Consider the following 57,671-nt stretch of genomic DNA (forward strand, 5'->3'; position numbering starts at 1 on the left):
TTTTTCAGCTCGCTCTCTTTCTATTAGTTCGGCTTGACGTTTTGCTTCTTCAGCAGCGGCGATCTCTTGTGCTTCAAGTTCAGCTTGTTCACGTGCTAATAGCTCAGCTTGCTCTTTTTCTTCTTGCTCTGTTTTCTTAGCTGGTTTTTTTGAAAACCATGAAAACAATCCTTTCTTTATAGACATTGATTAAAAACCTTACTAACAACCTGTTTACCCTGCTAAAATAGCAATCGTATTGAAATGCTATATTAACACTATGCTTGCCGGACTAAAAATTATATGAGTAAAAATCATCGTACTTTAACCAAAGAAAACAATAGAAAATCAATGAGTGACGGATTTATCCGCTTAATCTCTGGTCAATGGCGAGGAAAAAAGCTTACCGTTAAAGATAAACAAGGATTACGACCAACAACGGATCGCACAAAAGAAACTCTTTTCAATTGGTTAATGCATGATATTCGAGATGCAAATTGTTTAGATTGTTTTAGTGGAAGTGGCAGTTTAGGTTTCGAAGCGTTGTCTCGTTATTGTCAATTCTGTACTTTCTTAGAGCTTGATAAACAAGTAGCTAAGCAGCTACAAATTAACTTGACTTCCTTAAACGTGGAAAATGCGCAAATTATTCAAGGTGATTCATTAAAATACCTGCACCAAACGGCGACTCAAAACTACGATGTGGTTTTTATCGATCCTCCATTTAATCTAGGCTTAACTCAACCTTGTATAGAACAATTAGAAGCAAATGGATATTTAGCCAATGGATGTCTTATTTATGTGGAAGTTGAAAGTAGCTTAAACACGTTACAAATTCCTGATAACTGGCAACTATTGAAAGAAAAAACATCGGGCCAAGTTCGTTATCAATTATTTTCAAGAGGTTAAAAAATGGCTTACTTTATTCCCTTTGCAAAGTTTTTAATGATCATTATTTGGACCTTGTTGATTGCTAATTTATTTTTTCCATTCCCCGGAAAAGCTGCAATGGCCTTTTACTTTTTATTAGCCTTTGTGATTGTAATGCATGCGATCCAATTGTTAGTTATTTATGGAGCATTTGCTGAAAAGCTAAAGTTAACCAAAAAAGAAGCTTTTGAAATTTTCTTTTTTGGTGTATTTAAAATGTGGCAATTAAAAGCACGCCTTTTATAAACACGCTTTCTATCACTGCACATTTTTAAAAAATGGCGAATAAAAAAGGGTGAGCATTATAAATGCTCACCCTTTTTTGTCGTCTTCACTTCATTCCGTTGAGATTGACCGCATCCTTGTGGCTCCATGACAATGCTTTCCTAAGCAACTCCCCTTGCCAATCCTTTGGCGGTTCCTTATCCCTGTAAACAGTTCCACTGCAACGATGCTACTTCCTTTACTTGCTGCTAAGTATAAGAAATTATTCGCAATTAGTTATTACATGAAATAGAAAATAGTTTCTAAACAGCCCAAACAACATAGATAAAAGTTTAAAAAGAGTTTATTTTTCAGCATGTTAAATAAAATTAATAAGATAGGGAGAGAGATTACTTTCTTAAATAAGGCAAATAACAGTATCTAGGATGGTTGATCTCTTAGGGTAAGTTTATCTCTGTGCAGAATAAGCCGCAGCCAATAATAAAAAAGTCACCGTAGTGACTTTTAATGGAGCATATTTTAATAAGTTAAGCTTTTTGCTTAGGCAATATCTTTGGTTATTGTCCCCACTCGATAATGCCATCTACTTTTTTACCATCTTCACTTACCACTAACCATTTTATATGTTTTTCGCGCATTAATTCTTCAGCTTCAGTTAGACGCGCTGAAGCAGAAATTAAACGTGGTGTAGGATTCATTAAATGTTCAGCTTGGCTATCAACAATACTTTCACCTGCAATTAAGAAACGACGAACATCACCATCAGTGATCACACCCTGTAAATTGCCATCTTCTAACACCAAAGCTAAACCGGTACGAGTTTCAGTCATCACCATTAACACATCAGTCACTGACGTATCAGCACTTACAACCGGTAAGTTATCACTGCGCATTTCATCGCGAACAAAAGTTAATAAACGCTTACCTAAGCTACCGCCAGGATGAAAGCGAGCAAAATCCATTGGACTAAAGTCTTTTTCTAACGTGAGCGTATTCGCAAGTGCGTCACCGATCACTAAGGTCAAGGTAGTAGAAGTGCTTGGTGCTAGGTTATTAGGGCAGGTTTCTTTTTCTACGCTTGCATCGAGTACAACATGAGAGTTTTTAGCAAGTGTCGATGTTGTGCCACCGGTAATTGAGATGATTTTATTACCAAAGTGTTGCAGCGATGGAATTATTTTTAGTATCTCATCTGTTTCGCCACTATATGAAATTAATAGTAATACATCTTCTTTTGTTACCATGCCTAAATCACCGTGAAAAGCTTCACCGGGATGCATAAAAAAAGAAGGCGTTCCAACAGAGGCAAGTGTAGCTGCTATTTTAGTACCGATATGGCCTGATTTTCCCATTCCAGAAACAATCACACGTCCAGTACAGTTTTTCATTAAAGCCAACGCTTGAAGATACGCTTCGCCGACCTGTTTACTATGTGTAGTAATTGCCGCACTTTGTACTTCAAATACGTTTTTGAGTTCTTTTAACAATTGAGACTCTGGCAATGCAAAACGGGACATGAAAATTCCTTAGTGTAGGAGGAGAAATAATAAATGAAGAAATGGTCGGTATGGGAGGATTCGAACCTCCGACCCCTGACACCCCATGCCAGTGCGCTACCAAACTGCGCTACATACCGATTTATGTAAGTCTAATTATTTATCATGAAGTTGCAACAAAAAAAGTAAGCCCAAGCGTAAACAATAAGGAAAAAGTAACGTAATTGAAACGGATTGACATATTGTGGCAAAAGTTGAGGCAAAAAAATACCCGCTCTCGGCGGGTATAGTAGACTACTTAAATACACTCATTCAAATGAATAAGAAATTATAAACAATCAAACTCAACTAAAGGTTCAACTTCAGCATCATAATCAACACCGTCGATACCAAAACCAAATAATTGTAAAAATTCATCTTTATAATCTTGGTAGTCTGTTAGTTCAAACAGATTTTCAGTGGTAATTTGAGGCCATAGTTCTGTACAGGCTTGTTGAACATCATCACGTAACTCCCAATCATCAAGACGTAAACGACGTGCTTCATCTGTTGTAGGAGCTGAGCCATCAGCTTTAAATAACTGTGTAGTAAACAGACGGTGAATTTGTTCCATACAACCTTCGTGTAAACCTTTTTCTTTCATGATTCTAAAGACCATTGAAAGGTATAAAGGCATAACAGGGATAGCTGAGCTTGCTTGTGTCACAACACTTTTTTGTACTGAAACATAAGCTTCACCATTTAAAGCAGCTAATTGAGATTGAATAGCGGTAGATGCACGATCTAAATCTAATTTCGCTTTACCTAATGCGCCATTCCAGTAGATAGGCCATGTTAATTCAGTGCCGATGTAAGAGTAAGCAACGGTTTTAACACCTTCAGCTAACACACCCGCATCTGCTAGTGCATTGATCCAAAGCTCCCAATCTTGTCCACCCATAACGGTAACAGTATTAGCAACTTCTTCTTCAGTTGCAGGCTCTACTGATGCTTCAATGATCACGTCTTTGTTAGTATCAATAGCAGTTGAAGTGTAAGTTTCACCAATTGGTTTTAGGCTTGAACGAATAACTTCGCCCGTATCAGGTAATTTACGCACAGGCGCAGCAACAGAATAGATGATTGCATCAATTTGACCTAAGTCAGTTTTGATTGTATCGATAACAAGTTGCTTTGTTTCGTTAGAGAATGCATCGCCATTAACGCTTTTAGCGTATAGACCATCTTCTTTAGCTTGTTTTTCAAATGCAGCACTGTTGTACCAACCTGCAGAACCCGTTTTACGATCTGTTGCAGGTTTTTCAAAAAACACACCAATTGTTGAAGCATCACTTCCATATGCAGCTGCAATACGAGAAGACATGCCGTAACCAGCAGAAGAACCAATCACTAATACACGTTTAGGACCTTTTTCAATTTTGCCTTGTGCTTTTGTGTATTCAATTTGTGCTTGGATGTTTTTTTCACAACCGGTTGGGTGTGTAGTAGTACAAATAAAGCCACGAATCTTAGGTTTAATGATCATATTTTTTCGCTCTTATGGTATTTGAAACCTTTAATGAGGGTAGTAATGATAGAAAATCACCGCACTCGCATTAAAGGCGTAAGTAAAATTATCGCTAATATACCTGTTCTCTGGGAAAATGCCAAAAAACAGCTAAGGCTAATTAAAACCTCTATCGGGTTAACTTATTCGACACCTGTTTTTATTAAACACAAATCAGGTCTATCGCCATTTAATCCCATCGCTTGTTTTATAAATTGTTTTTTCAATGGTGCTATATTACTGGCCATTAATAATGCGACGTCCCTCACCAATTTTTGCACAGGATTTGCACCATTAAATAATTGTTTCAAACCTTCCATGGAAGCAATCATTTGGATCGCTTCGGCTTTACGCCAACGTTCAAAATGACGCAAGTGAGGGTATAAACCAATATCATTACCTAATGCCGTATGTTTGATTAATTCTTGCCCTAAACACGCGGCATCAAGTAAACCTAGGTTCACTCCCTGACCAGCTAAAGGATGAATAGTATGCGCAGCATCGCCAATTAAAGCGACACGATGTTTTGCAAAATCTCGAGCATAACGCATGCTTAAAGCAATGCTTTGACGTTGGCCTTGTACTTCGCAGGGGCCTAGACAATTGTCAAAGGTACGAGTTAGATGCTGATTGAAGGTTTGATCATCTAAAGCCAGTAAAGCTTTTGCTTTTTCAGGCGGCAAAGACCATACGATAGAACTAAGATGTTGCTGGTATAAAGGCAAAAAGGCGAGTGGTCCTTGCGGGGTAAATATTTGACGAGCACAAGCTTGGTGATTTTCAACGGTTTTTATCGTAGCAACAATAGCATGATGCTCATAATCCCATTGTGTTAAAGGAATATTAAGCTGCGTTCTTACCCATGAATTAGCACCATCGGCAGCTACCACTAACTTTGATGTCAGTTGTTTGCCACTGTTTAATGTTAACCAAGCTTCCCCCTCTCCGATAGCCATACTTTGTAGTGAATCGGGACAGAAAAAAGTGACATTTTGCTGTTGTTGTACACTCTGTTGTAAAGCTTGCTGTAAATTTTTATTCTCTACAATGTACCCTAAGTCTTTTTGGTCAACTTGTTTGGCATCAAAGTCAATTTTACCAAAGCTATCTTTTTCCCATACTTGCATCGTATGGTACGGCGTAATACGTTGTGCTTTTAGTAATGGCCAAATACCTAAATTATCAAACAGGGTTTTGCTAGCAAAGCTAATCGCACTGACCCTACTTTCAGGGGTATCACTTAACGCCACTGTTTCATTAGCTTCAATGATAGCAATAGATAAATGACTTTTAGCTAAACATTTGGCTAATGTTAATCCAACCATTCCGCCACCGACAATGGTGACATCGTAAGACTGCATCATGATAAATTCTCACTGTTGAACAAATCAAACTGGCCTTTGGCTTGTTCGATAATGGGTTCTGATAAAAAAGGGAAACAGCTCATTGCTTGCAAACCAATATTACGAGGAATGCTCAATAATGGATATTGATTACTGAATATTCTCACTAAACTATCTGTCATCAAAATTGTGCGATGATGATCTTTAGCGCGACATTGCCAATAAGTATTTAACATTGAAAATGAGCCAATATGTTGTACTTCAGATTGAGTGATCACCTTCGCTAAAACAAATAAATCACGTAACCCCAAATTGAAGCCTTGCCCTGCAACAGGGTGTAGACTATGCGCCGCATTACCAATACATAAAACGCGATGAGCAACCGGCTTAGTTGTTTTTACTAAGCTTAACGGATAAATATCTCGCTTTCCTGTTTCTTCAAATATACCTGCACGAAAACCGAAATGTTGCTGTAATTGAGCAAGAAACAAGCGATCCGGTAATTCTGCAATTTGCGCGGCTTGCTGATGCTCAACGCAATACACTAATGAATAGCGGCCTGCAGTTAACGGTAATAAAGCAATAGGACCGCTTTTACAAAATCGCTCATAGGCAATATTTTGATGTGGTTTAGAACAACGAACATTACAGATAATGGCACTACGGTCATAGCTATAGCGCTGTGTGTCTATTTTAGCTAGTTCCCTGACTTGGCTTTCACTGCCATCGGCGCCCACACATAATCTTGCATCAATATGCTGACCATCACTGAGTTCACAACTAATTGCATCAATACCTTGTTGAAAATGTTTGAGCTTTACATTATATCGTGTCGTTAGCGATGGAAAAGCGCCTAATGCTCTTGCCAGAACTTTCCCAACATGTTGCAGCTCAACAACATAGCCAAAAGTTTCGCCTTTATTATTCGGCATTAAACCTAAGGCTCCAAAGTAGCCTTTATCTGATACTTGGATTTTGTCGATGGCTTGTGCATTAATTTTAATATCAGACCATAATGCTAGCGAGTCTAAAATATCAACCGACCCAGCGTTCAAAGCAATACAACGCGCATCGAAGCTAGGGTTACGTTGCTTGTCAGATAATGTTTTAGTCGCTAGAGACAGGTCCCTTTCAACACGCTGCTCGTTTTCATCTAACAATAACACCTTAAGTTGATCATTTTGCTTCAACAAAGATAACGCTAATAATGAGCCAGATAGACCAGCACCTACAATGACGATGTCATAACTAACGTTATCACATCGCTCATCTGAAACAGTGTCAACCGTAGTAATGTTGTTTTTAACCATGCATCAATGCTTCAATATCTTGAATGCTTTTTGGCACTGCCGAAGTCAAAATTTCGCATCCAGTGTCGGTAACAATGACATCATCTTCAATACGAACACCAATACCTTTCCAACGATCTTCAACATCTGCATCATTACTAATATAAAGCCCAGGTTCAATGGTGATCGCCATGCCTTTTTCTAAGAGGCGCGGTATTTCGATACTGCCAGAATTCCCGACATCGTGCACATCTAAACCAATAAAGTGGCCTAAACCATGCATATAAAAGTCTTTATATTTTTCTTCCTGGATCAGAGTTTCAAGGTCACCTTGCAAAATACCCAAAGCTAATAAACCTTCACACATTTTACGTACAACCAATTTATTGATCGCTAAAACACTGATATTCGGTTTCACTTGCTCAAGTGCAAATAACTGACAATCTAGGACTAATTGGTAAATAGTCGCTTGCTCTTCAGTAAAGCGACCATTAACAGGAAAAGTACGTGTAATATCGCCAGCATAACCTTGATATTCAGCACCCGCATCAATCAGCACTAAGTCACCATCCTTTAGTTGCTTATCATTTTCGGTGTAATGCAAAATACAGGCATTATTACCACCAGCAACAATACTGTTATAGGCAATATCACGCGTCCCCTGCCTTGCGAATTCATATTCAACTTCTAATTGCAATTGGAATTCCCACATACCCGGTTTACACTGTTGCATTGCTCGTACGTGGCCAAGTGCAGAGATCTCCCCTGCTTTACGCATTAACTCTTTTTCAGCATCACTTTTGAATAAGCGCATTTCATGTAACTGCGGTTGCCAATTTAAAAACTGATTGGTTGCAATTAAACCACTACGTGTTTTATTACGTAACTTATTGAGAATAGTTTGCAAGCGAGTATCTAAACTTAAACCACTTAATACCGGATAATATACTGTCTCGATGCCGGTTAATAAATCCGCTAGAATCACTTCTAACTCATCAATAGCAAAGGCTTGATCCATCGACAATTCAGTAACGGCAGCCGCTTGACCTAATCGATAACCATGCCAAATTTCTGCCGTTTTATCTTTTCTGCGGTTAAATAACACACTGCTAATTAACCCTTTTCTTTTGATCAATAACAAGCATGCTTCCGGCTCATTAAATCCAGTCAGGTAATAAAAATCACTATTTTGACGAAAACGAAATTCGGTATCGTTACTTCGGATCAATTCTTCATTAGCAGGGAAAATAGCCATACTGTTGTCCAGCATACTATTAGAGAATAAATGTCGGCGAGTATTAAATTCAGTCATGTGCTCTCAGTTTAGTGAAGGGTATTAGAAATAGGCGTTGCCATGTTACGGGAAAATGTATTAAAACATAACATAGCGCTAACGCGAAGGTACTCAACAATTTCAGCAAAAGCAATTTCAGACTCTTCATCTTCTTGTTCAAAATCTAAAGATAGTTGTGAGATATCACGAATATCTCGAATCACTTCTTGTACATCTTCCGATGCTTGATTTAGTGCCTGTTGCACCATACCAAAACCGACTAAAAAACCCTGTGCCCATTGCGCCATCGCTTCAGCTCTTTCATCTAAAGGTTTTTCATCATCAGGTAATAATAAGTTAAAGCCTAAACCATCGTCAGCACATTGCTTCACCACCTCTGCATAAATATCAGCAACAAGTTTTTTTATTGGTTGTGGCAACGCCATTCCCTCATTAACAACATCATTAAATAATGGTTGCCAACTTTTATCATCAAGGGCAATTCCACCGCAAACAAAGCCAGATAAGACTCCGTGAGTTTCGGCAGCATTGGTGAATAACTCAGCACCTTCAAGGGCTTGCGAAATTTTTTCAAAACTTGGTAGTACAGCTGAATTCATAAGGACACTCTTAATCAATAAAAGATAATTGCTATATTCTATCATCCACAGGATCTCGTCGCCACTAAGTACTTGAAACTTGATAGCTAGGTCGATATAGTTCGCCCATTATATGACATTTTTTTAGGGAGGTTCACTGTTCCCTTAATTTGCAACACTAACGGGGGCTTTTATGGCACATCTTGATATTACTATTTTAGGCCAACAATACAAAATCAGCTGCCCAGAAGGTGAGCAAGAAAGTTTATTAGGCTCTGTTGCACAAGTTAATGAACATTTAAAAGAAATGAGAACCTCGGCACGCACTTTAAGAAGCGATCAACTGGTTGTAATGGCAGCATTAAATTATCGCCATCAACTGAATACATTAAAAGAAGAAAATCAAGCGCAGACCGAGCAATTAAATAAACGTATTCAACAATTACAAGATGCCATTAACGGTGCATTAGATAACACTGCTTTATTAAAAGACTAACATTTTATTTTCTGCTTTATTTATTGAACAACCTTATATTTTTATATCCCTTTAATATTACTAATTACAATCACTCATACTGTCTTTGATTGACTTTGCAATTACGATTAAAAATTCATCATTCAATGCAAAAGTTCTTATTTTTTGCCAAAACCCCTTTTAAAAACGATTAAATGTATGTACAGTTTATTTAACCCTCGGGTACCCGTTAATCTTGACTAAGTCCCTGAGCCGATAAGCATTACCCTGGTGAATTTGTTTGGATACTATTGTGTAAGCTCGACTTGTATCGAGAAACCTGCGGTAGACACGAGTACACCAACCTTGACCTTCGGGTTCAAGGTCACAGTCAAAAGCGGTATCCTTGGGTTAACTTCAATTTCTTATTATCATTTATGTTACATCCCGTTATTTCTATCCCTTAAATCTATTCCTATTATCTATTTCTAGAGTTAACCAGTTTAGTTTCAACCACTCCTTTGACTTCTCTTATTTTGTTTAACCTGCTTATTTTAAGTTAATCTTAAGATATACTTTTAAAATCATCGTTATAACTAAGCAGAAATAAAATAATGGCTAATACTATTTCTACACAGCGCAATACCATTCGACAACAAGTACGAAGTGCACGTAAGGCTTTGTCCTGCAATGAACAACAACAAGCATCTTGTCAATTATTACAAACCTTAAAACAACACCCCAAAGTACAACAGGCACAACATGTATCAGTGACTTTAGCCTATGACGGTGAAATAGATCTCAATCCTTTTATTGATTGGTGTTGGCAGCAACAAAAACAAGTGTATTTACCTGTTGTGCATCCAACTAAAACGGGGCAGCTATTATTTCTCGCGTATCATAAAAATACTGAAATGATCATCAACCGCTATGGGATTGCCGAACCTAAATTCACGCATACAACAAAAAACATTGAACAGACATGCCCAGCACAATCCTTAGACTTGGTGCTAACCCCGTTAGTTGCGTTTGATCAACAAGGTAACAGAATAGGTATGGGAGGAGGTTATTACGACAGATTATTAGCGCCTTGGTTTACTCAAAAAACCGGCCCCTACCCCATTGGGTTGGCTCATGATTGCCAATATATAAATGCCCTACCAATTCAAGAATGGGATGTCCCTTTGCCCGAGGTGATCACACCGAGTCAACACTTCTATTTTGAATAACCCAAAGAATGGTTGATCTTTTAAATTTATTATCGCGATGATCTGCAGGTTTTAGCCAAAACAGACTCTATGTGATCTAAGCTTATGTACTGTGATTAGGGAATGTCATGTTCCCATAACTAAGCGAAAGCACAGTATTTACAGCGAGCTAAGGTGACCGTAAAACGCCATGTACTTTGTTGAAAAATACACTTATATCACTAGCGCTGATTATGCATATCTCCTTCAAAACGCCTTGCAATGAATAAAATTTCAACAATAAAGATCAACCCCCCTTAAGTATTTAACGATTTTTCATAAATTTAGCTTAAATTAAAAGCACGGTTAAGGGTATAATCGCGCCACTTTAACGACATTGCTCACTCAATAGGATACAAGTCATGACTCAAGACGAGAAGAAAAAAGCTGCCGCTTATGCTGCCTTAGAATACGTAGAAAAAGATACCATTATTGGTGTTGGTACAGGTTCAACGGTTAATCATTTTATCGATGCATTAGCAACCATAAAAAATGACATCATAGGTGCAGTCTCTAGCTCAGATGCATCAACAGCTAAGTTAAAAGGTTACGGCATTGAAGTTTTTGATTTGAATGAAGTCTCTGAGTTAAGTGTCTATGTTGACGGCGCCGATGAAATTAATGCCTACAATCACATGATCAAAGGTGGCGGTGCTGCACTAACTCGTGAAAAGATTGTATCAGCTGTTGCTAAAAAGTTTATTTGTATTGTTGATGATACTAAAAATGTTGATATTTTAGGTGCTTTCCCGCTACCCGTTGAAGTGATTCCGATGGCTCGTAGCTATGTAGCCCGTGAGTTAGTTAAATTAGGCGGAGATCCTGTATACCGTGAAGGCGTGGTAACTGATAACGGTAACGTTATTCTAGATGTACATAATCTTAAAATTGCTGAACCATTGAAATTAGAAAACCAAATTAACGCAATCGTTGGTGTAGTGACAAATGGTCTATTTGCAAACCGCGCAGCTAATGTTGTTTTAGTGGGCGCAGAAGGTGGCGTTAAAACGATAAAATAGTTAAATATATTGATCTCTTTGACTGATAAATAAACACAGAGAGCAGTAATGACCTAAATAGTAATAAGTTGTTTCAATTTTTCATATACGAAATAACAGTCTCAGATTCACAATTACAACTATTTTTGCTATTTTATGAGCACTAAAATTATTCTTTAAATTGCTGTTCCACATACCTCCATAAGGCCCAAGGAAATACAATGACCAAGTTTTCACTCAACAAAGATAAAATTAAAATTCTTCTTCTAGAAGGTTTACACCAAAGTTCAGTTGATACTTTTACTCAAGCTGGTTACAACAACATCGAAAGTATTAAAACGTCATTAAGTGAAGAAGACTTAATCGAGAAAATAAAAGATGCACATTTTATCGGTATTCGTTCTCGCTCTAACCTATCTGCAAAAGTATTAGACGCAGCAGAAAAATTAGTAGCTATTGGTTGTTTTTGTATTGGTACAAACCAAGTTGATTTAAACGCAGCACAAGCAAAAGGGATCGCTGTTTTTAATGCTCCTTTCTCAAACACTCGCAGTGTAGCTGAGTTAGTACTTGGACAAGCTTTATTATTATTACGCGGCGTACCTGAGCGTAATGCTAAAGCGCACCGCGGTGAATGGGATAAATCAGCAACGGCTTCATACGAAGCACGTGGCAAAAACTTAGGTATTATTGGTTACGGCCATATCGGTACACAGTTTGGTATTCTTGCTGAAGGCCTAGGCTTTAACGTTTCTTTCTATGATATTGAAAGCAAACTGACATTAGGTAATGCAACTCAAGTTGCTACTTTAAAAGAGCTATTAGAAAAATCTGATGTAATTAGCTTGCACGTACCAGAAGTTGATTCAACTAAAAACATGATGGGAGCAGATGAATTTGCTCAAATGAAAGATGGTGCCATCTTTATGAATGCAGCACGAGGTACGGTGGTTGATATCCCTGCTTTATGTGATGCATTACGTAGCAAAAAATTATCGGGTGCAGCAGTGGATGTATTCCCTACTGAGCCAAAATCAAACAATGAAGAATTTGAATCTCCATTACGTGAATTTGACAATGTTATTTTGACTCCACATGTTGGTGGCAGCACACAAGAAGCACAGGAAAACATTGGCTACGAAGTAGCAGGTAAATTAGTGAAGTACTCTGATAACGGTTCTACACTGTCATCTAAAAACTTCCCTGAAGTATCTTTACCGCTTCATAAAGATGCAAGTCGTCTGTTACACATTCACCGTAACCAACCAGGTATTCTAACTAAGATCAACTTGGCATTTGCTGATAACAATATCAACATTGCGGCACAATACTTACAAACAAATGAAAACATTGGTTATGTAGTTATTGATGTAAACAGTGAAGATGCAGATACAGCCTTAGACAAGTTAAAAGAGATTGAAGGTACTATTCGAGCACGCTTATTAAAGTAATAACACGATAAAAAACTAAAATAGGACTCATTGAGTCCTATTTTTTTAAGCTAATTTTATACAAGTCCCACTTACAAATCCCCTACTTCTAAAGCGAAGCTTATTACATTTTTATTAGTTAAAACTAATTAGCCTTTCATTTACAAAAGCCCTTAAATTTTTAATCAACTTTTCACTGCATTTATGATCTGAATCCAAGGATTTTAAAAGTCACACATTTTTAAAATACTCACTGTTTTATTGATATATAACAATAAAGAGGTAGTCAGGCAAAGCACAGGTTAATTTCCTATCTATAATTAATTAACTTTTACTTCAACCAACAGATCCTAGGAAGTGCCAATGGCAATTAAATTTACTATCAAAGCAAAACTGGTCACCACTTTATGCGTACCTCTGCTCATCATGGCTTCCTTTTTTATCTATTCACTAATAGAAACTGAAAATATTGTCCTTGAAAAAGAAAAAGAAAATGTTCAAGTACAACTAGATGAAATACTTGATCAAAACCTCAGAGGTCAAGTTGATACCATCGCGTTCGCCATTTCTGATTATTATGAATCTTCTAAAATTGAAAATATAAAGAAAAACTTGGCCACTGAAATGTCTGAGTTTAGAAGTACTATCACAAATATTTATGAAAAGAGTGGTTCATATTGGGAAGCTGAAATGAGTATTTATGCTTTTCTACAACAGCATCGCTGGAATAATGGACGCTATTTATTTGCCTATGATGCGACCACTGTGATCAGCAAAGCTTATGGTAGCGATATTAGTGAAGTCGGAAAAAGTGGTTACGAAAAAGTCGATGCTAAAGGTAAATTTTTTGTAAGAGATGTTATTGCTGCAGCGCAAAAAGAAGATATAGGGTTTAGTGAGTACTCTTTTTTAAATCCAACCACACAAACCATCGAAGAGAAAATGACCGCTTCATTTTATTTCAAACCATTAAATTTAGTGATAGCCAGTGGAGAATACGTTAGCACACTGAGAAAAGAAAATATTGAAGCCGCTATAAATGCAGTTAATGTCGCTAAATATGGGCTTAATGGCTATTTTTGGATTCAAGATGAAGATGGAACCATTATTGCTCATCCTAAAACGGATATTATTGGCACTAAAACCGACAGTACTCAATTGATAGCCAAACACATTCAAGGAAAACAAGAGTCAACGGTTGACATCGTTTATGAAAACCCGGTCACCAAAAAAAGTGAAAATAAAATAGCTTATAGCCGAAAAATATTCCCAGAGTGGGGCTGGATACTTTCTACCGGAGCTTATGAGAACGATATTATTGCAGTTCAAGACAATTTAACAGACGCCACTCGGCATATTTTTGATGACCAAGTAGCCTCAATGATCACTTCTTCTGCAGTATTAATCATAGTATCGCTCATACTCATTATTTGGATCATTACAGCGATTGTTAAAAACCTATACTCTTTAAAAGAACGTATTGATACTTTATCAACTGGTGAAGCAGATTTAACATCACGCCTTACTATTACTAACGATGATGAGTTAGGTGATATTAGTCATTCGGTAAACAACTTTATTATATACTTACAATCTATGATGCTTGATATTTCACAGGCATCAGTACATATAACGACCAGCACTGAACAACTTAATCAACAATCGATGCAGGCAAATAGCGCTTTAATTGCACATGCGAGCGAAACAGAACAAGTTGTTAGCGCAATAACAGAAATGAGTAGCACATCCGAAACTGTTGCTCAAAATGCAGCAGATACTGCGTTTAATACTCAACAAGCAAATGATGAAGCCATTTTATCAAAAACGATTGTGAGCGAAGCATCGAACAGTGTTTTAGCGTTAGTAGATGAAGTTGACTCGGCATCCGCAAGCATTAATACCATGAGTAATAATACGCAAGAAATTATTAAAGCATTGAGTGTTATTGGTGATATAGCAGACCAAACTAATTTATTAGCTCTAAATGCGGCAATAGAAGCGGCTCGAGCAGGTGAGCAAGGTAGAGGCTTTTCTGTAGTAGCGGATGAAGTTCGTTCACTTGCTGCGCGTACCCAAACCAGCACCGCGGAAATTAATCAAATATTGAATACATTAAGTAGTGATGCAAGCAATGCAGTGTCTACAATGGATGCCACAAGATCAAGTTGTCAACGTGCAGCAGAAAACACAGCTCGAGTTACCGATAGCTTGGATAATATGACTAATTTTATTATTCAAATTAACGATTTAAGTACGCAGATTGCAACGGCTTCTGAAGAACAAAGTAGTGTCACTGAAGAAGTGAGTCGAAATATGACCAACATAAATGAAATGGTACAAGAACTAACTAAAAATGGCCAAGCAACAGTGGATAGTACACAAACGTTGGCATCTGCTAATACACAATTAGATGCATTGGTGAAAAAGTTTAAATTGCAATAACGGTAATGATCATCTTAATCCAATAAGATGAAGGTAATTTAAATTTAACGGTTGCCAAGTAAAAGCTAAAAAAGTATAAAAAACATTTTGATTGTTAAGGCCCTTTCCCTTGGACTCGGCCCTAAAGTTTGTGTAATAGCATAACTTATTACTGAGTTTTAGCTTTTAAAATAAAAGAGCTGTAATGTCATTACAGCTCTCTTATTATTGTAGTTATTTTATATTCTGTAAATAATTCAGTATTTTACTTACCCGCGAAAGACTGAATTCACTAAAGTACAGAGCTAATGGAATTAAATAACTGTCAGTTCTTTAGCAATATTACCACGTGTTGCATTTGAATATGGGCAAACTAAATCAGCTTTTTCGACTAAAGCCTGTGCCTGTGCTTTATCCATATCACCCAGTGATACAGCAAGTTTAACAGCTATCCCAAAACCACCTTCAATGGGACCAATAGCAACTTCAGAATTAATGTAGATATCACTTGAAAGTTTTACTTTTTCAGCCGCTGCAACATGTTTTAATGCACCAATAAAACAAGCAGCATAACCCGCCGCAAATAATTGTTCTGGGTTGGTTCCCTGCCCATCATCACCACCTAAGTTTTTGGGTGTTGATAATTTAATATCTAAACGAGCATCATCGGATTTAGCAACACCTTCACGGCCACCTGTTGCTGTCGCTTTAGCTGTGTATGCGATTTCTTGTAATACATTCATAGTGAACTCCAAAGTTTATATTAATTAGGTAATTTATTTTGCATGCAAAACAATATTAACCAAGATAAATAGCAATTGCAAATATTTTGCATGCAAATTAAAATAAAGAATAAAAATAAATATAAAAATACATACAGGGGTATTGTGATGCCATTTGAACAATTAAAGCTAAAAAATCAGTTATGCCACCGTTTATACATGGCTTCCAACAGCATTGCTCGAGCCTACCGTTCGCCATTAGCTGAGATTAACTTAACTTACCCTCAGTATGTTGTGATGATGGCACTATGGGAAAAAGATCAGATAACTATCGCAGAACTTATTGAAAAAACAGCAATTGATGGCAGTGCTTTGACGCAAATTTTAAAGAAAATGACAGATAAAAAGCTACTTGCAGTGGTTAAAGGTGAACAAGACAAACGTAAACGTCACATCCAACTTACTAATGAAGGACAAGCATTAAAACTAAAAGCGGCACATATACCAAATGAAATTCGCTGTAAGTTTGATAGCATCGATGCAACTCAATCATTACAACTGATGCAAGCACTAGACTTAGTCGTTAATGATTTAAAAAATGACAATTAACATAAAAAGCATCAATAACATCAATAGCATCAATAACATCAATAGCATCAATAGCATCAATAGCATCAATAGCATCAATAGCATCAATAGCATCAATAGCATCAATAGCAATATTATAACGACTAAATAGGATGCGTTGCATTACTACTGTTTAGACTTTCAAGTTTATAACTGTAATGCGTCTAACTGTAATGCGTCACTGATTTTTATGTAACCTAGAGCATATGTGATAATTGTATACATAAGTAATTGTGCATAAAAAGTAAAACATCACTTCGGTTTATTACTAACCAACATATCTTGTTTTATTTCTAGCCAACACATACTGTTCAAATTCATCAGCGGGTAAAGGCTTGCTAAAATAAAATCCCTGTATCACATCGCAGCCTATCCCTTCAAGAAATGCGAGTTGCTCGCTGTTTTCTATCCCCTCAGCTACCACTGATAACTCGAGGCTATGCGCCATCGCAACGATCGCTCGCACAATGGCACAATCTTCACGCTTGGTTGGCACGTCAATAATAAATGCTCGGTCTATTTTTAACTCATTTAACGGGAAGCGTTTTAAATAACTTAATGAAGAGTATCCTGTTCCAAAGTCATCAATTGATAGCTTCGGCCCTTGCTTTCTGATCCCTTTCATTACATCAATGGCACGTTCTTCATCGCCCATCAACATACCTTCAGTAATTTCAATAGTAAGGTACTTCATGTCCATACCAGAAGATAATGCAGCCGCCATGGTTCGATCAATATGTTTTGCTATAAATTGTTGCGGCGAGACATTAACTGATATTTTTAAATCCCCTAAACCTTGATCTTGCCATACTTTATTTTGGCGGCAGGCTTCATGAATGACCCACTCACCGATACCTGGAATGAGACCAGATTTTTCTGCAATATCAATAAAATGAAAGGGAGATAACAATCCTTTTTCAGGATGTTGCCAGCGAACTAGTGCCTCCATTCCCATCACCTGATTTGTTTTAGTATTGATTTTAGGCTGATAATGCACAACGAACTCTTGTAAATCGATTGCACGCCTAAGTTCAGACTCCATTTGTAAACGCTCTTTGGCTTTATTATTGATATCTTTTGAATAAAACTGATAGTTATCTCGTCCCTTATGCTTAGCAAACTCTGTCGCTGCACTGGTATTTTTCATCAAGGAATCCGTCGTTTCTGCATCATCAGGGTAAACAGCAATACCAATACTCGCCGTTACAAAGACATCATGACCATTTATAACAAAAACACCTTTCATTACCCCTAATAAGCGCTCTGCAATATAAGCTGAATCTTCAGCAGCTGCACCTCCGGGTAACAAAATGCTAAATTCATCTCCGCTGAGTCGCGCAATATTCAGCCATAGATCATCTCTTCCAGTATGACTAATAACATCCGTGAATCTAACTGCACCCGATAACCTATCGGCAATCTGTTGCAGTAATAAGTCCCCTGACTTAGGCCCTAAAGTATCATTAATTTCTTTAAATCTATCCACACTTAAGTTCATCACTGCAACTGAATGCTTGTATCGAACGGCATTCATCAACGCCCAATCTAAGCGATCCATAAATCGAGCGCGATTAGGTAGCCCAGTTAAAGAATCATAAAAGGCTAATTGGTCTTGGTAAGCTTTTACCGTTAAGGTATTACGTAAGCGTAAAGCCAGTTCACTGGCGTCGATTGGTTTTGCTAGAAAATCTGTAGCACCAAGTTCAAGCGCTTTTAGTTTAGTAGCAGCATCAGATGCGGAAGTTAATACAATCACAGGGATACGTTTTAATAGTTCATGGGAGCGTACTTCTCTTAAAATTTCAAAACCATTCACTATCGGCATTTTAAGGTCGAGTAATAAAATATCCGGTGGATTTAGCTTCAACTTTTCCATCGCCAGTGTTGAGTCTTCAATATTAATGAAATTCTGATAACCTTCATCTTCTAGAAAGCTTTGTAATATTTCCATCAGAATAGGTTCATCATCTATCATCATAATCACAGCATTTTTTAATTGTATGTGGAGATTATCAACGCAAGCACTTGGCTTATCGAATTTATCAATATTCAGATTATTCACTCACTTCCCCTACGCTTTTTTTATCTTTTTCTGTAGAATATTCAACTATTTCAGGCATATTAGCTTTTTCAGAAACACTAGATAAATCGATATTTTTTGTCATCTGTTTAATTGTTTTGAGTACATTTATAGCATTAATTGAATCTTTCTCATTTGCTGATGTTTCAAGCTTTATTGCTGGTTCGGTAAAATCATGGAAGCCAATAGTGCCAGCCGACCCTTTAAGCCAGTGTGCTAAATCGGCTAACTCTACAAAATCACCTTGCTCTAATGCAGTATTCATTACTCTAATTTTCTCATCTAATCTCAACACAAATTTCTCAACCATCGGTCTTAATTTAGGTGTGCTCATCAATAAACTTGATCTGATTGGAGCACTTGCAGATATCGTCTGTTCGATAACAACATTGGCCTTACTCTCAGTAGTTTCTTGCTCGATAGTGTCAATGTTATCATTCACCTCTAGACGTGAAATCAAATCACTAATTTCTGCAATTTGCGCTCTAACAGCAACTCGATCTTGTTGCATAGCATAGGCCTCTAATGCTTCTGCTGGTTCAGTGAAATCATGAAAACCAACCGATCCTGCAGATCCTTTCAACCAATGTGCTAAGTCAGCGAGTTGCTCATAATTAGCTGTAGCAGCTGCTTGTTCTATTAAGCTAAATTGTTCATCTAAACGAGTAATAAAACGTCCGATTAAGCTTCGGTACTTATTTTTTGCCCCTGGCAAAGATGAACGGATAGCAGCCTTGAGCGGAGTATTTTCTGTCATTTTTTCGCTAACCGAGTCTTCAATCATCGATGCAGTGTTAGCTGCTTCTTGTTGTAGCGACGTTGTTGCAGTTGCAATCTTACCTCCCAACTCATTAGCCAAGTATTTAAGCAATTTATCAATATCAATGGGTTTCGTCATGTAGCCTGAATATCCTGCAGAGAGACACTCACTTTCAGCTCCTTTCATTGCATGTGCCGTTAAAGCGATAATAGGAATGCTAATACCTTTTTCACGCATCAAACGTACCGCAGTATAACCATCCATAATCGGCATCTGTACATCCATTAAAATAAGATCAAAGTTTCCAGCTGTAGCCATACTCACCGCTTGTTGACCATTAACAGCGGTTTCAATACTCAGCCCAGCCCCACTTAAGACGACCTCTAATAAATCTCTATTTTCATCGCCATCATCTACCACTAAAATATTCGCATCGGGGAAAATCCATGTGACTTGTTGCTCTGCAGTATTAGATGTAATTTCTTGCATGACTTCGGTGGAGGAAAGCAACCTAGCTTGCGGAACGGCTTCAACTTCTATATTGACAATAAAACAACTACCTTTACCTTGCTCACTAGTAACCGTAATATCGCCTCCCAGCGCTTCAGCAAAACGTTTACTAATAGTAAGACCCAAACCAGTACCACCAAAACGTCGTGTGATCGAACTATCTGCTTGTACAAATGGTTTAAAAACCGCTTCAGCTTGTTCCTGTGTCATGCCGATACCCGTATCTGAGACCTCAATAATCAGTCTCGACTTATGCTTTTCTGACTTATAACGTGTACTTAGTTTAACCACTCCACTTTCAGTAAATTTTATAGAGTTACCAACTAAATTAGTTAATATTTGTCTTATTTTACCCGCGTCTGTTAATACAAGTTCAGGCATGCTATCGATGGCAACAAACTCAAGATTAATACCTTTTTCCTGGGCTTTCACCCCCATCACTTTAACCACTTCTTGAACTATTTGATGTGCAGGGCAAGGTAAGGTTTCAATTTCAATTTTTCCAGCTTCAACCTTTGATAAATCCAGTATATCGTTAATTAAGCCAAGTAGATGTTTACCGCTGGAGGCGATCGTGCCTAAATAACGCTTACTTTCTACAGGATCGTTACTATGGCCGCGCATTAGCACCTCTGTAAATCCAAGAATTGCATTCATTGGCGTACGTATTTCGTGACTCATATTGGATAAAAAATCACTTTTTGCACGGTTTGCCATTTCAGCTTCTTCTTTAGAACGACGTAATTCTATCTCTTTCTCTTCTAACTTAGTAATATCATCAAAACTGACCATCATACCAGCTACTTTACCGTTTTGACCTAATACTGGTGAACAATTAACCATGAAGGTATAACGAATATTGTCATCTAGCTCTAAATACAACATATGATTCATTTGCAGTGAACTGGATGCAAGGGCAATTTCCCATGGGTATTTTGGCTCAGGGTTTGGAGAAACGCTTTCATTCTCGTTACGAGCCATGACTTGCTCCCAGCTAAACTTTGCAATACTACGTCCCATTAAATCTTCTGGTTTTTCACCGACTAAGACAGAGAAGGCCTCATTCGCTAACACTATATTTTGCTTAACATCTAAGACTAATAACCCCTCAGCCATAGTATCCAATGCTGAACGGACCCGGCCAGGAATGGCTTGAGAGGGGTCCAACTGTTTAAGCATTTTTCCTAAGTAAAACTTGAAAAAAATGAAACTGAAGAAAGAAACAAACATAATAAACTGCGCTAAAGGTTCGAAAAAGAAAGCAAACAAGCCAGGATGTTTTAAAGGTTCAAATCGAAGTTCGATATTACCCCATTGTGTATTGCCTTCCCATATTGGCACCACCAACTGCGATTCTGTAGAAGTTCCTTTTTCCATCGCTTTCCATTGCAATTCGTGATCACCAATAATAGCAGCAGCCTTACCTTTTAGAGGCTTAACTGCAGCGGAAAGTATTTGCTCATTGCGAGACACAAGAATATTAAGGTTAGCTTCCATTCGACGTATATCACGGCGTGTAATAAAGACAGAGCTATTAACAGCCACAATTTCAGCAATGGCTGCTCTACCAGCTAATATCGCGCCATATCTGTCCGGAAATAACCCTAGAAAAGAAGCAGCGATACTTACGCAAACTACTATGCTCACTAATCCTAATGCGATTCGTGTTTTTGCACTTTGTCCTTTAAATATTTTGCTTATCAACCTGAATTCCTTTCATTCTTTTATTCTTTTATTTACGATAATAAAGTCTGTTTTGATATTTTTTAGGTATCTTATTGTGAAGTAATAGCATTACTATTTATTTTCTTCACTCGCATCGCTGCCATCGGAAACAATCGATTCTAAAGACTCCCCTTCTTCGCCTAACACGCCTCTGGCTTGATTTAGTACCGGAAGCGGGTCTACAAAGCGCCATACGGGTAAAGTTCCCATAACACTCCCTAGCAACACGCCACTCCGGGCTAACCAAGCGACATACCCCGCCGAAACACCTGCTGAAACAGCTAAAGTACTGCCAACGGTTGTTTTATTAAAAACAATATCTTGATCGAGCTCTTGGCGCATCTCATCTAATCCGCTAATAAAATTATTTGTCTGTATTAACATTAGCGGATCATCTTTCATTAAAAAATTATCAATATCATTTTGAAGCTGAGATTGTTGTTCTTCAATCGTATTTTTTTGCAATATTTTCAATACAGTAGCGGTATTAACATTATTGTTGCTAACCTGCTGTTCACCATCACTATTAAAAGAAGTAACAGCAGTGTTGATGACTTGCTGTTGATCCTGAAATGCATCTTGTTCAAAGTTATTAATTTGTTCAGGCTCTCCACCTCCTAAACTTTCTTCAGCGCTTTCTTCTATCTCTTCTTGTAGAGCTTCTTCAACTTCCTCTTCTAACATTGTTTCAAGATCTAAAACTTCCTGTTCTAGCTCAACACTGTCAAGTGGAATAAAAATAGGGGTATTAACTACACTCACTCTTTCTTCAATAATTTCTGTAACTTCAGTCGTTTCTGTCATTTCAATATCTACACTAGATACTTTTTGCGGCTGGCTACTAATACTCTCGAGCGTTCCTTGACTATCAATATAGCTCACTATGACGGATATGTTAGTCCCTATATCAGTTGGTTGAAGCACATAACTTGAAGTCGTCGCGGCAGTTATTTCATTACCATTTTTTAGCCACTGAAAAGTAAACTCCCCAAGGCCATCGTCATCGGAAATTAATGAAGTATCTACGACCAATATTTCACCATCACTTAGAGTACCAGTTACTACAACTTTACCTAGTGCAGGGTCATTAACATTAGTGACCAACAAATTAAAACTATCAGTAGCCTTTAAACTACCATTACCATCATCGGCTGTAACTTCGATGGTTAAGCTACCCACATCCGCATTCAAAGGTGTACCACTAAACGTTCGCGTAGCGGCATCAAAACTTAACCAAGCGGGTAATGTTGAACCATTAGTTAACTGCGCGCTGTAAGTTAAACTCTCGCCGCTATCCACATCTTCAAAAGTATCTGCAGCAAAAGTGAAGTTGAAAACGGCATCTTCCATCGCTGATTGGTCTGCAGTCGCACTGTCTAAAGTCGGATCATCATTAGTGTTCGTGATCACCAGCTCAAAACTGTCTGTTGCAGGAATACCACCTTGACCATCATTGGCGGTGACTTCAATGTTGATCGTTCCCACATCACTATTCAGCGGTGTGCCAGTAAATGTGCGAGTATTTGTATCAAAACTTAACCAAGTTGGTAACGGTATGTTTCCAACTAGCTGTGCGCTATAGGTCAAGCTATCACCACTATCGACATCGCCAAAAGTATTAGCGGCCAAGGTGAAATTGAACGCGTTGTCTTCCGTCGCTGATTGGTCTGCAGTCGCACTGTCTAAAGTCGGATCATCATTAGTGTTCGTGATCACCAGCTCAAAACTGTCTGTTGCAGGAATACCACCTTGGCCATCATTGGCGGTGACTTCAATGTTGATCGTTCCCACATCACTATTCAGCGGTATGCCAGTAAATGTGCGAGTATTTGCATCAAAACTTAACCAAGTTGGTAACGGTATGTTTCCAACTAGCTGTGCGCTATAGGTCAAGCTATCACCACTATCGACATCGCCAAAAGTATTAGCGGCCAAGGTGAAATTGAACGCGCTGTCTTCCGTCGCTGATTGGTCTGCAGTCGCACTGTCTAAAGTCGGATCATCATTAGTGTTCGTGATCACCAGCTCAAAACTGTCTGTTGCAGGAATACCACCTTGGCCATCATTGGCGGTGACTTCAATGTTGATCGTTCCCACATCACTATTCAGCGGTGTGCCAGTAAATGTGCGAGTAAATGTATCAAAACTTAACCACGAAGGTAATGCTGAACCATTAGTTAACTGCGCGCTGTAAGTTAAACTATCGCCGCTATCCACATCACCAAACGTGTTTGCAGCAAAAGTAAAGTTGAAAACGGCATCTTCCGTCGCTGTTTGATCTGCGATGGCATTGTTTAAAATGGGATCGTCATTACTGTTAGCAATCACAAGTTCAAAGCTATCGACGGCATTCAAGCCACCATTACCATCATTGGCTATAACTTCGATGGTTAAGCTACCCACATCCGCATTCAAAGGTGTACCAGTAAATGTTCGAGTAGCGTTATCAAAACTTAACCAAACCGGTAACGCTGAACCATTAGTTAACTGCGCGCTGTAAGTTAAACTATCGCCGCTATCCACATCACCAAACGTGTTTGCAGCAAAGGTAAAGTTGAAAACGGTATCTTCCGTCGCTGTTTGATCTGCGATGGCATTGTTTAAAATGGGATCGTCATTACTGTTAACAATCACAAATTCAAAGCTATCGACGGCATTCAAGCCCCCCTTGCCATCATCGGCTGTAACTTCGATGGTTAAGCTACCCACATCCGCATTCAAAGGTGTACCAGTAAATGTTCGAGTAGCGGCATCAAAACTTAACCAAGCGGGTAATGCAGAACCATTAGTTAACTGCGTGCTGTAAGTTAAACTATCGCTGCTATCCACATCTTCAAACGTATTTGCAGCGAAGGTGAGGTTGAACGCACTGTCTTCAGTCGCCACTTGATCTGCAATAAAATGAACTAACGTTGGATCGTCATTGACCGCGCTAACAAGTAAGTGGATTACCCCATCACTAGGACCTGCTCCTAAAGCGTCTTCAATGTGTGTTGTGATATAAACATCACGGTCGTTATTTGCTGTTGGAAGGAATTCAACATTTGCCAATGCGGCATTAACATCCGTCACTGAACCATTTATCGTCCATATGCCAGATGTACTGTTATAGGAGCTAGAAGCACTTCCAAATACCCCCGTGCTCAATGAGCCTGATGTAGTGTCAGATAAAACCAGTGTTGCGGTGATAGTTTCTGCATTATCAACATCGGTTACAACAATATTATCAAAAGAAACAATGCTATCTCCCTCAATATAATTTTTAACTTGAGTTTGATTAGTTGCGCTAGGCACATCATTCATATTAATTATTTCAGACGTTTCTGCACTTGTTAATATTTCAGTTGTCCCCTGTGCATCCTTAAAACTGACCACAACACTTATTTTACTTCCAACATCGGCACCTGATAACGTATACGTTTCATTCGTTTCAGCACTGATATTTAAACCATCTCTTAACCATTGATAGCTAAAGACCCCCAACCCATCTTGATCGCTAATAGTGCTAGTATCGGCGGACAATACATCACCTTCCAAAGTTGCACCGATGATCGTTACATTGCCTAAAGGAGTGTCATTGACATTACTTGTCGTCAAAGTAAAACTATCGCTAGCAACCACACCACCTTGGCCATCATTGGCACTCACTGTGATATTGATACTACCAACATCATTATTAAGTGGCGTACCGCTGAAGGTGCGGGTCGCACTATCGAAAGCTAACCAATCAGGTAAAGCACCACCACCAAGTAACTGTGCTGAATAAATTAATGATGCTCCGCTATCCAAATCATTAAATGTATTCGCGGCAAACATAAAATTAAAAGCACTTTTTTCAGTACTAACCTGGTCAGCAATTAAGTGCGCAAGTGTTGGGTCATCATTAACAGCAGTGACTTGCAGGGAAATAACGCCATCAACAGGGCCTGCACCTGATGCATCTTCAATATGAGTGGTGATATAGGTATCAATATCATAATCACTCGAGGGTACAAAAGCTGTCGCAGCTAATGCGGCATTAACATCATTTACAGTACCTGTTACCGTCCAAACTCCAGTTACCGAATGATAAGAGCTCGTTACTGTTGCAAAGGTTCCGGAGGTCAGTTCACCAGCAGAAGGATCTGCCAATGTCAGACTGGCAGTAATAATATCGCCAGAGTCGACGTCACTCACAACGATATCGTTTAAAGCCACATTAATGTCGCCTTCTGTATAATTTTGTACTTGGTTCATTTCTGTTGCATTAGCAGCGTCATTAATATTAACGACGGCAGTGGTCGCAACACTTACGACACTTTCTGTAGTGCCAACTGGCAACCCATTATCTAAGTAGCTAATCACCACAGTGATGGCTTTATCGACGTCATTATTTCCGAGCGTATAGCTCGCACTATTTGCACCTGAAATATTAATGCCATTGCGTTGCCATTGATAACTAAAAGTACCCAATCCATCGGGATCGTTTAATGCAGAGGTATCTGCGTTAAGGGTTTCTCCTTGCTTCGGTGTACCATTTATAAACACACTACCCGTAGGTATATAATTACTACCTGTCACAGTGGCTGTCGTCTCACTAGCAACAACTTCAGAGGTACCATGCAAATCGGTATAACTTGCCACTACTTTAAGAGTTTGGTTATCGTCACTAACGGTAATGGTGTAGGTATTTTCTGTTGCACCGACTATATCAATACCATTCCGTTGCCATTGATAGTTAATGACACCTAAGCCATCTTGGTCAAGCAAATCATTATTAACAGTAAGTATATTACCGACGGTCGTAGTACCTGTTATCGAAATAGTACCTGTTGGTAGGTCATTAATATTCGTAACAGCAATCGTTTGTTCACTAGTAATGGTTTCTAATGTCCCTTGAGCATCGGTATAACTCACTTGATATGAAATAACCGAACCAACATCGGCATCGTCAAGCATATAAGAGCTTGTTGTCGCACCACTGATAGCAACACCATCTCGCAACCATTGATAATTAAACGAGCCCAATCCATCATCGTCAGCTAGAGTAGAGGTATTTGCAGTTAAAATTTGGTTTTCTATCACTGAACCGGTGATCGTGGCAGTACCATTTGGTAAGTCATTACTGTTAGAAATAATGAGATTAAAACTATCTGTTGCTGCGATTCCACCATTGTTATCATTGGCAATCACTTCAATCGAAAGCGTTCCTATATCATCATTTGTAGGCGTTCCACTAAAAGTTCGTGTATTTGAATCGAAATTTAACCAAGCCGGAATTAAAGCGCCACCAACTAGTTGCGTGGAGTAACTAATATTATCGCCACTATCAATATCACTAAAAGTATTTGCTGCAAAAGTGAAAGTGAATAGCGAATCTTCAGTCGCAGTTTGATCATTAATGTCATGCTCAAGAGTGGGATCATCATTACTATTTGCTATGACAAGTTCAAAACTATCTGATGCAGGTATACCACCATTGCCATCATCTGCAATCACTTCAATGGAAATAGTTCCTACATCTTGATTGAGGGGTATACCACTAAAAGTACCAGTGATCGCATTAAAGTTCAGCCAACTTGGTAATGTGCCCCCACCTAGTAATTGAGCGCTATAGGTAATAGTATCGGCGTTATCAATGTCCTTAAAACTGTGTTCAGGCAAGATGAAATTAAACAAAGTATCTTCACTAGCCGATTGATCAGGAATGCTACTCTCTAAGGTTGGGTCATCATTCTCAGGCGCCACAGTTAAGATGATCAAACCATCAATTGGCCCCGTATTAGCCACATCCTGAATATGAGTGGTGATTGTTGTATTAATGTCATTGTTGGTGTTCGGCGTAAACGCGACCGCTGCTAAGGCGGCATTGACATTCGCTACACTGCCGGTAATAGTCCAAACACCTGTACTACTGCTATAACTGCTGGTCGAATCGCCAAATGTGCCCGTGGTTATAGTGCCTGTAGCTACATCAGCCAAAGTTAAACTTGCCGTGACTATTTCATTGCTATCAAACTCAGTGATCACGATATCATCCAGCGCGATACTCGCAGCACCTTCAGTATAATTTTTAACTTGAGTTAGATTAGTTGCCGTTGGCGCATCATTTTCGGCTGTTACATTCAAGCTGATAGAGCCATCAATTGGCCCCGTATTAGCCGCATCCTGAATATGAGTAGTGATTGTTGTATTAATGTCATTATTGGTATTCGGCGTAAACGCCACCGCTGCTAAGGCAGCGTTCACATTAGCGACACTGCCAGTAACAGTCCAGACACCAGTAGTGCTGTTATAATTACTGGTCGAATCGCCAAAGGTGCCCGTGGTTAAAGTGCCTGTAGCTACATCAGCCAAAGTTAAACTTGCCGTGACTATTTCATTGCTATCAAACTCAGTGATCACGATAGCATCCAGCGCGACACTCGCAGCACCTTCCGTATAATTTTTAACTTGAGTTAGATTAGTTGCCGTTGGCGCATCGTTTTCAGCTGTCACATTCAGGCTGATAGAGCCATCAATTGGCCCCGTATTAGCAGCATCCTGAATATGTGTGGTAATAGTGGTATCGAGATCGTTGTTTGTTGCTGGCGTAAATGCCACCGCCGCTAGTGCTGCGTTGATATTACTAACAGTGCCCGTCACAGACCACACACCTGTACTACTGTTATAACTACTGGTTGCAGCACCAAAAGTGCCAGTTGTTAAAACACCAGCCGTTACATTCGCTAAGGTTAAACTCGCGGTAACCGTTTCATTACTATCAAGCTCGGTAATGACAATGTCATCTAGAGCAACACTTGCATCGCCTTCGTTATAATTTTTTACTTGGGTCAGATTGGTGGCCGAAGGGGCATCATTATCAGCTGTGACATTAAGATTAATAATGCCATCGCTTGGCCCTGTGCTAGCCGCATCTTCAATATGTGTACTTATAGTGGTATCGAGATCGTTGTTTGTTGCTGGCGTAAATGCCACCGCCGCTAGTGCTGCGTTGACATTACTAACAGTGCCCGTCACAGACCACACACCTGTACTACTGTTATAACTACTGGTTGCAGCACCAAAAGTGCCAGTTGTTAAAACACCAGCCGTTACATTCGCTAAGGTTAAACTCGCGGTAACCGTTTCATTACTATCAAGCTCGGTAATGACAATGTCATCTAGAGCAACACTTGCATCGCCTTCGTTATAATTTTTTACTTGGGTCAGATTGGTGGCCGAAGGGGCATCATTATCAGCTGTGACATTAAGATTAATAATGCCATCGCTTGGCCCTGTGCTAGCCGCATCTTCAATATGTGTACTTATAGTGGTATCGAGATCGTTGTTTGTTGCTGGCGTAAATGCCACCGCCGCTAGTGCTGCGTTGACATTACTAACAGTGCCCGTCACAGACCACACACCTGTACTACTGTTATAACTACTGGTTGCAGCACCAAAAGTGCCAGTTGTTAAAACACCAGCCGTTACATTCGCTAAGGTTAAACTCGCGGTAACCGTTTCATTACTATCAAGCTCGGTAATGACAATGTCATCTAGAGCAACACTTGCATCGCCTTCGTTATAATTTTTTACTTGGGTCAGATTGGTGGCCGAAGGGGCATCATTATCAGCTGTGACATTAAGATTAATAATGCCATCGCTTGGCCCTGTGCTAGCCGCATCTTCAATATGTGTGCTGATAGTGGTATCGAGATCGTTGTTTGTTGCTGGCGTAAATTTTACTACTGCTAAGGCGGCATTAACATTCGTCACACTCCCAGTTATTGTCCAAACACCGGTAATGCCGTTATAACTGCTGCTCGAAGTACCAAAGGTCCCCGTCGTTAAAGCGCCCGCAGCCACATTGGCCAAAGTTAAACTCGCAGTGACAGTTTCATTGGCATCAATATCAGTGACCACGATAGCATCCAGCGCGATACTACTATCGCCTTCATTGTAGTTATGCACTTGGGTTAAATTGGTGGCTGTTGGTAGATCATTTTGTGGGTTTACATTAAGGCTGATAATGCCATCAACAGGACCAGTCGAGGCCGAATCTTCAATGTGGGTAATGATGCTAGTATTAAGTTCATAATTGGCTACGGGCGTAAACGTCACAGCAGCTAAAGCGGCATTAACATCACTCACAGAACCAGAAACAGTCCAAAAACCTGAAGCACTATCATACAAACTGGTCGCAGAACCAAAGGTTCCTGTCGATAGGCTGCCCGCATTAATATCAACGAGGGTTAATTTTGCCGTGATAACGTCATTTAAATTGCTATCGGTAACCACAATATCATCTAGGTCGACACTGATTGCATCTTCATCGTAAGATACAGTGCTTGTCATATTGGTCGCAGTAGCAGGGGAATTAGTAATTAAGGTCAAGCCATTAATATCACCAGAAAAAGACAGATCACTGCCATCGAATAATAATGTGGCGGAAGCATTTGTCGGTGACGTTGCATCCAAAATAAAAATATCATTATCAGTAACGGTTAATTCGTTATCACCAACTTCCTCATCATCATCATCACCAATCGTTATAAGGATATTACCCGCATTCAAAGTAGTACCTGCGATCACGGTTGTTTTTTCAATCAGTTCTAGTCCATAAATTTTTTCTTCTATTCCAACGTCATCTCCATCTATAAATGTCCCTATTTTTCCTACTGTTCCTGCAAGAGGATTCCCCGTTCCAGTAATGACAGCACGATAAATTTTGTCATCATCAACTGTATTAAGCCCCACTAGATGTATGGAATCTTCTTCTTGAGAAAATAAAAAATCACCTGCATTTAAAGTCACACCAGCAACCACGGTTTCTTGCTCAACTAAAGTTACTGCATATAACTTTTTAGATGCCAAACCATTGATTAGAATACTGAACTCGCCTTTACTATAATCATTAAGGACATCAGGTCGAAACACAACCAAATCATTTTTATCAACGGTCAAGGTATTAGTACTTTTAAGCTTTTCCACATTATCAACCGAAAATAGAATATCACCTTGCTTAAGGTCATAGTGATTGTCAACGTCTGTACCAATGGTGATATCAACGGATACATAGTGCAAAGCATTTACTTGCACATCATTATTCCCGCCAACACTTGCAGGATTAAAAGCATCAAAGTCAATCACCGAGGAAACTGTACCATCGGTAGTAGCAGAAGGTGAGCTATCAGTGTCAAAACTTAAATTAGGATCTGAAACCTCTAATACCTCACCCGCAGTCCAGTCGTTTAGACTAGGTACTCCAGAATCTGAAACATCGTCATCAGTAGTCAACCATAAGGCATTACCTTGGGCTAGAGCATTGAGAGTGATTGTGCCGTCTGTTGGTGCAGAAGCTTCTGCGTCTTCGATATGGGTGGTAATTGTTACCTGGTCTGTGGTTGTTTGGGAGACAGGAGAAAAACTGACCGCAGCAAGCGCGGCATTCACATCACTCACAGAACCTGAAACAGTCCATACACCCGTACTACTATTATAACTACTTATGGCAACGCCAAAAGTACCCGTAGTCAAACTACCCGCCGCTGTATTTGTCAGCGTTAATGTAGCGGTTACAATATCACTCGTATCTTGATCGGTAATGACGATATCATCTAGCGCAACAACGGCAGTGCCTTCAATATAATTTAGCGTTTGGAAGAGGTTAGTTGCTTCAGGTACATTATTAGGTGAAGTGGAGAATAACGATAAACCATTTATTTCACCGTCACTGCTAATGTAAAGATTGATATCCGAACCATCAAATAAAATTTGTGCATCAACGTCGGTATTAGGAGTTCCATCCTGTTCAGATTGGTTAACTGTTAAAGCCACAATATCAATCTGTTGAGCTGCAACGGTTGTACCACCAGAAGAGCCAACAGTGACCGGATCATTAACCGTTATCAATATAGTGCCAGCAGAAACAGTTTGACCACCTACGACCATTCCTGATTCAACCAATTCAAGCCCCTGAATTTGCTTGTCAGGGTCACTCAAATACTCACTGCCAGACAGTAGTTTTTGAAGACCCGCTGCATCAGTATAAGTAGAAATATCAGCATGTACCGCAGCGTCAGAACGTGCCAAAAGGTAAGTTCCAGCGGTTAACACCGTGCCATCACCAATAACAGTATCTTTTTCAACAATAGATACCGCATGAATATTAGCAGCTGTTACATCATCTGATTCAAAAATCGCATCTTCAAGAAGAAACTCAAAGGTATAGGTGGAAGGAGTAAAGACCAGAAGATCAGTATTATTAACATTAATAGTGCCACTATTAACTGTCGGAACAGACTTATCTGGATTACCACTATCTGGATTTATTATCGATACAACTATTTGCCCAACTTGCAGGTCATAGGTTCCAGATACACCATCAACAAAGGTATCAACAGTGACAGCAGTACTGACATAATGCATTGCCATCAAGTCTGCAGGTAAAGTGTTATTTTCCGTATAAAAAGTACCATCGGTTTCACCGCTCGAGCCATCTCCTGACTCAAGTGTTAATGAAGGGTCAGAAAAAGATAAAATATCATGATTAACACCACCTCCGGCTTCACTATTAGCAGTACCATTGGTAGTTAACCACAGCTCACCGCTAGTTGCTAAAACATGCTGCCATGTTCCCTGCGCATCCTGGGTAAACGCGATTTGAGTGTTAATTTCACCGGTCTGATATTCAAGCTCCCAATTTCCACCTAATTCGGTTGCCCCTGTAGTATCATTACTTGCGGCGACATCTGCGCCAGTCAACTCAGCTAAAGAGTTAATTAACTGCTCACCACTTAAATTACCCGCTAAATCACAGCCATAAATAAGAATATCGGCATCCTCATCAAAAACACTCTGCCAAGCACCAATTTGCTCAGAGTATTGGTCGAGGTTATCCGTACTTAGCCAAGCGCTGCCTAATTGAATACCACCTTCGTTACCATGACTAATGAGATGCACTGCATCGAGTTCTGAATGAGTAGTTAACAAATCTGTTATTTGTTGTACGCCATCTTCTTCAGCATCTAGCATATAAACTAAATAATCACTGCCACTATCCGTTGATATCCCTTCCATCAACTGAAGATAATCGGGGGTGCGCGGATCAACAATAATCAATTCTAATGGCTGTTCATTTATTTGCGATGCTGTCACCGCTGCATCGGCAAGTAATTGCCCTAAATCATCGCTATTATGTTGTGCTTGTTGATCGGCAAAAAAAGTTGCTAAGCCATCCAAAGCGAGATTCGAAGAAGGGCTATCAACGCTTGGTTCTTCGCTTGAAGTGTTACTCGTCACTTGATTAACAAATTGACTGGTCCATTGATCTAATTCAACTTGAGAGGTGAAGTGTTCGTCACTCTGCTCCGTAGTAAATGAGGAGCCATCGATCATTCCACCAACTAATTCAGCAGAAAGTAAAATTTTAGGCTCAAGTGTTTCAAGACTAAAAGGCGGCGTCACTTTTTTATGCTTTGTCAAAGCATGCTTCAAGCGAGTTGTTTTAAAAAAACTCAAGCAAATTGGTTTCAGCCAATTCATAGTCTACTTCCTGTAAAAATAGCGATACGACCAATTAGGGTGAACCTTGAACCATGTGACATTAGTTGGTGCTTGCCACAGCAACAGCGTTAAATTTCATCTCACATTTTAAACCAGCGGGGATTTTAAACTCGGGATTGGGTAATTCTAACCTAACCCCAAAAGTACGACTTGCGGCATCGCCCATTCGATCAACGGCAACAACCTGCGCTTGTTTGGGATCATCTGAATATAACTCTGGGTAAACTAAACCGACCATACCAATCTCTATTTTTCCAAATAGCTCCATTGGCACGATGGCTTCAATCAGTAAAGGGTCAAACTGTGCAATACGAACAATAGGGAGATCTTCTACATATTCACCTTCTGCCTTGAACTTCTGAATCACAAAACCATCAAATGGCGCGCGAATAGTTTTTTGCTTTACTTGTTCCTTAGCCCGTTGCAATTCAAGTTTTCGCACTTTTTTCATATCTTTTGCTTGCTGCACTTCCCAATTAGATAACTCGACTTCTCGATCCGCTTCATCTTTACTTTTGTAAGACACAACGTTACGTTCATACAGTTTGCCAATACGAGCTTGATATTTTTCATCAAAGGCCAGATTTACTTTGCTTAAGTTAATTTCTGAATCTATGTCTGCACGCACTTTCGCTAAGGCTAATGAAGCCCGTTCAATGCCACTCTCTAAGGTAGCAATGACCTGCCCTTTCTTGACCCAGTCACTACGTTCAACTTTTACAGCATCAAGCACACCGGAAACAGCGCTGCTCACATCTACAACTTTATAAGGATTAATGACACAATCTACCGGTTGGAACTCCTCCGCTACGGCTAAATCTGTCGCGACAACAGAAACAAAACCGATAACAATAAAACGTACTGAGGCTAACATTTTTTCTAAACCGGTAAGGGCAGAGTTTAAATACTGATTGCTTTTTAAATTCATACTGTTATCCATGTATGCGGAAATTTATTTATCTATAAAACCATTGTAGTTTAAAATACGAAGAATACCTAAAAAGTAGTAATGGTTATTTAAAAATCAGGTGAGAATTACAAATATGATGGGGAGCAAATTAATAGCGTTGACTTGTTAGCTAAGTACTTAGTCTTTATTTTATTGAAAATGAGTGGAGATGGAGAGTGTGAGTGTTCGGAATAGGTAAGCGGCGAAGCTTTCTGGTTGATGATTAACTTTCACAATAACTTTCGCGGCTAAATAGTGCTCAGTATAATTTACAAACATCAATTCAACTTGATACACAGCCTCAAGCACTGTTCGTCCCTCTTTATCTCGAGCATCAACGAGTATTGCACCGCCACCAGCAGTCCCTAGTTTAGCACTCGGTAATTGGAATGACGCCTGTGGAATTTCTTGTCCAGTCGTAGCATTGAAGGTTGAAAAAGGCTGACTATTTAACTTAACCTGCCAATTGAGCTGCTTAATTTTAAGTTGTTCAAACTTATTCTGAGGAATAATCGCTTTGACAGACACTTTATTTAGGTCAATAACAAAACCTAAAATATCTCCTTTACGATAAAAACGACCGGGCATATCCAGTGCTTTGGGGATAGATATCACTCCGGCCAATTCACTCTTTACCACTAAGCTATCAATTTCAACTTGTATATCCGCTAGCGTTGCTTGAGCATGTTGAATATCTAATTTAATAACCTGAGTTGCCAAAGGCCCTTCCATAAATGCTTGATTTTCTCGCATTTCAAGTTCCGCTATTTGTGCTTGAATCAATTGTTTTTTAGTTACTAACTCTGGATTTTCAAGTTCAAATAAAATATCGCCGACCTTCACTTTATCATTATTATTTTTCAATACTGCTTTCATAAAACCGTCACTTTTTACTCGTATAGAGGCGGCTTCTGGTAAGGTTGCAATCCCTTCAATATGTGAACTCCAATGCAAAGGATAAAAGAGCAACAACAAAAGCAATGAAACGATTGGTAAAGTCGTTAACGTTAATCGCTTAAATCGACCGTGTGCTTTTGCTACCTTAAGTAATGCGGTAAGTGCTGAGAAAGTCGGCCATAGCAGCTGTTGTATCAAATACCATACAGCTAAAATAACGCCGATAATAAAATAATGGCTAGCAACAAAAAAAGCGATGCTAAAACTGATAAGTAGCTTGTAAATACCTGCTGCTACACCATAAAAAACGAACCAACTACGTTCTCCATCGGCGGTTAATGGACAACAATTTACTAAAGCTGAGCGGTCCAACCCCAATAGAAAACGCTGACACAGATAGCCAAGATATTTATTTGAGCGACTCGCGAGATTAGGAATTTCAATCGCATCAGAAAAGACATAATAACCATCAAAGCGAAGCAAAGGGTTACCATTCACAAACAGTGTCGACAACCCTGCGACAACGGCAATATTAAAGGCAATATCACGCCCAATACCGTCATCCATCATCGACCAAATAATAATGCCTAAGGCCGCTAATAATAACTCAATAAAAATGCCCGCCGCGGCGACCATCATACGTTGATGTTTATTGCTAAACTGATGGCTAGTGGAGGCATCGACATAGGGGACCGGCATAAACACGATAAATAAGACTCCCATATCATGCACTTCACCGCCCCAATATTTGGTTGAAATCGCGTGCCCTAGTTCATGAATAAATTTAACCAAAGGATATAACAACCAGATAAGAACTAGGTTTTGAGGCCCCATAAAGCGTACCGAAAAATGCTCTGCCAATGCTTGCCAATGACCTAAAGCAACACTGCTACCCAACACAATTAAGCATGCACTGAGTATCAATACCCAGCGATTAAATACTCCTGTCAATAAAGGCGTAACCTTCTCAAGCCATAGGTCAGGATCCCACAACGATAACTTAAATGATAAAGGGCGCGACCAAATACGCATTTTTTTCTGTCGTTGATGTTGGCTATAGCGCTGATAAAGATCCTGAACAGAAACAGGAATGTCACCTTGTAATAAACCTTTCAGCTGAAGCGTAGCAATAACGTTAATAATATCGACGTGTTCAAGCGTTTGCTCCCCCTCGAGGTCGAGACAATGCTGATAGGCTTGTTCAATACTATTTGAGCCGTCAAGGCATTGAATAAACTGAAACACCAATTCCGTGCAACGAAAATGCGAGCTCGACAGCGTATCCGCAACAATATGCCATGTTCGTTGACGATACACATGCTGATAAAAAGTCACATGCGACCGAAGTTTAGGTTTAAGCTGGGCAATTGAACCCCATGTCTGTTGGTCAACTCTCATGGTTTAAGGCGTCCATGACCAAAGCCACAAACGCAACCAGTCTGTTAAGCGGTGTAGTCCTATCCAAGCCAGACTTTTTTGACCCACTTCTATTTTCCCTAACCCTGCCATGCCAGGACGTAATAGTATATTGTCAGGCAAATGCTCAGAGGAAAGGCTTGCTTCGGTTCGATACCAAGTGTAATCCCCTTCTTGCTCATAGACGATAGCCACTTGCTCGATCGTTAACGGTATAGAGTGATTAGGGTAAGCGGTTAACATCAATGAACCTTTTTGCCCTGTTTGCAAATATGCGATATCACGTTCATGAATTTTTAATACCACACGGTAATCATCTAACGGGGCTACCTCAAAAAGTACCTGCCCTTGTTCGACGGGTGCCCCTAATGAACGAGACAAATCCCCCTCAATAATAATTCCAGATAATGGAGAAAGTAGTTTGGCGCGTTGTAGACGACTATCAGCTTGATCGATATGTATGTCTGTTTGTGCAATTTGTGCTTTAATAATCCGTGATTTAGCATGGCTTAATGTCGCAAGTTCCTGCCGATATTGCTTTTGATATTCTTCTTTTTTACTCAACCAACCACGCTTTTCTAACTGTAAAGGACGATCGTCAAGTTGAGCCAATAGTTCCCCCTTTTGTACTTGCTCTCCTGCACGCGCAAAAGCGCTGTCGATATAACCGTCAAAGGGTGCAACCACTGCGCGTTGTATACGTCCCTCAAGCGCTGCCTCGGTACTCACTCTGAAGTCACTATCAATAACAAAGGTCATCATCAATAACAAAATAACACCAAACGCTAAAGGTAATTTACCAAACCTACCTTGATTTAGCCGCGTTAAATAAGCACGGGAACGACCCATTATGTGTTCTGGAATACTTTGAGTACCGCGTTGATGCAACCCTACTAAGGGGCCCAACATGCTAGCTAAGAGAGTAAGCTCAGTTAAATATTTAGAAGCCATAAGCTTGGTGTCAGCATGATCATCTATTGTATTTTGATAAGCTAAATCCTGTTCAAGCTTTTCTTTGTTAGATAGCTTTTCGTTAGACAGTTTTTTGGTGGACAGTTTTTTAGTAGACAGAGCTTGTGATTGAAATTCACATAATAATATTGCAATCGTTTGTGCATTATTTTTAAGCGGTATAGAGATTAAGGCGTTATTCTCATGTTGTACATGTTGTAATAGTAATCGCTGATGTTCTGGGTAATCAGTAAGTTCTTCAACCTGTGAACTTAGAAAATATCGTCCTTCTGTTTCGTTTTTCACTTCAATCATCGCCTGTTGTAAATTAACAACTAGGTTACTACGCTGATCAAAATGAGCACTATGTGACAACACTTTTACTTCAACGTCGTTGCCATTAACGATACCTAATGAGACTCGATCAAACGGCCAACAACGTGAAACTTCATTGACTAACGTCATGTTAGCTTGTTGCGTTTCGGAGCAAGACAAGATCGCCTGAATAATCACTAAATAATTTGAAGGGATTTGCTTAGGCTGCTCATGATGATGCTTCTCAGACTTTTCTTTTAATGAGTCCTGTGGCTGTCTGACAGTATCGCCAGTTTTTTCAATATTGTTTAATAATAATTGTAACCAACTTTGCCCCCATTTCAGCATCTGTAACAACACCGCTTGTTGATTAATTTTAGCTTCGACCTCAAGGATCACTGCACCAGATGAATCGGCACAAAAGGAAAGCGGAAAAGCAATGATCAGTGTGTCATTAGATTTTTTAGCCGTATTGTTATCTCTGGACAACGGTTTACCCATGGTCACTACTGGAGATAATTGAGCTTTCAATAAAGGCAAACTCTGCAATAACCTATCACAATCAATGGATTGGTTCGGCCAGTAAGCAATCGGTTGATCATCACTACCTTGATGAAAATGCTTAACAACTATTGATGCTTGAACATTTGGAATCATCAAGCATAGTTGTTCAAGCCAATTCTGAATTATCACTTACATCAACTTCCTGTAGATAAATTTATGTTCGCAGAGACGAACTAAAGTGCATAGCCATTTGACTTGCCTCGAAAAGGTAAGCAAAAAATATTGAGAATATAATCTCAATACAGAACAATTATTAAATAACAGGTTTAATATTTAGAAAACTGGTAAACGGCCACAATAAAACTCTATATTTAATACTCAAATAGGGTTAATCAAAGAGAGTATATACCCGTTATCATTCAAAGCACAAAAATCACAACGGCCTTGAGATATATAACTTTTAAGTATTTATACAATAAGCGATATTAGCATAGACCATTGAATGACGATTGCATCATGGATGAGGAAAATATAATGCTAGATAGTATCTACTTTCAATCAGTTAACCGTTCGAAAGTAGAATTAATAAGATGTCTAAGATTACTTTTATAGTAACATCAAGAAAAATGTATTGTGATTAAATACCATAATCACGCTCTACTTTTGAAATACGTACTTTGAAACTATCGTACCAAGATTTACGTCCTGATTTTTGAGCCTGTAGATGTTCGCTGTTAGCTTTCCATTTTTTAATTGCCTCTAAATCAGCCCAGTAAGAGACGGTAATGCCCAACTCCTCCCTCGCGGATTCAATCCCTAAAAAACCTGGTTGCTGCAGCGCGAGTTCAACCATTCTGGCAGCCATCTCATTATAACCGTCCTCTTTTTCAGTACGAGTAGAAGTAAAAATCACTGCATAATAAGGCGGAGTAGGTGTATTCGCGATTGCTGACATAATGGCTCCAGAGAATTAAATGTACGCAATAAAAACATACAATAAGAGTGAAAAAATAAGTATTTTGTAAGCTTATATATCCTGCGTAGTGACATAATGAATAATCAAGACACGCTTTTAGTCGCTTTACGATCAATACAGCCTAAGTCTTTATCTGGGGCGATAACATCTCTGACCAACTGTTTTAATTCGGTTATTTCGGGGAAGCCGCCCTTCTCTTTACGAGACCAAATAAGCGTACCATTTGCGAACATTTCAAATATGCCACCTTCTCCGGGTAATAATGACACCTCATCTAACTCGTTTTCAAAAGTGCTTAATAACTCTTGGGCCATCCACGATGAGCGCATTAACCAGCGACATTTTTTACAATACTTAATTTCTATTTTATTCATGGGTGTAACGCTCCAAAGATAGATTCAATCATTAAAAATAAATAATACTTCAACATCAAGTTTATTACGTGAATTATTGTGTTACACGAACAATTTTTTACTTGAGGTTAAGCAATAAATCGCCAATATTATTGTTCAGCCAGCAGGTTCAACTTTGAAGTACCCGTTTTCTTTGTCTCATTTACTAACCGAAATGGACCGTCGGAATAATGCCAAACTTGCTGATAAGAAGATCGCCCCAAGGCCAATAATAATCAACAGCTCAGACCAAATGATACTCAAACCAGCTCCTCGAAAAGCGACCGCTTGAAAGAAAGCCATATAATGGCGAGAAGGAAAAAACCAAGTTAAAGGTTGTATGATCATCGGTTGACTCTCAATCGGAGTTAATCCACCCGAAAGCATCATCATAGGCATGATCACCATCATCAGTAACAATGCAAACTGCGCCATTGTTCGTGCAATCGTTCCCAAAAAAATACCAATGGCAGCGGAAGCAAATAGATAGATACCAGTTCCGCCAAGTAATAACCATCGAGAACCTGCAACCGGCACATCGAGTAGACCTTCGACAACAAACAACATCGATAACATAAACGCGACAAGAATAATTAACCCATTCGCCCAAACTTTAGCTATCGCAATTTGAAATGAGGTTAACGGCATAACCAATAGATGTTCGATGGTCCCATGCTCACGTTCACGCAACAAAGCTGCACCTGTCAATATGATGGTGAGTAAGGTTATTTGATTAAGTAACGCATTAATTGCACCAAACCACATTCCCGTTCCATTAGGGTTAAAAGCACGCCGCTGAACCAGTGTCACAGGATAAGTAGTAACCTTATCAGAACGATTTATAAAATGATTTACCTCACTGGTAACGATACTCTGAATATAACTATTACCAAGACTTGCCTGTGAAACAGCAGTGGCATCAATATCGATTTGCACACTGGGTTGGTTACCTTCGCGCACCTGTTTTTCAAAATCAGGTGGAATACTCACCACAAACATAAAGCGGTCGTGATCCATTGATTGATCAACTTGATCTGGGCTAATTAACACCGGTACTTTAAAATAAGGAGGATAAAGAGCACTGGCAATACTCCGAGAGAGTTCAGAATGATCTTCATCGACAATCGCAACCGATGCATTATTTACCGACTCACTCATCGCAGTCGCCTGAGTGTAGATGTCTAACGTAAATGCAAATACGATAAATCCAACCACAAAAATATCAGCAAAAACACTACGCAACTCTTTAACGCCAAGCCAGAAGATATTAATCCCAGTTTTGAACATTTAGGCCTCCTGTTTTTTCAAAATAGCAGCCGCAATGACTAAAAATATCGGTCCAAAAAGAGTCAATATAAGCAAGTCGCCGGTTAGGTCAGAGAAACCTAACCCTTTGGTGAATGCAGCGACACTCAAATGCATATAATAGGTTGCAGGCCAAACAGAGCCAATAAAATTACCAACTCCTTCTAAGGTGGAAGTCGGTTGAATCATTCCCGAAAACTGAATCGTCGGCATCAATGACAGAATAGAAGTAGCAAATATAGCGGCAACTTGAGATTTAGTCAGCGAAGAAATTAGTAAACCAAAGCTAGTCGATGCACAAACATACAAAAAAGCACCCAAGGTTAATCCCAATAAACTTCCTTTTAGAGGAACCTGTAACAGAAAGACAACTAACAGCGTCAAAATTACAAAATTAGCCATTCCTATCGCAACATAAGGAAGCTGTTTACCAATCAAATATTCAAACCGGTTGGTTGGAGTAACATAAAAGTTAGTAATTGTTCCAATCTCTTTTTCTCGCGAAATACTAACCGCCATCAAAATAGCTGGGAACAAAAGTAATAACAGAGCGGGGGTTTTAGGGCCAATTGAATAGATAGTTTCAAAGGACGGGTTATAACGATAACGAGATTCGATTAAAACATGTGCAGCAGCACTAGCGTCAATACCAGCATTGGTAGCAAGTTCTGTAAGATAATGGAGATGACTGCCTGCTACATAACCGGCGATAGTACTTGCACGAGTGGTATTAGCACCGTCTATCCATGTTGATATAGTTGTATTTTCACCCTTTTTCAGATTACGTCCAAAGCTAGGAGGGATCTCAATAGCGAGGGTAATATCATTAGACTTTAAGCGCTGTTCAAGTTGGTCTTTGCTATATAAGACAGGTTGTTCGAGAAAATATCGTGAGCCTTCAAAATTACTTAAATATTGTCGACTTTCAGGTGAATGATCCAAGTCTAATGCCGCATAACGTAAGTCTTCAACATCGAGAGAAACACCATAAGCAATAACGATCAGTAAAATCGCACTGCCAAAAAAGGCAAAGGCTAAACGCACTGAGTCTCGCATTACTTCCATTGTTTCAAGATAACTATAAGCGAAAAGACGCTTAAGGCTAAACTGACCAGTAACAGAAAAGCCTTTTTTTGATCTTGTATTAAGAGTTACATTAGGAGTTGCATTAGATGTTGTATTTGATGCAATGCCAACTAAATCAGGAGGCACTTTCGTTGTGCTGGAGTTTTTAGAGACTGTTTCAGCAATGCCTTCTTCAATATAACTAATAAAAGCCGCTTCTAAAGAATCCGCGCCCTTCGCTTCAATTAAGTGTTGAGGAGTATCACAAACAAGTACTTGACCTGCATTCATCAATGAAATGCGATCACAACGTAATGCTTCATTCATAAAATGTGTTGAAATAAAAATAGTCACTTTATCGTGGCGAGATAATTCAACTAATAATTGCCAAAAACTATCCCTTGCAACGGGATCTACACCCGAAGTTGGTTCATCGAGGATCAACATTTCAGGCTCATGAATGACCGCCACTGCAAGGGAAAGACGTTGACGCATACCAAGCGGGAGCGATGATGAAAGGGAGTTCATATGTTTACTTAAATCAAAACGGTTAACCAAGGTAGCAATACGCTCAATCGTTTTTTTAGCACTGAGATGAAATAAGCGAGCATGTAATGTTAAATTTTGCTCCACGGTTAGTTCACCATAAAGTGAAAAGGCTTGTGACATAAAACCAACACGATGCCTGATTGCTAAGTTATTGGCATCAACTAGTTTACCAAATAAGAAAGCTTCTCCCTCTGAAACGGGCAACAAACCAGTTAACATTTTCATGGTGGTGGTTTTACCACATCCATTCGAGCCAAGAAAACCAAAGATCTCGCCAGCCTGAATTTCAAAACTAACATTATTAACGGCAACGAAATCACCAAAACGCCGAGTTAATCCCTGTGCTTTAATGGCTACAACGCCTTGTTTGTTGTCTAAAGGAGGGATCACCAGTTCGTTCGCTGTACCTCGTTTTTCTTTAGGTAATAAACGAACAAATGCAGTCTCGATATCTTTTGCACCTGTTTTAGCTTTTAGTGCCAGTGGAGTCCCGGTATCAATAATTTTTCCATCATCCATTGCCACTAACCAATCAAAACCTTCCGCTTCATCCATATAAGCGGTGGAAACAAGCACACTCATGCTAGGGCGTTCGCTACGAATATCTGTAATTAACTGCCAAAACTGGCGACGAGAAAGTGGATCAACCCCCGTGGTTGGTTCATCTAATATCAATAAATCAGGATCATGGATAAGCGCACAACAAAGCCCTAATTTTTGTTTCATCCCGCCTGAAAGTTTACCCGCAGGACGAGATAAGAAAGCGCTAAGCCCCGTTGCATTAGTGAGCCTGTCAATACGGGTTTTGCGTTCAGTACTGCCCTGCCCAAAAAGTTTACCAAAAAAATCAAGGTTCTCTTCAACGCTAAGCTCTGCATAAAGATTTTTTCCAAGCCCCTGTGGCATATAAGCGATACGCGGTCCGACACTGTTTCGATGCTGCACTGAACCCATATCGCCCCCAAGTACTTCGAGGTAACCTAACTGCAGCTTACGCGCACCTGAAATCAATCCCATCAAGGTAGACTTACCGACACCATCAGGCCCAAGTAAACCGACCATTAAACCCGCAGGTATATCTAACGTGAGATCATTAACAGCAGGCTTATTTCGATAGCAATGTGTTATCCCCTTAAGACAAATAACGGGATGATTTTGTGCAACCATAATAACTCCATCAATTTATAACTAATTGACATTTACTCTTGTTGTCAAAGCAACATTTACAGTAGTTGTTAATCAACATTTTCTGTAGATTTCTGATCGACATTTGAGGGTAATTTCTGAAGAAACTCAGGCCATACAGATGGCGCTTCGCCAGGCAATGGTGTCAATCGAATATAAGCAACACCACGAATACCCGTTTTCACTCGCTCAATATAATTCAAAACCAATTGTTCAGGGACTCGCACTTTGACACGAAACATTAGCTTTTCTCGTTCACTTTGTGTTTCAACCTGTTTTGGCGTAAATTGCGCCTCCGGTGAAACAAAACTCACGGTTGCAGGAATAGCAACATCAAGCACATCTAGCTTAATTCTAGCTTCAGCACCGATGGCAATACGATGAGCCTGCGCGGTGGGTAAAAAAACCTCCATATAAACATCAGCGAGATTGATCAGCGTCAGCACTTTACCACCACTGCCTAACACTTCACCGGGTTCTGAAAGACGATATAACACTCGACCAATCGTTGGTGAAATCAGTGTTGCATCATCAAGTTGAGTTTGAATTTCAGTGACATTTGCATTGGCAGCATCGACATTGCGTTGTCGTGAAATAAGCATCGCTTGAGCTGCATCTAGGTTTGCTTTAGCCACTGACACATTACTGACTCGAAGGTCATAATTTTCTTTGCTGGTATGACCTTTATCAATCAACGCTTTAACACGAGCAAGCTCTTGTTTTGCAAGAAGTTGTTGAGCCTTGTTCATTGAGATCGATGCTTGCGCAGAAGCAACAAGGCTTTTAGCACTGGCAACATCGGCTTCTGCACGAAGTTTCTGAGCATATAATTGAGCAGTATCAATCTGTGCCAGTGTTTGATCTGCTTGAACAAGATCCCCTTCTTTAACCAGTACCGTTTTAACACGGCCTGCGATTTTAGTGGATATATCAACCTGAACGGCTTCAATTCGTCCATTACTCACCGCAAAATCAGAGGCTAATTGTGGCGCTTTAAATGATTGCCACAGCCACCAACCTGATATAATGACCAGTATTAATACAGAGCCACCTATTAACTGTTTTACACTTTTATTCATGTGCTAAAACCTCGCTATATTTCAGTTCTTTATCACCTCTAAATTGTAGTCTTCTCCTCTGCAAATAAAAACCAATACATTCACAAATTAAAATATAAATTTTATTTTTATTTTATATATTTACAAGGGGTAATTGAAGAGGATAATAGGTAAAGATCACCCCCTAAATTAATAAAGAAAAGTAAGATAAAATAAACGAAAAAGTTGGATCTGAATGTTTTAAGCTATTTTAAATCTTCATTTATTAATGCATCTTGATAGCTAAGGAAAAGAAAAATAATAGCGAAGTAATATTGAGATACCGTTAAATTACTTATTTAAATGGGTAGGAAAATTGCCTATTTAAATGGCTAGATAATAAAATGTAACGCCCATTGAAAGCTCAACAATAAACAAACAATGTTATCGATGAGCTTACTAGACCCTGCACTGAAATCAGCTTATTTAATTTAAAAAATGCTTATCAATTGCTATTAACTGCAGTATAAGTTGTCGTTTTTAATAAGTCAGTGTCCAATATTAATTTATGAAGTACGGTTGGTTTTCCTATTTTCAGAGTGGCTCTCATTCTATCTCTGGCTTGATTCTTATCGATAGGCCAATAATGATCATTTTCATACACATCTAAACTTGGCCATTGCGCATAGGCGATAAATTTTCCATTCTCTGAATGGTGTAATATTGAACCTAAACTACCAAAGTGCTGATAAATCAACTTCGTTGTTTCAGCCCATGACGCTTTAAATTGCTCTTCCATACCATCAATAACATCAAATTCTAGAATCACAGCTAGCATTGAGTTTCCTTTTAATATTTACTATGTCCGAGTCATTAAAAGACTTAGCTTAATTAACAGATGGTTTATTTAGCTACCATTCAAAGAGTTAAATAAATCAATTAGAAAATTTGCTGCCTTTGTTGTTGGTCTAAATAAGTCCATGCAAGAAAGCGGCTTATTTTATGCCCCTGTGACATCTCAATCACTTTCACTTGTTGAGGACTGTGCTTTTCTAGAGCTTTTTTCAAAGGGTTCACATTTTCACTTTTAGAAAGTAAACAAGTGAACCAACCAACTTGCTCTTTAATCTGCGCACTTTCAGCGATCATCTGCTTCACAAAAGCAATTTCACCACCAGCACAACTTAACTCATGCGATTGCCCAGAAAAATTTAAGTCAGTATCATTGTTAATTTTTTTATTCGCATTAGATAGTGCATGCTTACCAAGATTTTTTTGTTTTAATAAACTACCTGCAGTTGCTGCCTCCATTGAGGCATGAAAAGGAGGATTACACATCGAAAAAGCAAATTTATCCGACTTTTTCACCATACCCAATAAGATTTGTTGTGTATTTTTTTGTTCACGAATAGTAATTTTTTTGCTGATATTTTTGTTCGCATTAACTAATAATGTCGCTGTTTTCACTGCCAACTTATCAATATCAACGCCAACAAAAGACCAATCGTAGCTACGACTACCTAGAATAGGATAAATACAGTTTGCACCACAGCCTATATCTAATCCTTTAATATGACTACCAGTAGGAACTCCTCCTACAAGATCCTCACTTAATAAATCAGCAATGTAATGTATATAATCCACTCGTCCTGGAATAGGTGGGCATAAATAACCAGCGGGGATTTGCCAAAAACCTATTTGATAAAAATGCGCTAATAATGCTTTATTCAATAATAAGACCGATTGTGCATCACTAAAGTTGATACTTAAGTCACCTTTAGGGTTTTGTATCAAACAAGCCGCTAGTTCAGGGCATGACTTAACCAAAGCCGTAAAATCATACCGACCGATATGCTTATTACGAGGATGTAACGCGCCTTTACTGATTTTATTCTTTTTCACTTTCATCCTATTTCACTGCCATCATTTTTATGATTTTTATCACGGTGCCGGTATCAAATTAAAAATCAGTGTCATGTTCAACCAGCTCGCCATGGATATCTAACACTTTTCTTTGATATTCAAATTTAACCATTTGATAATCAAAATGAGGAGCAAACCAAGCAATAAACGTACGATCTTTCTTTCTGGTTTGTTGTACTCGATATACTTCCATTTCACCGAACTTAGTTTTGATGACTTCAGTCCCTTTTAACTGAAAGTAATAATGCGCAATATCGTCAGATGTTTGCATATAAAACTCGAAATCTGTTTGTCCTTTTTTTAAACCTTCCCCTATTTGTAAGGTCACGGTATTAAAGTCAACAATGGGTCCTTCTTGGTTTGAGTATTCAGCACTTTCACCATTATTAACGACCTCTGAATGATGGCCTGTTGGGTCAAATTTAGCGCTCATTTTGACCGTACTAAACCCAACACTTTCTCTAAAAAATGAACGACTTAAAAATAAATCTTTTGTCTCATCCCAGACGATGTCTGATTGTTGACTACCACCAAATGAAAAATATAAAAAAGAAAAATCAGCAACTGAGTTAACCTCAACATTTTTTCCTTTCCAACGGTACTCTTGAGTCATATCACCAATCGATATACTTTTATAATAAACATCATAAACATAACGATGTTCACTATTAGCGGCTACTCCACTATTTATTTCAGCATCTGTAGATACATTAGCAGCGACACTTACTTGTTGTTGTGCAGACGCCTCATTTGTTGTCGCAAAAACAGAGTGAGTGAGTAAAAATAAGCTAGAAAAAACAATCTTAAGTTGAAACTTAGTCAATGGTATTGACTCCTTTAATAGTATTTATAATGGCAAATAAACCATTGGCACGAGATGGACTCAAATGATTTAACAACCCTAATTGAGCAAACAGCTCCTGATAATCAATATCCTCTATTTGCTGTTTTGTTTTTCCTTGAAAAATTAACCAAATAATTTTCATTAACCCTTTGACCACACGAGTGTCACTGTCCATTTTAAAATCATAAACACCGTTTTCTTCGGTGATCACTAACCACGCTAAACTCTCACAACCTTTTACTTGATGCAGTTCTAATTTTAACTGTTCAGGAAAGCTATCTAACTTTTTACCTAATTGAATAATGAGCCGGTATTGTGCATCCCAACTTTTATTATGAGAAAATGCATCCCGTAGCTGCTCTACATTAGTTATTGGTGTTAATTGTTGCACTTTAGTTCCCTACTTTTGCTTTCATATAGTCAGAGAACAAGACTAATGCCCCGCTACTGCCTGTTAACTCTGCACTTTTATTATTATCTTTCCCAACCCATGTGGTGACCACTTCATCTTTATCAAACCCGACAAACCAGCTATCGTTAAGATTATTGGTGGTCCCCGTTTTACCAGCAAAGTCTTGCCCAGGGTTGCGCCAACGTAGACTACGAGCAGTCCCTTCTGTAGTCACTTTATGTAACGCATTAGATAATTGTGACACCGATTGTGATGAAAATATTTGCTGCGCATGTTGGCTACGTTGATAAACCACCTCGCCTTGACTCGATACAATGGAGCGAATCATTGTTAACGGTTTATACACTCCTTTCATGCTAATTGGTTGATACATTTGCGCGACTTGAAAAGGAGATAATGACACACTGCCTAGCACTAAAGATGGATAAGCAGGTATTTTTTCATTAACCCCCATTTTATGCAAACTATCAATAACATTGCCTAAACCTACTTGCATCCCAAGGTTTACGGTCGGGACATTCAATGAGTGCACTAATGCATATTCAACGGTCACCTCTCCACGGAATTTTCGATCGTAATTTTTAGGACGCCAGCGCTGACCGGTGCTATTTTTGAGAATAATCGCTTTATCATTTAATGTATCGGTTAATGCATACCCTTGATCTAGTGCAGTTAAATAAACCGCAGGTTTAACCAAAGAACCAATTGGCCGACTTGCGTCTAAGGCTCGATTAAAACCACTAAACTTAACATTCTTACCGGAAACAATCGCACGCACTTCGGCATATTCGCGGTCAGTAATAACCATTGCACCTTGTAAGTCACGCTGCCCCTCTTTTTGTACTTTTGGTACCCCATTCTGTATCGCCATTTCAGCATTTTTTTGCGCTAAAGGAGAAATTGACGTAAAGATCGATAAGCCACTTTTTTTACGTACACTTGCCGGTACATCACTTTGTAACTCTCGGTTTAACAAACTCACAAAAGCTGGATTAGCACGGTTATTTAACGCCTTGGCATTACTTAAATTAAGGTTTCCCTTAGCCGCTATACGATATTGTGCGGTATTAATATAGTTATGCTCGAGCATTAAACGTAACACTAAATCTCGACGTGCCAGTGCTCGTTCAGGATTCCTTCTTGGGTTGTAATAGGAAGGACCTTTGATAATTGCCACCAATAATGCAATTTGCTCAACGCGCAACTCATCAACCGGACGTGCAAAATAAAAATCGCTAGCTAACTCAATACCATAAATACCCGTCGCACCATTTTGAGCTAAATACACTTCATTTAAGTAAGCTTCTAATATTTTGTCTTTACTGTATTTATGATCAATTAACACCGCCATATACGCTTCTTGAAACTTACGCCATAAGCTACGCTCTTGAGATAAAAACAAATTTTTTGCTAATTGCTGCGTTAATGTACTACCTCCTTGTACCGTTCTCCCCGCTTTAAAATTAACAATAAACGCGCGCAAAATAGCAAAAGGTGACACACCTTGATGATGATAAAAATCACGATCTTCCATTAATAGCAATGTATTAATAAAGAGATCTGGTATTTTTTCAAAAGGCACAAAGACCCGGTCTTGAATTTGCTTGCTATTCAGCCTGTCTAATAATAAAGGGTCTAAACGAAATTGTTGCAAATGCCTTTGCTGTCTACTGCTAAGATCACTCACCCCTTGCCCATTAAAACTCACCGTCACTAATTGTGCAGGCTCAGACCGGTCGGAGAAATCAAACGCACGACGATATATAGTGACTTTATTACCACTGGTTGCAAACTGTCCTGCGCTTTGTACATTTATCACAGGACGATAATTCAATAACCTGAGCTCCCCAACCAAGGCGTGTTGGGTTAATGGCGATGCGACCTGTAATGTAAGAGGCCTTGCATATAATGCGGCAGGCAGAGTCCACGTAGATCCATCTAAACGGCGCTCTATTTTTTTATCAAAATAGATGCCACAAATAATAATAAACGCAATAAAAGCAAGACTCGCTTTCCAGATAATTGACCATAAGCCTTTAAAGAAACGCTGTTTAAAGGAAGGTGTCAGCGATTTATTGGTACTTTTTTTAGTATTTTTTCTTGCTGTAGGTTTACGAGTTGTTTTGGGTTTTTTAGCGGTACTTTTTTCCCCATTTTCTTTTTTAGCGCCTTGTTTGAGTTTACCTTTTGTCGTTTCTTTCGGTTTGCTCTTAGCGCTTTCATTTTTAGGTGTTTTTGCCATAACAGATTTAGTTAACTCATTTTTTAATAAATTTTAGGTATGTATTAGCCATGTAAAGCACGATCATCGCGCACCATAACATTATCTAGATAAATGTTTTTTAGTTTTCCGTGTTGCTAATGCATTCGCTGGGTCGTCGGGCCAAAAATGTTTCGGATAGCGCCCTTTCATCTCTTTTTGTACTTCTTTGTAAGCGCCAGACCAAAATGAATGCAAATTTTGAGTAACTTGTAATGGTTTCATCGCCGGTGATAACAAGGCTAATTGAATATCGATACGCCCATCAAAGATACACGGAGTTTGTGCCTGACCATATAATTCCTGCATTTTAACCGACAATAATGGATTTTGTTGCTCTCGATATTGTAATTTTATCACCGAGCCCGTAGGCACGGTGATCGTTTGTGGAAACTGTGCCTCTAATTTTTGTTGCTGTGACCAAGTTAAACGAGATAATAATGCAGCTTTTAAATCAATTTTTTTAAATTGCTCTGGTTGCGTAATCCCTGTACAAAAAGGGGCGAGCCATAATTCTAATTGTTCAATTAATGCCACCTCACTGAAGTCAACGGCCTCTTTTTCACCCGCTAACTTATACTGTTCAGAGGCATAACGTAAACGGGTTAATAAGGCTTTGTTCGCGTCACTCCAATGTAAAATAGACAGTCCAGCTTGTCTTAAACCATTTAATAATGCACTTAACTTTTGTTGCTTCGAGACCTTAGCAAGCGGTAAACGGCTGATTGTAATTTTACCCAACATCAAACGTTGCTCAGCAATCAGTTTATTTTCTTTTAATGACCAACATAAGTAATCAACAGACTTTAAGTAATGTGGAAGGTAAGCTTTTATGGTCTCTAAATTGATACTACAGGCTTTAAAGATAAGGCTATTAGTTTTTTGCTCCGACAGCGCAAGGTCTGCAACCACCAGCATCTTTTCATTTAATAGTGCAGAATGATTAACCAAACATGCTCCCGCTCCATTACTCAATAAATAGTCAAGAGATTGCCCGTTACTACGACTCATTGCAATACGATCAGGGAAAGCAATCGCTAATAGCAGCCCACAATATTGCATTGGTAAACTGCTAGGCATTTTCTGAGAGCATTTTTTAAGCAATATTTGATATTGTTTTTTCACTGGATAAGAAACGGAATTTAACTGTGCTTCAATATCATCGTTCCCTTTTTCATTTGCTTCTAAAAATGCGGCGATTAAACAGCCTAATGCTACCACTCCAGATTGCTTTAAGGTGCACTCTAAGGTTTTAGCGGTGATCAGCATATGTCCTAATCGAGGTGTTAAGGCAAGTTCAATGATCTGCTCACCATGGGCAGTACAACGGCCACGAGAATCTATTGCGTTAATACTTTGCAATAACTGTTGTGCCACCTGAATATTATTCTCGTTTGGCTGAGTTAAAAAAGGCAATTGTTTAGGATGAGTAACTCCCCAAGCACTTACTTCAAGCATTAAAGTCGTTAATTCACTTTGTAAAATAGGCGCTTCATTCTGTGCCCTTAAACGCTTTTCTTTAGCCCAAAGTCGATAACAAGTACCTGCACTTAAACGCCCGGCTCGACCTGCGCGTTGCGTGGCGCTTGCCTCGCTGATGGTCTGGCTTTTCAACTTGCCAATCCCCGTTTGAGCTTGAAAATGAAAACTTCGCTCAACACCGGAGTCAACCACCACAGTAATGCCATCGATAGTTAAACTGGTTTCTGCAATATTAGTAGCGACCACTATCTTACGCATTTTATTAGGAGGAGATTGAATCGCTAATTGCTGATCATCTAAACTTAATTTACCGTATAAGGGGGCTAATAAAATGGGTAGCTGTAGAGCATCAATCCAATGTTGTAAATCCCGGCAACAGCGAAGAATTTCTTTCACTCCTGCAACGAATACCAATATATTGCCAGTTTGTTGCTGATAAGCCATTTTAATTAATGCGACTAATGCTTGTTGCTGAGCAACGCCCCCTTCCTGCCCCATAACAGGTTGATAAACATATTCGAGAGGGTAACCCCGACCTTCACAACTGACGTAAGCCGCGGCGGGTAAATGTTGTTGTAATGCCTGATTATCCAAAGTTGCAGACATCACCAACAAGGTTAAATCTTCGCGCAAACTTGCCTGGGCATCTAAACATAAAGCCAAACCTAAATCAGCTTGAAGATTTCGCTCATGAAATTCATCAAAAATAACTAAATCAATTCCTGTTAGCTCGGGATCTTGCTGTAATAATCGAATCAAAATACCTTCAGTAACTATTTCAAGTTGTGTCTCAGCACTTACCTTAGATTCACCACGTAATCGATATCCTACTTGCTGGCCGATTGGTTGACCTAATTGTTTAGCAAGATAGTGAGCAATATTTCGCGCGGCTAAACGACGCGGCTCTAACATAATAATTTTGCCGCCAAACCACCGTTCTTTTAACAAAACTAAGGGGAGACAAGTAGATTTACCCGCACCAGGTGGTGCTTGAAGGATCACTTGAGGGCACAAATTAAGTTGTTGTTTAAGTTCAGCGAGAACCGCTTGAATAGGTAGCATCGAAGATAAAATCCTTTAAAAATATAACTACATGCAAAAGACAAAACAGCACAGAGAATAATCAAATATGATAAAAAAAAGATCATAGCGTCACAATTAGTAACTGATCATTTGACTCGGGTAACAATTATTGCTATAGATAGCCGCCGAAAAAAACTGATGTCTCTATGTTAGCAAAGTTTGTTCGACCTACTACTTATATTTATCACCGTTTTGATGCGTCTAAAGCGTATTTACACTGCATCGGAAGAAGGAAAATTTATGCCCGCTATTAAAAGCAAAAAAACACTCGGTATTTTAGCCATTGCTGGAGTAGAGCCATACCAAGAAAAAGCTGGTGAGGAATACATGGGTAAACCTCAGCGTGATCATTTCACCAGTATTCTTAAAGCATGGACTACTCAGCTTCGCGAAGAAGTCGACCGCACTGTTGATCATATGAAAGATGAAGCATCAAATTTCCCAGATCCTGTTGACCGCGCAACACAAGAAGAAGAGTTCAGCTTGGAATTGCGTGCACGCGATCGTGAACGTCAATTAATCACTAAAATTGCAAAAACACTGAAAAAAATCGAAGCTGATGATTTCGGATTTTGTGAATCTTGTGGTGTTGAAATTGGTATTCGCCGTTTAGAAGCTCGTCCTACAGCAGATTTATGTATCGACTGTAAAACACTGGCAGAGATAAAAGAAAAACAAAGTATTGGTTAATCCTTGTGATTAAACGAATTAAAAAACGGTTAGCATTTGCTAGCCGTTTTTGTTTTTAGAGAAAATAATTTGTTATTAAAAGAGAACAAGCAATATATTGGACGATTTGCTCCTTCACCTTCGGGACCATTACATTTTGGTTCTTTAGTGGCTGCGGTTGGTAGTTATTTGCAAGCTAAATCTCAGCATGGAGTATGGCAAGTTCGTATTGAAGATATCGACCCGCCTCGAGAAATTGCCGGTGCCAGTGAAGATATATTACAAACACTCCAAGCTTATGGTTTATTATGGGATGGTAATGTAATCTATCAACATCAAAGAAGCCAAGCCTATGAAGCCATATTAGACGCATTAACTAAACAAAATCTCTGCTATGCATGCAGTTGCACACGTAAAATGATCAAGCAACAAGGCGGTTTTTATCAAGGTCAGTGTCGAGATAAACAGCACTCACCCGTTGCGAATGCATTGCGCATTAACTTGTCATCTATCCGTTACAAAACCACCCATTTTAAAGATAAGTTACAAGGCTTGATTGAACTGGATGCCACTCAAGTGGACGATGATTTTATTATTAAACGTAAAGATGGCTTATATGCTTATAATCTTGCCGTGGTGATAGATGATATTGAGCAAGGTGTTACGGAAGTGGTAAGAGGTGCAGACTTAATAAGCACAACCGGTAAACAAATAAGTCTTTACCAACTACTTGATGCTAAAGTGCCCAGTTATGTTCATTTACCTTTAGCGGTGACGGCGCCAGGGTTTAAACTTTCGAAACAAAATCATGCGACAGCGGTGGATAAAAAAAATCCAGTGCCAACCTTGCTAAAAGTGTTGGCTTTTTTAGGTCACCCAGTGCCGAAGAACATAGCACAATCGAACTGTGCAGAAATTTTACTGTGGGCACAGCAGCATTGGTGTTTAAACAATGTGCCTAAACAGCTAGAAATTCAACTGCCTGTCACGCATTAATAAAGGACTTTATTAAAGCACTGTAGTAGTACATAAAATGTCTACTTTAATAAAGCGAAATACACAGAAGCAAATTTAATTTGTTTTTAATAACTTGCGCACATAAAATGAGCGCATTATTTTCAGACTAATTCCATCTAAGTAGATGCAAAGGATAGAGCTATTAAACGCTTAAGCAAACTTGTAAAAAAAGTATTTCAAAAGAAAAAAACGCCACAAGCCGCAGTATCGCTTGATCAATATAAGATCCCACGCGAAGAACATTCAATTTCTCGTTCGGATATTGACGAAAATGCATTGAAGGTTTTGTATCGTTTACATAATGCAGGTTACCGCGCTTTATTGGTTGGCGGTGGTGTGCGTGACTTATTATTAGGCTTGAAGCCTAAAGATTTTGATATTACGACAAATGCTACCCCTGAAGAAGTTAAAGCTTTATTTAGGAATTGCCGCTTAATTGGTCGCCGTTTCCGTCTTGCACACATTTTATTTGGTCGTGAAATCATTGAAGTTGCCACTTTTCGAGGCCATCACGATGAAGCAGAGCAAGACAAACAAAAGGTCAAACAATCGCAAGAAGGTATGTTGTTACGCGATAATGTTTACGGCTCTTTAGAAGAAGATGCTGAACGTCGTGACTTTACTGTTAACGCACTGTATTACGATATCGCTGATTTCTCTTTATATGACTTCTGCGGTGGTATGAACGATTTAGCAAAACGTCGTTTAACCTTAATTGGTGAACCAGAGGTTCGTTACCGTGAAGATCCTGTGCGTATGTTGCGCGCGATCCGATTTGCAGCAAAATTAGATTTATCTATCAGTGAAGAATGTGCTGAGCCAATTCGCCGTTTAGCTTCTTTATTACAAGATATTCCTGCGGCACGCCATTTTGATGAAGTAATAAAATTACTATTATCAGGTCAAGGTTTAGCAACTTATCGATTATTAAAAGAATATAAATTATTAGCGGTACTATTCCCGATTTTATTTAAAGATGGCGAAGATGACAAAGCCACTAAAATGATTGAACAAGCTTTAATGGATACTGATAAGCGTATCTCTGAAGGTAAGCGAGTGACCCCTGCTTATATCTATGCAGTGATGTTATGGTACCCGCTTGAGCAACGAGCATTAGAGATGAGCTTTGAAAGTGGTATCGAATTACACGATGCATTTATGCTAGCGATGAATGAAGTGTTAACCATTCAAGTCAAAACTATTGCTATTCCTAAGCGCTTCACCGCGGCTATTCGTGATATCTGGGTTTTACAGCATCGTCTACCCCGCTTTGGAGGTAAACGCGCACAGCGTGTTTATGCGCATGAGAAGTTCCGAGCTGCCTTTGATTTTTTAGCATTAAGAGCACGTGTTGAACAAAGTCGCGAACTAGCCGAACTAACGGCATGGTGGGAAGAATATCAATTGCACAACAAATTACCTGAGCACCAATATGCTCGTCAAAATGTCAATAAAGCAAAAGAATACAAACCAGAAGCAAATCAACCTGCTAAAAAGCGTCGCTATAGCAAAGCCAAGCGTAAACCCGCACCGAGTAAAAGCAATGATTAGTTATATTGGTATTGGCAGTAACCAAGCACAGCCAATTGAACAAGCAAAACAAGCCATCACAGCACTTTCTAATATAAAAGATACCAAACTACTGATGTGTTCATCTTTATATAGAAGTGCGCCTATGGGGCCACAGGATCAACCTGATTATATCAATGCTGTCGCTAAACTAGAGACAACACTATCTGCGCTTGAACTACTGGATGCACTACAGGTCATTGAACAGGAACAAGGACGCGAACGTAAAGCTTTGCGTTGGGGGCCACGTACCTTAGATTTAGATATTCTTTTGTATGCAGATCAAGAGATAGAAAATGAGCGCTTAACCGTACCTCATTATGGGATGAAAGAGCGTGAGTTTGTGCTTTACCCACTCTTTGAAATAGCACCAACATTGCAAATGCCCAATGGCACTTCTTTGATCGAGATACTTAAACATTGCGATAAAAATGGTTTGACCGCTATTACAGGTTGAATTAATTCATCACCTCAGTAAAATCATGCAACAATTACCCCACTGCTAGTTAGGAGCAATAATGGCTAAAGTAAACGTTTCGCGTTTAGCTAAAATGAAACAAGAGCAAGAAAAAATTACTTGTATCACCGCATATGATGCGAGTTTTGCAGCTATTTTTGATCAAGCAGGTATTCAAGTTTTATTAGTAGGTGACTCTTTAGGCATGGTATTACAAGGGCATGACTCTACCTTACCAGTGACTGTAGAGCATATTGCATATCACACAGCAGCCGTTGCCAGCATCACCAAGAAATCTTTAATTATTGCTGACTTACCGTTTATGTCTTACGCAACACCAGAGCAAACTTACATCAATGCAGCGACGTTAATGCGCGCAGGTGCAAATATGGTCAAGCTTGAAGGTGGCGCTTGGTTAACAGCATCTGTAAAAGGCTTGATCGAGCGCGGTATTCCAGTTTGTGGTCATTTAGGGTTAACACCACAATCTGTTAATGTTTTCGGTGGTTATAAGGTCCAAGGCAGAGCTGATGCTCAGGCTGATAAATTACTTGAAGATGCCCTCGCATTGCAAACAGCAGGCATTCAACTTTTAGTACTTGAATGTGTACCTGTTGCTTTAGCTGAGCGAGTCACTAAAGCGTTACATATACCTGTTATCGGTATTGGCGCAGGAACAGAAACAGACGGTCAAATATTAGTAATGCACGATGCATTTGGTATCTCAGCTGGGTTTTGCCCTAAGTTTTCTAAAAACTTTTTAGTAGAGACCGGCGATATTCGTCGTGCTGTTGTGCTTTATAAAGAACAAGTAGAAAATAAAATTTTCCCTGGCGCTGAACATAGCTTTTATTAACGCCAACAACCGTTATTAATAACAACTTTTTTTGTTAAGAGTTAACCATGCAAATAATTAAAGATCCGACTTTACTACGTAATGAAATAAAAAAAATTAAACAGCAAGGTGCACAAGTTAGCTTTGTACCAACCATGGGGAACTTACATCAAGGGCACTTAACGCTTGTTAAAGAAGCTCAACAACATGCCGAAGTTACTGCTGTTAGTATTTTTGTTAACCCAATGCAGTTTAATAACGCAGATGACCTTGCGAATTACCCAAAAACATTAGATGCAGATTGTGCCAAGCTTGAACAAGCAGGGGTTGATATTGTATTTATCCCTTCTGCACAGGTCATTTATCCAAATGGGCTACATTCTCAAACGGTTGTAGAAG

39 protein-coding genes, 1 tRNA gene, 1 other RNA gene and 1 pseudogene (1 of these 42 running past the window's edge) are annotated in these 57,671 nt (G+C 39.1%); 15 read left to right on the forward strand and 27 right to left on the reverse strand.

The features are described from left to right. Nucleotides 1-186: pseudogene (locus tag MT390_RS17880) on the reverse strand (signal recognition particle-docking protein FtsY); the annotation flags it as partial. A 96-nt stretch (nt 187-282) separates the two neighbouring features. On the opposite strand from MT390_RS17880, the gene rsmD reads away from it, so the two are divergent. Further along, entirely contained in the window at nt 283-888 is a 606-nt protein-coding gene (gene rsmD, locus MT390_RS17885) for a 16S rRNA (guanine(966)-N(2))-methyltransferase RsmD (RefSeq protein ID WP_499442503.1), read from the forward strand. Between the two features lie 3 nt (nt 889-891). Continuing rightward, nucleotides 892-1,155, forward strand: a complete 264-nt coding sequence (locus MT390_RS17890) for a DUF1145 domain-containing protein (protein ID WP_299668196.1) — start codon at nt 892-894, stop codon at nt 1,153-1,155. Between the two features lie 536 nt (nt 1,156-1,691). Here MT390_RS17890 and MT390_RS17895 read toward each other — a convergent pair. The 7 genes from MT390_RS17895 to MT390_RS17925 all read right to left on the reverse strand — a co-directional run bounded on the left by MT390_RS17895 (nt 1,692) and on the right by MT390_RS17925 (nt 8,701). Continuing rightward, the gene (locus tag MT390_RS17895) at nt 1,692-2,651 is read right to left on the reverse strand and encodes a KpsF/GutQ family sugar-phosphate isomerase (RefSeq protein ID WP_166370694.1); all 960 of its coding nucleotides are present in this window, start codon (nt 2,649-2,651) and stop codon (nt 1,692-1,694) included. 42 nt (nt 2,652-2,693) lie between these two features. Beyond that, a tRNA-Pro gene (locus MT390_RS17900) sits at nt 2,694-2,770 on the reverse strand. Nucleotides 2,771-2,958: 188 nt separating this feature from the next. Next, entirely contained in the window at nt 2,959-4,155 is a 1,197-nt protein-coding gene (fabV, locus tag MT390_RS17905; RefSeq protein ID WP_499442506.1) for an enoyl-ACP reductase FabV, read from the reverse strand. A 164-nt stretch (nt 4,156-4,319) separates the two neighbouring features. After that, nucleotides 4,320-5,540: an FAD-dependent monooxygenase gene (locus MT390_RS17910; RefSeq protein ID WP_499442508.1), complete on the reverse strand. Its 1,221-nt coding sequence runs from the start codon at nt 5,538-5,540 to the stop codon at nt 4,320-4,322. Then, nucleotides 5,537-6,829, reverse strand: a complete 1,293-nt coding sequence (gene ubiH / locus MT390_RS17915) for a 2-octaprenyl-6-methoxyphenyl hydroxylase (protein ID WP_499442510.1) — start codon at nt 6,827-6,829, stop codon at nt 5,537-5,539. Before ubiH ends, MT390_RS17910 begins: the two co-directional genes overlap by 4 nt. Then, nucleotides 6,822-8,120: a Xaa-Pro aminopeptidase gene (gene pepP, locus MT390_RS17920; protein WP_499442512.1), complete on the reverse strand. Its 1,299-nt coding sequence runs from the start codon at nt 8,118-8,120 to the stop codon at nt 6,822-6,824. Before pepP ends, ubiH begins: the two co-directional genes overlap by 8 nt. 11 nt (nt 8,121-8,131) lie before the next feature. Next, nucleotides 8,132-8,701: a UPF0149 family protein gene (locus MT390_RS17925; RefSeq protein WP_299668178.1), complete on the reverse strand. Its 570-nt coding sequence runs from the start codon at nt 8,699-8,701 to the stop codon at nt 8,132-8,134. Between the two features lie 172 nt (nt 8,702-8,873). Between MT390_RS17925 and MT390_RS17930 the strand changes: the two genes are divergently transcribed. The 6 genes from MT390_RS17930 to MT390_RS17955 all read left to right on the forward strand — a co-directional run bounded on the left by MT390_RS17930 (nt 8,874) and on the right by MT390_RS17955 (nt 15,251). After that, complete coding sequence (locus tag MT390_RS17930; RefSeq protein ID WP_166370706.1) at nt 8,874-9,176, forward strand: cell division protein ZapA; 303 nt, start codon at nt 8,874-8,876, stop codon at nt 9,174-9,176. 190 nt (nt 9,177-9,366) lie between these two features. Then, a non-coding RNA gene (gene ssrS / locus MT390_RS17935) (6S RNA) lies at nt 9,367-9,551 on the forward strand. A 197-nt stretch (nt 9,552-9,748) separates the two neighbouring features. Beyond that, complete coding sequence (locus tag MT390_RS17940; RefSeq protein ID WP_499442514.1) at nt 9,749-10,363, forward strand: 5-formyltetrahydrofolate cyclo-ligase; 615 nt, start codon at nt 9,749-9,751, stop codon at nt 10,361-10,363. A gap of 380 nt (nt 10,364-10,743) precedes the next feature. Beyond that, nucleotides 10,744-11,400 (forward strand): ribose-5-phosphate isomerase RpiA, encoded by a 657-nt coding sequence (gene rpiA, locus MT390_RS17945; RefSeq protein WP_499442516.1) that lies wholly within the window; start codon nt 10,744-10,746, stop codon nt 11,398-11,400. A gap of 200 nt (nt 11,401-11,600) precedes the next feature. Beyond that, the gene (serA, locus tag MT390_RS17950) at nt 11,601-12,830 is read left to right on the forward strand and encodes a phosphoglycerate dehydrogenase (RefSeq protein WP_499442518.1); all 1,230 of its coding nucleotides are present in this window, start codon (nt 11,601-11,603) and stop codon (nt 12,828-12,830) included. Nucleotides 12,831-13,172: 342 nt separating this feature from the next. Beyond that, nucleotides 13,173-15,251, forward strand: a complete 2,079-nt coding sequence (locus MT390_RS17955; RefSeq protein WP_499442520.1) for a methyl-accepting chemotaxis protein — start codon at nt 13,173-13,175, stop codon at nt 15,249-15,251. Between the two features lie 293 nt (nt 15,252-15,544). Here MT390_RS17955 and MT390_RS17960 read toward each other — a convergent pair whose 3' ends face one another. After that, nucleotides 15,545-15,973 carry an organic hydroperoxide resistance protein gene (locus MT390_RS17960; protein WP_299668160.1) on the reverse strand — a complete coding sequence of 143 codons (429 nt, stop codon included), beginning with the start codon at nt 15,971-15,973 and terminating at the stop codon, nt 15,545-15,547. Nucleotides 15,974-16,120: 147 nt separating this feature from the next. Between MT390_RS17960 and MT390_RS17965 the strand changes: the two genes are divergently transcribed. Then, a complete protein-coding gene (locus MT390_RS17965) occupies nt 16,121-16,561 on the forward strand; it encodes a MarR family winged helix-turn-helix transcriptional regulator (protein WP_499442522.1) in 441 nt (146 codons plus the stop codon). Here the strand turns inward: MT390_RS17965 and MT390_RS17970 are convergent. The 18 genes from MT390_RS17970 to hrpB form a co-directional block, all read right to left on the reverse strand. Then, nucleotides 16,536-16,703, reverse strand: a complete 168-nt coding sequence (locus tag MT390_RS17970; RefSeq protein WP_499442524.1) for a hypothetical protein — start codon at nt 16,701-16,703, stop codon at nt 16,536-16,538. The genes MT390_RS17965 and MT390_RS17970 overlap by 26 nt on opposite strands. A gap of 144 nt (nt 16,704-16,847) precedes the next feature. Next, a complete protein-coding gene (locus tag MT390_RS17975) occupies nt 16,848-18,641 on the reverse strand; it encodes a GGDEF/EAL domain-containing response regulator (protein WP_499442526.1) in 1,794 nt (597 codons plus the stop codon). Continuing rightward, nucleotides 18,634-21,633 carry a response regulator gene (locus MT390_RS17980; protein ID WP_499442528.1) on the reverse strand — a complete coding sequence of 1,000 codons (3,000 nt, stop codon included), beginning with the start codon at nt 21,631-21,633 and terminating at the stop codon, nt 18,634-18,636. Before MT390_RS17980 ends, MT390_RS17975 begins: the two co-directional genes overlap by 8 nt. A 93-nt stretch (nt 21,634-21,726) precedes the next feature. Continuing rightward, on the reverse strand, nt 21,727-33,159 hold the full coding sequence (locus MT390_RS17985) for a putative Ig domain-containing protein (protein ID WP_499442530.1): 11,433 nt from the start codon (nt 33,157-33,159) through the stop codon (nt 21,727-21,729). A 61-nt stretch (nt 33,160-33,220) separates the two neighbouring features. Beyond that, nucleotides 33,221-34,108 carry an efflux RND transporter periplasmic adaptor subunit gene (locus MT390_RS17990; RefSeq protein WP_499442532.1) on the reverse strand — a complete coding sequence of 296 codons (888 nt, stop codon included), beginning with the start codon at nt 34,106-34,108 and terminating at the stop codon, nt 33,221-33,223. A gap of 171 nt (nt 34,109-34,279) precedes the next feature. Next, complete coding sequence (locus MT390_RS17995) at nt 34,280-36,424, reverse strand: site-2 protease family protein (RefSeq protein WP_499442534.1); 2,145 nt, start codon at nt 36,422-36,424, stop codon at nt 34,280-34,282. A 3-nt stretch (nt 36,425-36,427) separates the two neighbouring features. Then, a complete protein-coding gene (locus MT390_RS18000) occupies nt 36,428-38,401 on the reverse strand; it encodes an efflux RND transporter periplasmic adaptor subunit (protein WP_499442536.1) in 1,974 nt (657 codons plus the stop codon). A gap of 448 nt (nt 38,402-38,849) precedes the next feature. Beyond that, nucleotides 38,850-39,167, reverse strand: a complete 318-nt coding sequence (locus MT390_RS18005) for an antibiotic biosynthesis monooxygenase family protein (protein ID WP_166370729.1) — start codon at nt 39,165-39,167, stop codon at nt 38,850-38,852. Nucleotides 39,168-39,271: 104 nt separating this feature from the next. Beyond that, nucleotides 39,272-39,562: an Rdx family protein gene (locus MT390_RS18010; RefSeq protein WP_166370731.1), complete on the reverse strand. Its 291-nt coding sequence runs from the start codon at nt 39,560-39,562 to the stop codon at nt 39,272-39,274. 177 nt (nt 39,563-39,739) lie between these two features. Beyond that, nucleotides 39,740-40,867: an ABC transporter permease gene (locus MT390_RS18015; RefSeq protein ID WP_166370733.1), complete on the reverse strand. Its 1,128-nt coding sequence runs from the start codon at nt 40,865-40,867 to the stop codon at nt 39,740-39,742. Then, nucleotides 40,868-43,666 carry a ribosome-associated ATPase/putative transporter RbbA gene (gene rbbA / locus MT390_RS18020; protein WP_499442540.1) on the reverse strand — a complete coding sequence of 933 codons (2,799 nt, stop codon included), beginning with the start codon at nt 43,664-43,666 and terminating at the stop codon, nt 40,868-40,870. Nucleotides 43,667-43,734: 68 nt separating this feature from the next. Further along, on the reverse strand, nt 43,735-44,763 hold the full coding sequence (locus tag MT390_RS18025) for an HlyD family secretion protein (RefSeq protein ID WP_499442541.1): 1,029 nt from the start codon (nt 44,761-44,763) through the stop codon (nt 43,735-43,737). Nucleotides 44,764-45,226: 463 nt separating this feature from the next. After that, entirely contained in the window at nt 45,227-45,559 is a 333-nt protein-coding gene (locus MT390_RS18030) for an antibiotic biosynthesis monooxygenase family protein (protein WP_166370737.1), read from the reverse strand. Between the two features lie 101 nt (nt 45,560-45,660). Further along, nucleotides 45,661-46,629, reverse strand: coding sequence for a 23S rRNA (adenine(1618)-N(6))-methyltransferase RlmF (rlmF, locus tag MT390_RS18035; RefSeq protein ID WP_499442543.1), 969 nt, complete (start codon nt 46,627-46,629; stop codon nt 45,661-45,663). A gap of 52 nt (nt 46,630-46,681) precedes the next feature. After that, on the reverse strand, nt 46,682-47,467 hold the full coding sequence (locus MT390_RS18040) for a DUF3108 domain-containing protein (protein WP_499442545.1): 786 nt from the start codon (nt 47,465-47,467) through the stop codon (nt 46,682-46,684). Continuing rightward, complete coding sequence (locus tag MT390_RS18045) at nt 47,460-47,879, reverse strand: SufE family protein (protein WP_499442547.1); 420 nt, start codon at nt 47,877-47,879, stop codon at nt 47,460-47,462. Before MT390_RS18045 ends, MT390_RS18040 begins: the two co-directional genes overlap by 8 nt. A 1-nt stretch (nt 47,880) precedes the next feature. Next, nucleotides 47,881-50,142, reverse strand: coding sequence for a penicillin-binding protein 1B (gene mrcB / locus MT390_RS18050; RefSeq protein WP_499442549.1), 2,262 nt, complete (start codon nt 50,140-50,142; stop codon nt 47,881-47,883). A gap of 81 nt (nt 50,143-50,223) precedes the next feature. Further along, the gene (hrpB, locus tag MT390_RS18055; protein WP_499442550.1) at nt 50,224-52,704 is read right to left on the reverse strand and encodes an ATP-dependent helicase HrpB; all 2,481 of its coding nucleotides are present in this window, start codon (nt 52,702-52,704) and stop codon (nt 50,224-50,226) included. 261 nt (nt 52,705-52,965) lie between these two features. Between hrpB and dksA the strand changes: the two genes are divergently transcribed. The 6 genes from dksA to panC all read left to right on the forward strand — a co-directional run. Beyond that, nucleotides 52,966-53,415, forward strand: a complete 450-nt coding sequence (gene dksA / locus MT390_RS18060) for an RNA polymerase-binding protein DksA (RefSeq protein WP_166370749.1) — start codon at nt 52,966-52,968, stop codon at nt 53,413-53,415. 69 nt (nt 53,416-53,484) lie between these two features. Then, nucleotides 53,485-54,390 carry a tRNA glutamyl-Q(34) synthetase GluQRS gene (gene gluQRS / locus MT390_RS18065; protein ID WP_499442552.1) on the forward strand — a complete coding sequence of 302 codons (906 nt, stop codon included), beginning with the start codon at nt 53,485-53,487 and terminating at the stop codon, nt 54,388-54,390. A 246-nt stretch (nt 54,391-54,636) separates the two neighbouring features. After that, the gene (gene pcnB / locus MT390_RS18070) at nt 54,637-55,962 is read left to right on the forward strand and encodes a polynucleotide adenylyltransferase PcnB (RefSeq protein ID WP_346774330.1); all 1,326 of its coding nucleotides are present in this window, start codon (nt 54,637-54,639) and stop codon (nt 55,960-55,962) included. Continuing rightward, nucleotides 55,955-56,437, forward strand: a complete 483-nt coding sequence (gene folK / locus MT390_RS18075; protein WP_166370753.1) for a 2-amino-4-hydroxy-6-hydroxymethyldihydropteridine diphosphokinase — start codon at nt 55,955-55,957, stop codon at nt 56,435-56,437. The genes pcnB and folK overlap by 8 nt, the downstream gene beginning before the upstream one ends. Nucleotides 56,438-56,498: 61 nt before the next feature. Further along, nucleotides 56,499-57,293, forward strand: coding sequence for a 3-methyl-2-oxobutanoate hydroxymethyltransferase (panB, locus tag MT390_RS18080; RefSeq protein ID WP_166370755.1), 795 nt, complete (start codon nt 56,499-56,501; stop codon nt 57,291-57,293). Between the two features lie 47 nt (nt 57,294-57,340). Then, nucleotides 57,341-57,671: the start of a pantoate--beta-alanine ligase gene (gene panC / locus MT390_RS18085; RefSeq protein ID WP_499442555.1), read on the forward strand. 524 nt of this gene lie beyond the right edge of the window; the window shows 331 of its 855 coding nt (coding positions 1-331); its start codon is at nt 57,341-57,343; its stop codon lies off the right edge, out of view.

Source organism: Vibrio sp. 2-Bac 85, assembly GCF_037546705.1.
Lineage (GTDB): Bacteria > Pseudomonadota > Gammaproteobacteria > Enterobacterales > Psychromonadaceae > Psychromonas.

Excerpts from the sequence above, each read along its gene's own strand:
- rlmF (WP_499442543.1), bottom strand. The coding sequence starts at position 46,629 with ATGAAAGTGAAAAAGAATAAAATCAGTAAAGGCGCGTTACATCCTCGT.
- ubiH (WP_499442510.1), bottom strand. The coding sequence starts at position 6,829 with ATGGTTAAAAACAACATTACTACGGTTGACACTGTTTCAGATGAGCGA.
- MT390_RS18030 (WP_166370737.1), bottom strand. The coding sequence starts at position 45,559 with ATGCTAGCTGTGATTCTAGAATTTGATGTTATTGATGGTATGGAAGAG.
- serA (WP_499442518.1), top strand. The coding sequence starts at position 11,601 with ATGACCAAGTTTTCACTCAACAAAGATAAAATTAAAATTCTTCTTCTA.
- MT390_RS17960 (WP_299668160.1), bottom strand. The coding sequence starts at position 15,973 with ATGAATGTATTACAAGAAATCGCATACACAGCTAAAGCGACAGCAACA.
- MT390_RS17970 (WP_499442524.1), bottom strand. The coding sequence starts at position 16,703 with ATGCAACGCATCCTATTTAGTCGTTATAATATTGCTATTGATGCTATT.
- MT390_RS17985 (WP_499442530.1), bottom strand. The coding sequence starts at position 33,159 with ATGAATTGGCTGAAACCAATTTGCTTGAGTTTTTTTAAAACAACTCGC.
- MT390_RS18015 (WP_166370733.1), bottom strand. The coding sequence starts at position 40,867 with ATGTTCAAAACTGGGATTAATATCTTCTGGCTTGGCGTTAAAGAGTTG.
- rpiA (WP_499442516.1), top strand. The coding sequence starts at position 10,744 with ATGACTCAAGACGAGAAGAAAAAAGCTGCCGCTTATGCTGCCTTAGAA.
- fabV (WP_499442506.1), bottom strand. The coding sequence starts at position 4,155 with ATGATCATTAAACCTAAGATTCGTGGCTTTATTTGTACTACTACACAC.
- MT390_RS17995 (WP_499442534.1), bottom strand. The coding sequence starts at position 36,424 with ATGAGAGTTGACCAACAGACATGGGGTTCAATTGCCCAGCTTAAACCT.
- rsmD (WP_499442503.1), top strand. The coding sequence starts at position 283 with ATGAGTAAAAATCATCGTACTTTAACCAAAGAAAACAATAGAAAATCA.
- MT390_RS17930 (WP_166370706.1), top strand. The coding sequence starts at position 8,874 with ATGGCACATCTTGATATTACTATTTTAGGCCAACAATACAAAATCAGC.
- pepP (WP_499442512.1), bottom strand. The coding sequence starts at position 8,120 with ATGACTGAATTTAATACTCGCCGACATTTATTCTCTAATAGTATGCTG.
- mrcB (WP_499442549.1), bottom strand. The coding sequence starts at position 50,142 with ATGGCAAAAACACCTAAAAATGAAAGCGCTAAGAGCAAACCGAAAGAA.
- MT390_RS17990 (WP_499442532.1), bottom strand. The coding sequence starts at position 34,108 with ATGAATTTAAAAAGCAATCAGTATTTAAACTCTGCCCTTACCGGTTTA.
- MT390_RS17890 (WP_299668196.1), top strand. The coding sequence starts at position 892 with ATGGCTTACTTTATTCCCTTTGCAAAGTTTTTAATGATCATTATTTGG.
- dksA (WP_166370749.1), top strand. The coding sequence starts at position 52,966 with ATGCCCGCTATTAAAAGCAAAAAAACACTCGGTATTTTAGCCATTGCT.
- folK (WP_166370753.1), top strand. The coding sequence starts at position 55,955 with ATGATTAGTTATATTGGTATTGGCAGTAACCAAGCACAGCCAATTGAA.
- MT390_RS17940 (WP_499442514.1), top strand. The coding sequence starts at position 9,749 with ATGGCTAATACTATTTCTACACAGCGCAATACCATTCGACAACAAGTA.
- hrpB (WP_499442550.1), bottom strand. The coding sequence starts at position 52,704 with ATGCTACCTATTCAAGCGGTTCTCGCTGAACTTAAACAACAACTTAAT.
- MT390_RS17955 (WP_499442520.1), top strand. The coding sequence starts at position 13,173 with ATGGCAATTAAATTTACTATCAAAGCAAAACTGGTCACCACTTTATGC.
- MT390_RS18025 (WP_499442541.1), bottom strand. The coding sequence starts at position 44,763 with ATGAATAAAAGTGTAAAACAGTTAATAGGTGGCTCTGTATTAATACTG.
- MT390_RS17910 (WP_499442508.1), bottom strand. The coding sequence starts at position 5,540 with ATGATGCAGTCTTACGATGTCACCATTGTCGGTGGCGGAATGGTTGGA.
- MT390_RS17925 (WP_299668178.1), bottom strand. The coding sequence starts at position 8,701 with ATGAATTCAGCTGTACTACCAAGTTTTGAAAAAATTTCGCAAGCCCTT.
- MT390_RS18010 (WP_166370731.1), bottom strand. The coding sequence starts at position 39,562 with ATGAATAAAATAGAAATTAAGTATTGTAAAAAATGTCGCTGGTTAATG.
- MT390_RS17895 (WP_166370694.1), bottom strand. The coding sequence starts at position 2,651 with ATGTCCCGTTTTGCATTGCCAGAGTCTCAATTGTTAAAAGAACTCAAA.
- MT390_RS17965 (WP_499442522.1), top strand. The coding sequence starts at position 16,121 with ATGCCATTTGAACAATTAAAGCTAAAAAATCAGTTATGCCACCGTTTA.
- MT390_RS18005 (WP_166370729.1), bottom strand. The coding sequence starts at position 39,167 with ATGTCAGCAATCGCGAATACACCTACTCCGCCTTATTATGCAGTGATT.
- panB (WP_166370755.1), top strand. The coding sequence starts at position 56,499 with ATGGCTAAAGTAAACGTTTCGCGTTTAGCTAAAATGAAACAAGAGCAA.
- rbbA (WP_499442540.1), bottom strand. The coding sequence starts at position 43,666 with ATGGTTGCACAAAATCATCCCGTTATTTGTCTTAAGGGGATAACACAT.